The sequence below is a fragment of the Nocardia sp. NPDC051463 genome (assembly GCF_040681975.1).
Lineage (GTDB): Bacteria > Actinomycetota > Actinomycetes > Mycobacteriales > Mycobacteriaceae > Nocardia.
Genome location: NZ_JBFBAB010000022.1, coordinates 1 through 57,671, shown reverse-complemented (window position 1 = coordinate 57,671; position 57,671 = coordinate 1). Strand labels below are relative to the sequence as shown.

The 57,671-nt window shown below is 65.9% G+C and carries 52 protein-coding genes, 1 tRNA gene, 1 other RNA gene and 1 pseudogene (1 of these 55 running past the window's edge); 21 read left to right on the top strand and 34 right to left on the bottom strand.

The window, feature by feature from the left end:
- Positions 1–855, bottom strand: partial view of a circularly permuted type 2 ATP-grasp protein gene (locus AB0M74_RS25165; protein ID WP_366528794.1) — the beginning only. The gene continues 1,956 nt to the left of window position 1, outside the view; only the first 855 of its 2,811 coding nucleotides appear in the window; it begins with the start codon at positions 853–855; its stop codon lies beyond the left edge, outside the window.
- A gap of 69 nt (positions 856–924) precedes the next feature.
- Positions 925–4,461 (bottom strand): transglutaminase family protein, encoded by a 3,537-nt coding sequence (locus AB0M74_RS25160; protein WP_366528742.1) that lies wholly within the window; start codon positions 4,459–4,461, stop codon positions 925–927.
- A 161-nt stretch (positions 4,462–4,622) separates the two neighbouring features.
- On the opposite strand from AB0M74_RS25160, the gene AB0M74_RS25155 reads away from it, so the two are divergent.
- Positions 4,623–4,832, top strand: a complete 210-nt coding sequence (locus AB0M74_RS25155) for a hypothetical protein (protein WP_366528741.1) — start codon at positions 4,623–4,625, stop codon at positions 4,830–4,832.
- A 42-nt stretch (positions 4,833–4,874) separates the two neighbouring features.
- Positions 4,875–5,519 (top strand): hypothetical protein, encoded by a 645-nt coding sequence (locus AB0M74_RS25150; RefSeq protein ID WP_366528740.1) that lies wholly within the window; start codon positions 4,875–4,877, stop codon positions 5,517–5,519.
- Between the two features lie 34 nt (positions 5,520–5,553).
- On the opposite strand, the gene AB0M74_RS25145 is transcribed toward AB0M74_RS25150, so the two are convergent.
- The 3 genes from AB0M74_RS25145 to AB0M74_RS25135 all read right to left on the bottom strand — a co-directional run bounded on the left by AB0M74_RS25145 (position 5,554) and on the right by AB0M74_RS25135 (position 7,198).
- A complete protein-coding gene (locus tag AB0M74_RS25145) occupies positions 5,554–6,177 on the bottom strand; it encodes a LysE family translocator (RefSeq protein WP_366528739.1) in 624 nt (207 codons plus the stop codon).
- A gap of 63 nt (positions 6,178–6,240) precedes the next feature.
- Positions 6,241–6,849 (bottom strand): recombination mediator RecR, encoded by a 609-nt coding sequence (gene recR / locus AB0M74_RS25140; RefSeq protein ID WP_328408274.1) that lies wholly within the window; start codon positions 6,847–6,849, stop codon positions 6,241–6,243.
- A gap of 16 nt (positions 6,850–6,865) precedes the next feature.
- Positions 6,866–7,198, bottom strand: a complete 333-nt coding sequence (locus AB0M74_RS25135) for a YbaB/EbfC family nucleoid-associated protein (protein WP_366528738.1) — start codon at positions 7,196–7,198, stop codon at positions 6,866–6,868.
- 204 nt (positions 7,199–7,402) lie between these two features.
- Between AB0M74_RS25135 and AB0M74_RS25130 the strand changes: the two genes are divergently transcribed.
- Positions 7,403–7,978 (top strand): hypothetical protein, encoded by a 576-nt coding sequence (locus AB0M74_RS25130; RefSeq protein ID WP_366528737.1) that lies wholly within the window; start codon positions 7,403–7,405, stop codon positions 7,976–7,978.
- Positions 7,979–8,103: 125 nt separating this feature from the next.
- Positions 8,104–8,703, top strand: a complete 600-nt coding sequence (locus tag AB0M74_RS25125; protein WP_366528736.1) for a hypothetical protein — start codon at positions 8,104–8,106, stop codon at positions 8,701–8,703.
- A gap of 28 nt (positions 8,704–8,731) precedes the next feature.
- Here AB0M74_RS25125 and AB0M74_RS25120 read toward each other — a convergent pair whose 3' ends face one another.
- The gene (locus AB0M74_RS25120) at positions 8,732–9,247 is read right to left on the bottom strand and encodes a MarR family winged helix-turn-helix transcriptional regulator (RefSeq protein ID WP_366528735.1); all 516 of its coding nucleotides are present in this window, start codon (positions 9,245–9,247) and stop codon (positions 8,732–8,734) included.
- 67 nt (positions 9,248–9,314) lie between these two features.
- On the opposite strand from AB0M74_RS25120, the gene AB0M74_RS25115 reads away from it, so the two are divergent.
- The 5 genes from AB0M74_RS25115 to AB0M74_RS25095 are packed head-to-tail and all read left to right on the top strand — an operon-like array spanning position 9,315 to position 12,846.
- Positions 9,315–10,022 (top strand): hypothetical protein, encoded by a 708-nt coding sequence (locus tag AB0M74_RS25115; protein ID WP_366528734.1) that lies wholly within the window; start codon positions 9,315–9,317, stop codon positions 10,020–10,022.
- Positions 10,023–10,042: 20 nt separating this feature from the next.
- Positions 10,043–10,861 (top strand): SGNH/GDSL hydrolase family protein, encoded by an 819-nt coding sequence (locus tag AB0M74_RS25110; RefSeq protein WP_366528733.1) that lies wholly within the window; start codon positions 10,043–10,045, stop codon positions 10,859–10,861.
- A gap of 49 nt (positions 10,862–10,910) precedes the next feature.
- A complete protein-coding gene (locus AB0M74_RS25105) occupies positions 10,911–11,615 on the top strand; it encodes a hypothetical protein (protein WP_366528732.1) in 705 nt (234 codons plus the stop codon).
- Positions 11,616–11,663: 48 nt separating this feature from the next.
- Entirely contained in the window at positions 11,664–12,479 is an 816-nt protein-coding gene (locus AB0M74_RS25100; protein WP_366528731.1) for a MerR family transcriptional regulator, read from the top strand.
- Positions 12,480–12,495: 16 nt separating this feature from the next.
- The gene (locus tag AB0M74_RS25095; RefSeq protein WP_366528730.1) at positions 12,496–12,846 is read left to right on the top strand and encodes a VOC family protein; all 351 of its coding nucleotides are present in this window, start codon (positions 12,496–12,498) and stop codon (positions 12,844–12,846) included.
- A gap of 49 nt (positions 12,847–12,895) precedes the next feature.
- On the opposite strand, the gene AB0M74_RS25090 is transcribed toward AB0M74_RS25095, so the two are convergent.
- Positions 12,896–13,330 carry an SRPBCC family protein gene (locus AB0M74_RS25090; RefSeq protein WP_366528729.1) on the bottom strand — a complete coding sequence of 145 codons (435 nt, stop codon included), beginning with the start codon at positions 13,328–13,330 and terminating at the stop codon, positions 12,896–12,898.
- 229 nt (positions 13,331–13,559) lie between these two features.
- Between AB0M74_RS25090 and AB0M74_RS25085 the strand changes: the two genes are divergently transcribed.
- Both AB0M74_RS25085 and AB0M74_RS25080 read left to right on the top strand, forming a co-directional pair.
- Entirely contained in the window at positions 13,560–14,999 is a 1,440-nt protein-coding gene (locus AB0M74_RS25085; protein ID WP_366528793.1) for an FAD-binding oxidoreductase, read from the top strand.
- Complete coding sequence (locus AB0M74_RS25080) at positions 14,996–16,312, top strand: class I SAM-dependent methyltransferase (protein ID WP_366528728.1); 1,317 nt, start codon at positions 14,996–14,998, stop codon at positions 16,310–16,312. The genes AB0M74_RS25085 and AB0M74_RS25080 overlap by 4 nt, the downstream gene beginning before the upstream one ends.
- Positions 16,313–16,337: 25 nt before the next feature.
- On the opposite strand, the gene AB0M74_RS25075 is transcribed toward AB0M74_RS25080, so the two are convergent.
- The 3 genes from AB0M74_RS25075 to AB0M74_RS25065 all read right to left on the bottom strand — a co-directional run bounded on the left by AB0M74_RS25075 (position 16,338) and on the right by AB0M74_RS25065 (position 21,268).
- Positions 16,338–19,913 (bottom strand): protein kinase, encoded by a 3,576-nt coding sequence (locus tag AB0M74_RS25075; protein ID WP_366528727.1) that lies wholly within the window; start codon positions 19,911–19,913, stop codon positions 16,338–16,340.
- Positions 19,914–20,093: 180 nt separating this feature from the next.
- Entirely contained in the window at positions 20,094–20,744 is a 651-nt protein-coding gene (locus tag AB0M74_RS25070; protein WP_366528726.1) for an SgcJ/EcaC family oxidoreductase, read from the bottom strand.
- A 41-nt stretch (positions 20,745–20,785) separates the two neighbouring features.
- Positions 20,786–21,268, bottom strand: a complete 483-nt coding sequence (locus AB0M74_RS25065; protein WP_366528725.1) for an SgcJ/EcaC family oxidoreductase — start codon at positions 21,266–21,268, stop codon at positions 20,786–20,788.
- Between the two features lie 92 nt (positions 21,269–21,360).
- Between AB0M74_RS25065 and AB0M74_RS25060 the strand changes: the two genes are divergently transcribed.
- Positions 21,361–21,813, top strand: coding sequence for a MarR family transcriptional regulator (locus tag AB0M74_RS25060; RefSeq protein ID WP_366528724.1), 453 nt, complete (start codon positions 21,361–21,363; stop codon positions 21,811–21,813).
- 43 nt (positions 21,814–21,856) lie between these two features.
- Here AB0M74_RS25060 and AB0M74_RS25055 read toward each other — a convergent pair whose 3' ends face one another.
- The 4 genes from AB0M74_RS25055 to AB0M74_RS25040 all read right to left on the bottom strand — a co-directional run bounded on the left by AB0M74_RS25055 (position 21,857) and on the right by AB0M74_RS25040 (position 29,758).
- Complete coding sequence (locus AB0M74_RS25055; protein ID WP_366528723.1) at positions 21,857–23,005, bottom strand: esterase-like activity of phytase family protein; 1,149 nt, start codon at positions 23,003–23,005, stop codon at positions 21,857–21,859.
- Between the two features lie 365 nt (positions 23,006–23,370).
- Positions 23,371–25,521: a 3-hydroxyacyl-CoA dehydrogenase NAD-binding domain-containing protein gene (locus AB0M74_RS25050; RefSeq protein WP_366528722.1), complete on the bottom strand. Its 2,151-nt coding sequence runs from the start codon at positions 25,519–25,521 to the stop codon at positions 23,371–23,373.
- An 82-nt stretch (positions 25,522–25,603) separates the two neighbouring features.
- Complete coding sequence (locus tag AB0M74_RS25045) at positions 25,604–26,818, bottom strand: acetyl-CoA C-acetyltransferase (protein WP_366528721.1); 1,215 nt, start codon at positions 26,816–26,818, stop codon at positions 25,604–25,606.
- A 291-nt stretch (positions 26,819–27,109) separates the two neighbouring features.
- Positions 27,110–29,758, bottom strand: a complete 2,649-nt coding sequence (locus tag AB0M74_RS25040) for a DNA polymerase III subunit gamma and tau (RefSeq protein WP_366528720.1) — start codon at positions 29,756–29,758, stop codon at positions 27,110–27,112.
- A gap of 461 nt (positions 29,759–30,219) precedes the next feature.
- Between AB0M74_RS25040 and AB0M74_RS25035 the strand changes: the two genes are divergently transcribed.
- On the top strand, positions 30,220–31,044 hold the full coding sequence (locus tag AB0M74_RS25035; RefSeq protein ID WP_366528719.1) for a hypothetical protein: 825 nt from the start codon (positions 30,220–30,222) through the stop codon (positions 31,042–31,044).
- Between the two features lie 101 nt (positions 31,045–31,145).
- Positions 31,146–32,450 carry an ammonium transporter gene (locus AB0M74_RS25030; protein ID WP_366528718.1) on the top strand — a complete coding sequence of 435 codons (1,305 nt, stop codon included), beginning with the start codon at positions 31,146–31,148 and terminating at the stop codon, positions 32,448–32,450.
- Between the two features lie 92 nt (positions 32,451–32,542).
- On the opposite strand, the gene AB0M74_RS25025 is transcribed toward AB0M74_RS25030, so the two are convergent.
- A complete protein-coding gene (locus AB0M74_RS25025) occupies positions 32,543–33,469 on the bottom strand; it encodes a neutral zinc metallopeptidase (RefSeq protein WP_366528717.1) in 927 nt (308 codons plus the stop codon).
- Positions 33,470–33,730: 261 nt separating this feature from the next.
- On the opposite strand from AB0M74_RS25025, the gene AB0M74_RS25020 reads away from it, so the two are divergent.
- Complete coding sequence (locus AB0M74_RS25020; protein WP_366528716.1) at positions 33,731–35,368, top strand: DUF2207 domain-containing protein; 1,638 nt, start codon at positions 33,731–33,733, stop codon at positions 35,366–35,368.
- An 81-nt stretch (positions 35,369–35,449) separates the two neighbouring features.
- Here the strand turns inward: AB0M74_RS25020 and AB0M74_RS25015 are convergent, their stop codons facing one another.
- The 7 genes from AB0M74_RS25015 to AB0M74_RS24985 all read right to left on the bottom strand — a co-directional run bounded on the left by AB0M74_RS25015 (position 35,450) and on the right by AB0M74_RS24985 (position 43,600).
- Positions 35,450–36,727, bottom strand: a complete 1,278-nt coding sequence (locus AB0M74_RS25015; protein WP_366528715.1) for an ROK family protein — start codon at positions 36,725–36,727, stop codon at positions 35,450–35,452.
- Between the two features lie 388 nt (positions 36,728–37,115).
- On the bottom strand, positions 37,116–38,549 hold the full coding sequence (locus AB0M74_RS25010) for an MFS transporter (RefSeq protein ID WP_366528792.1): 1,434 nt from the start codon (positions 38,547–38,549) through the stop codon (positions 37,116–37,118).
- 268 nt (positions 38,550–38,817) lie between these two features.
- Entirely contained in the window at positions 38,818–39,651 is an 834-nt protein-coding gene (locus AB0M74_RS25005) for a carbohydrate ABC transporter permease (protein WP_366528714.1), read from the bottom strand.
- The gene (locus AB0M74_RS25000; protein WP_366528713.1) at positions 39,648–40,487 is read right to left on the bottom strand and encodes a sugar ABC transporter permease; all 840 of its coding nucleotides are present in this window, start codon (positions 40,485–40,487) and stop codon (positions 39,648–39,650) included. The genes AB0M74_RS25005 and AB0M74_RS25000 overlap by 4 nt, the downstream gene beginning before the upstream one ends.
- A gap of 71 nt (positions 40,488–40,558) precedes the next feature.
- Entirely contained in the window at positions 40,559–41,803 is a 1,245-nt protein-coding gene (locus AB0M74_RS24995) for an ABC transporter substrate-binding protein (RefSeq protein ID WP_366528712.1), read from the bottom strand.
- Positions 41,804–42,114: 311 nt separating this feature from the next.
- Entirely contained in the window at positions 42,115–42,900 is a 786-nt protein-coding gene (locus AB0M74_RS24990) for a hypothetical protein (protein ID WP_366528711.1), read from the bottom strand.
- 124 nt (positions 42,901–43,024) lie between these two features.
- Positions 43,025–43,600 carry an HhH-GPD-type base excision DNA repair protein gene (locus AB0M74_RS24985; RefSeq protein ID WP_366528710.1) on the bottom strand — a complete coding sequence of 192 codons (576 nt, stop codon included), beginning with the start codon at positions 43,598–43,600 and terminating at the stop codon, positions 43,025–43,027.
- A 206-nt stretch (positions 43,601–43,806) separates the two neighbouring features.
- Here AB0M74_RS24985 and AB0M74_RS24980 point away from each other — a divergent pair, with 206 nt between their 5' ends.
- On the top strand, positions 43,807–44,613 hold the full coding sequence (locus AB0M74_RS24980) for a methyltransferase domain-containing protein (RefSeq protein ID WP_366528791.1): 807 nt from the start codon (positions 43,807–43,809) through the stop codon (positions 44,611–44,613).
- 65 nt (positions 44,614–44,678) lie between these two features.
- On the opposite strand, the gene AB0M74_RS24975 is transcribed toward AB0M74_RS24980, so the two are convergent.
- Entirely contained in the window at positions 44,679–45,968 is a 1,290-nt protein-coding gene (locus tag AB0M74_RS24975; RefSeq protein WP_366528709.1) for an aminotransferase class I/II-fold pyridoxal phosphate-dependent enzyme, read from the bottom strand.
- A gap of 156 nt (positions 45,969–46,124) precedes the next feature.
- Positions 46,125–46,219: signal recognition particle sRNA small type (ffs, locus tag AB0M74_RS24970), an RNA gene on the bottom strand.
- Between the two features lie 120 nt (positions 46,220–46,339).
- Here ffs and AB0M74_RS24965 point away from each other — a divergent pair.
- Together AB0M74_RS24965 and AB0M74_RS24960 are read left to right on the top strand one after the other, a co-directional pair.
- On the top strand, positions 46,340–47,335 hold the full coding sequence (locus AB0M74_RS24965) for a hypothetical protein (protein ID WP_366528708.1): 996 nt from the start codon (positions 46,340–46,342) through the stop codon (positions 47,333–47,335).
- 55 nt (positions 47,336–47,390) lie between these two features.
- Positions 47,391–47,475: transfer RNA gene (locus AB0M74_RS24960), tRNA-Ser, on the top strand.
- A gap of 169 nt (positions 47,476–47,644) precedes the next feature.
- On the opposite strand, the gene AB0M74_RS24955 is transcribed toward AB0M74_RS24960, so the two are convergent.
- The gene (locus AB0M74_RS24955) at positions 47,645–47,803 is read right to left on the bottom strand and encodes a hypothetical protein (RefSeq protein WP_366528707.1); all 159 of its coding nucleotides are present in this window, start codon (positions 47,801–47,803) and stop codon (positions 47,645–47,647) included.
- Positions 47,804–48,058: 255 nt separating this feature from the next.
- Between AB0M74_RS24955 and AB0M74_RS24950 the strand changes: the two genes are divergently transcribed.
- Positions 48,059–48,391, top strand: coding sequence for a hypothetical protein (locus tag AB0M74_RS24950; RefSeq protein ID WP_366528706.1), 333 nt, complete (start codon positions 48,059–48,061; stop codon positions 48,389–48,391).
- Between the two features lie 73 nt (positions 48,392–48,464).
- Here the strand turns inward: AB0M74_RS24950 and AB0M74_RS24945 are convergent, their stop codons facing one another.
- The 7 genes from AB0M74_RS24945 to AB0M74_RS24915 form a co-directional block, all read right to left on the bottom strand.
- Positions 48,465–49,079 carry a hypothetical protein gene (locus tag AB0M74_RS24945; protein WP_366528705.1) on the bottom strand — a complete coding sequence of 205 codons (615 nt, stop codon included), beginning with the start codon at positions 49,077–49,079 and terminating at the stop codon, positions 48,465–48,467.
- Positions 49,080–49,802: 723 nt separating this feature from the next.
- The gene (locus AB0M74_RS24940) at positions 49,803–50,960 is read right to left on the bottom strand and encodes an FAD-dependent oxidoreductase (protein ID WP_366528704.1); all 1,158 of its coding nucleotides are present in this window, start codon (positions 50,958–50,960) and stop codon (positions 49,803–49,805) included.
- Positions 50,961–51,064: 104 nt separating this feature from the next.
- Positions 51,065–51,394: a ScnB gene (locus AB0M74_RS24935; RefSeq protein WP_366528703.1), complete on the bottom strand. Its 330-nt coding sequence runs from the start codon at positions 51,392–51,394 to the stop codon at positions 51,065–51,067.
- Positions 51,391–52,101: a thiocyanate hydrolase subunit gamma gene (gene scnC, locus AB0M74_RS24930; protein WP_366528702.1), complete on the bottom strand. Its 711-nt coding sequence runs from the start codon at positions 52,099–52,101 to the stop codon at positions 51,391–51,393. Before scnC ends, AB0M74_RS24935 begins: the two co-directional genes overlap by 4 nt.
- A complete protein-coding gene (locus AB0M74_RS24925; protein WP_366528701.1) occupies positions 52,098–52,397 on the bottom strand; it encodes an SH3-like domain-containing protein in 300 nt (99 codons plus the stop codon). Before AB0M74_RS24925 ends, scnC begins: the two co-directional genes overlap by 4 nt.
- Positions 52,394–52,819 (bottom strand): hypothetical protein, encoded by a 426-nt coding sequence (locus AB0M74_RS24920; RefSeq protein ID WP_366528700.1) that lies wholly within the window; start codon positions 52,817–52,819, stop codon positions 52,394–52,396. Before AB0M74_RS24920 ends, AB0M74_RS24925 begins: the two co-directional genes overlap by 4 nt.
- A 199-nt stretch (positions 52,820–53,018) precedes the next feature.
- Positions 53,019–54,122, bottom strand: a complete 1,104-nt coding sequence (locus AB0M74_RS24915; RefSeq protein WP_366528699.1) for a CapA family protein — start codon at positions 54,120–54,122, stop codon at positions 53,019–53,021.
- 209 nt (positions 54,123–54,331) lie between these two features.
- On the opposite strand from AB0M74_RS24915, the gene AB0M74_RS24910 reads away from it, so the two are divergent.
- Positions 54,332–54,673 (top strand): hypothetical protein, encoded by a 342-nt coding sequence (locus tag AB0M74_RS24910; RefSeq protein WP_366528698.1) that lies wholly within the window; start codon positions 54,332–54,334, stop codon positions 54,671–54,673.
- A gap of 219 nt (positions 54,674–54,892) precedes the next feature.
- On the opposite strand, the gene AB0M74_RS24905 is transcribed toward AB0M74_RS24910, so the two are convergent.
- Both AB0M74_RS24905 and AB0M74_RS24900 read right to left on the bottom strand, forming a co-directional pair.
- Positions 54,893–55,633, bottom strand: coding sequence for a hypothetical protein (locus AB0M74_RS24905; RefSeq protein WP_366528697.1), 741 nt, complete (start codon positions 55,631–55,633; stop codon positions 54,893–54,895).
- Positions 55,634–55,886: 253 nt separating this feature from the next.
- Positions 55,887–57,317 carry a wax ester/triacylglycerol synthase domain-containing protein gene (locus tag AB0M74_RS24900; protein WP_366528696.1) on the bottom strand — a complete coding sequence of 477 codons (1,431 nt, stop codon included), beginning with the start codon at positions 57,315–57,317 and terminating at the stop codon, positions 55,887–55,889.
- Positions 57,318–57,495: 178 nt separating this feature from the next.
- Between AB0M74_RS24900 and AB0M74_RS24895 the strand changes: the two are divergent.
- Positions 57,496–57,671: pseudogene (locus AB0M74_RS24895) on the top strand (cytochrome b); the annotation flags it as partial.

Genomic DNA, 57,671 nt, shown 5'->3' with positions numbered 1-57,671 from the left:
GGTTTCGGAGCGCACACCCGGACTCAGCACCACCACGACGGGATCGTCGTCGGCGTTCGGCGCGGATTCGATCAGCATCAGCCGCATCGCCCGCGCGAAGGGGGTGAGCGGTCGCGGATTGGAGTGCTCGAACGCCTCCGGGATCGCCGTGGACACCACGTGTCGATCCGCCAGCGCATAGCCCGCGCCCGACGGGGCCTGTGCCCAGTCTGCGATGGCGCGGAACTGTCCGTCACTCCATCTGCTGATATCGCAGGCATGCAGGAACAGCTGATGCCGCCCGGGCACCGTGATGCCGTGCGCGGCCCGAACGTAGCCGTTGCTACCGAACACCACCTCCGGCGGAAGTAGGCCCGAAGTAATAGTGCGACGCGCACCGTAGATGTCGGTCAGCACCTCGTCGAGCACCCGTGACCGCTGCACGAGGCCGGCTTCCAGCCGGGTCCAGTCATCGGCGGAAACCAACAATGGAATGGGGTCGAGCCGCCACGGGGTCGGGAGCGCCGGATCTTGCGGCGAGATGACCTCGGTGTAGTAGATGCCGTCGTCGTCGATCAGCCTGCGGACCCGGCTGTCGAGCCTGCCGAGCCCGGTGGTGCCGAGCTCGACGAAGTCGGCGGAGAGCTCCGACCACATGCGCCGCACCCGGCCGTCGCCGTCGACCAGCTCGTCGTAGTAGCCGTCCACCGGGCGGCCGCATTCGTCGTAGGCCGCACTGTCCACACCCTCGGCGCGATAGCGGGCGAACTGTTCGGCGAACTGTTCGCGCACATCCGGCCCGACGTCATCGTACGGCGGCTGCTCCGGTCGAGCGGGACCCCCGTGGTCCTGCGCACGCTGAGCTTCGTCGCGCATTGTCACCGCGCCGACCTCACTTCCGCTGCCAGAGGTTGCCGTGGCGCGCCGGATGGACGCGCCGTCGACCTACCGATCGCTGACCAGTCGCCATACCGTCCTGGCCCGGCGTAGGTCGAGAATGCCCGGCGCACCGATATCAGTGGACTGCGCTGTCATCTTCGCACGTAGCTCCCCCGGATCGACCCGAGCGGTTGTGTGCCCGGCCGCCTCGAAGCGCCGATTGCGGCGCGATTGCGCGGCCACCGCATTCACCGGAGGGTCGTCGTAGGCCATGCCCCCCGGGTGTGCCACGTGGTAGGTGCAGCCGCCGCGCGAAAGTCCGGTCTCGGCATCGATCAGGTCGAAAAAAAGCGGCGCGTCGACGGTGATCGAGGGGTGCAACGCATTCGGCGGCTGCCATGCTCGGTAGCGCACACCGGCCACCTGCACATCGGCCTTGTCGGTGGCGAGCAAAGGCACCGGCATGCCGTTGCAGGTCAACACGAAACGGCCGCGATCGGCACCGACCACCCGCACCTGCAGCCGCTCCACCGAGGAGTCGACGTAACGGGCGGTGCCGGTCTCGGCGGTCTGCTCGCCGAGGGTGTTCCACGGTTCGATCGCGCCGCGCAGTTCGATCTCGACCGCACCGAGCACCACGGTGCCGATGCGCGGGAAACGGAACTCGGTGAACGGGTCCAGCCAGCTGGTGTCGAAATCGATGCCGTGCGCACGCAGGTCCGCGGCGACCTCGGCGATATCGGCCATCAAGAAATGCGGAAGCAGATAGCGGCCGTGCAGATTCGCGCCGTGCCGAATCAGCGCGGCATGCAAGGGCCGCGACCAGAATCGGGCGACCAGGCCGCGCACCAACAGCGATTGCACCATCGCCATCTGAAAGTGCGGCGGCATCTCGAAGCCGCGCAGCTCCACCAATCCGAGTCTGCCCCTTGCGGTTTCAGGACTGTAGAGCTTGTCGATGCAGAATTCGGCGCGGTGGGTGTTGCCGGTCAGGTCGGTGAGCAGATGACGCAGCGCGCGATCGATGTACCACGGGGAGATATCTTTCGGCGCGGAATCCCCACTCAGCCTGGCTATTTCGGCAAAGGCGATCTCCAGCTCGTACAGCGCGTCCTCGCGACCCTCGTCCACCCGCGGAGCCTGTGAGGTCGGCCCGACGAACCGGCCCGCGAACAGATATGACAACGCCGGATGCCGCTGCCAGTAGGTGAGCATGGAAACCAACAGGTCGGGGCGGCGCAGCAGTGGAGACTGCGCGGGCGTCACGCCGCCGAGAGTGATGTGGTTCCCGCCGCCGGTACCACCGTGGCTGCCGTCGACATCGAACGATTCTGTGCTCAGCCGCGCCAGTCGCGCCTGCTCATACAGCGTCGACAACAGCGCGCACTGCTCGGCGAACGACGCCGTGGGCTGGACGTTCACTTCGATCACCCCGGGGTCGGGAGTCACCGACAGGGTGCGCAGCCGCGCATCAACCGGCGGTGGGTAACCCTCCAGCACCACCGGCTGACCGGACGGGCCCAGCGCCGCCGCGGCCGTCTCCACCCGGCGCACCAGATCGAGAAAGTCGTCGAGTTCCTCCAGCGGCGGCAGGAATACGTGCAGCTTGCCGTCGCGCACCTCGCCGACCAGTGCGGTGGTCGGCTCCCAGTCCGGATCTTCGACCACTGCGGGCGGTTCGGTTCGCGAGGGACGCAGCGGTCCGACGAACAGGGGGTCGCGGTCCGGTGGCGTCCGTGGTGTGCGCCAGGAAATGGAATCCAGCGGTAGCCGCAGTCCGGCCGGAGAATCGCCGTCGATCAATACAATTCGCCCCTCGGGGCGCCTCGACGTCGCGCCGCGCCGCAACCGCCAGTCGGCGCTGGCCCATCCGGAGCCGTCCTCGCGCCGATACAGCGACAGCACGTACGCGGCGGGTTCGGTCACCGACGCATCGAGTTTCGCGAGCAGTGCGCGCCGCGCCGGTGCCGAATCCGCATCCGGTTCGATGTCCTCGGCCTGCGCCACCGGGTCGCCGGCCGGCGCGCTGAGCGTGCCGGCCAGCCGCGCCAGCGGATCCTCGAAGGCGGGCCGGACCTGCGTGTCGGGCAGCCCGATGCTCGCGGCGACATGTGCGATCAGCGCACGTGCCGCATCTCGAGCGGCGGGTACCGGCCGCTGCGTGCGCCGAACTGCCGCGCGGTCGGCGGACCGACCCGGCCGCCCCGCATCGAACACCGATGGAGTGTCGACTATTCGGACCGAATGATCGTGCAGTGCAGCGTGTTCGGCCATCGGCTCGACGCCCGACGCGGCGCCCTCGGGCGACCAGTCGAGCACGCGCGGCGGCGACCACGGGTCGATGAGCAGGTCCGGGCGGGTCCACACCGGCTCGCCGTCGGCGCGCCAGGCGATGGCAATCTCCCAGCGGGGCAACGGTTCTCCGGGGTACCACTTGCCGAGCCGGTGCTGGAGGAGACCGGTCGGGGCATAGATCCGGCGCAGCCGATCGGCCAGATCGATCGCACGTTCGCGCTTGTGCGTGCCGTCGGCATCGGTGGTCCATTCGGGGCTGGTCTGGTCATCGATCGAGACGAAGGTCGGCTCGCCGCCGATGGTCAGCCCGACCTTGCCCGCGGTCATCCGCGCGTCGACCGCGGCACCGGAGGCGGTGATGCGCTCCCACTGGGATCCGTTGTAGGGCAACGTGACTCGGGGATCCTCATGGACACGCCGGACGGTATTGGCGAAATCCATGGTCGCCTCGGTCCGGCCGGTCGCACCGGTGATCGCGGCCGAGGAAGTCGGATGCGGTGTCGCGGCCAGCGGAATGTGCCCTTCGCCTGCGAAAAGACCCGAGGTCGGGTCGAGCCCGACCCAGCCGGCGCCGGGCAGATACGCCTCGGTCCACGCATGCAGGTCGGTGAAGTCGGCGGGCGGGCCCGACGGCCCGTCGAGTGCGGGGACATCCTGGGCCAGCTGCACCAGATATCCGGAGACGAATCGAGCGGCCAGGCCGAGCTCGCGCAGGATGGACACCAGTAGCCAGGCCGAATCGCGGCACGACCCGATCGCGGCGCGCAGCGTGTGGTCGGGTGACTGCACCCCCGGTGCCATCCGGATCGTGTAGCCGACGTCCTGACGCAGCGCCTGATTGATCGCGACAAGGAAGTCGATGGTGCGAGGCTGATCGCTCGGCGCATGGGTGCGCACCCAGTCGCGGACCAACTCGCCGGGCCCCGAGTCCGGTCCCGCCTCGTCCACCGGTCGCAGGTACGGCTCCAGATCCGCAACCAGTTCCCTGCTGTAGCCGAACGGAAAGTGCTCGGCGTAGTCCTCGATGAAGAAATCGAACGGGTTGATCACCTCGAGATCGGCGATCAGCCCGACGGTGATCGACAGCTCGAGGGCCGGATTCGGAAAAACCAGCCTGGCAAGGAAATTACCGAAGGCATCCTGCTGCCAGTTGCAGAAGTGGTCGGCGGGCGTCACCCGCATCGAGTAGGCGTCGATTCTGGTCCTGGAGTGCGGTGCGGGCCGCAGCCGAACCACGTGGGGATGAATCTCCACAAGCCGGTCGAAGGTGTAGACGGTCCGGTGTTCGAGTGACACCTTGATGCCCATGCAGCAAGTTCACCACACCGTGGCGCGCATCTGGCGGGACATCACCAGTGTCCGCAGCGTCGCGTCCTCGATGCCGTGGCGCGACACACGGCCGACCTCCCACCGGCGCACCTGCCCGGGTGATATGACCGAATGACGAATCGATCTCGTCTGGAGGTCACATGCGTACGCCCACCTGTCGGTCCTGCGAATCCGCCGTCGACCACTGCCACGGCACCCTCGTCGTCCACCTTGCCCGGATCGCCGAATGCACCGACGAAGACTGCTTCGATCTCGACCACGCCCGGCACGCGTTCGTCGTCGACTGCGCCGATATCGCGGGGGGCTGTGCCTGCACCGACCCGGCCACCCCCGGCAGCCGCACCGCCTGAACGCGCGGTTGGGCCGTGATCGCCGCCCCGTACCCTGTCCGGGTGAACTACGACCACGTCTTGTTGCCGTCCGGTGCTGCTTCGACGCTCGCAGAAGTGGACACCTACCTGTCCACCCAGCAGGGTCTCGCCGAGACGGATGTGGTCGCGCGGCTGGCGGCGGAGCTGAACAGGCGCGACGCCGAGCTACCCGAGGACGACCACTTCCTCGGCGCGGACTCGGTCGGTGGCGCGGACACCGGTGCGGTGCTGCACGTGCCCTGCCCCTATGACGCCATCGGCTATGTCCGCCAGTTGCTGTTCGCGCTCGCGACACCGCTGAACTACGCGGTCTACGACCCCCAACTCGCCTGGCTGATCGATCCGGCGGGCAGCGTTCCCGCCGCTGTCACCCACGGCGGTGCGGGCGAATTCCCGTATCTCACGAAAGCAACCGCGCAGCTGTGGGTCTCCGAGCTCGCCCCGCCGAACCCCTACCTGATCGTGGAACGCGCCGACCAGGTCTACATGCAGACCTATCGCGACGAATCGGGCACGTTCACCGTCGAGTACCGAGACGGCGCGCCCAACAAGCATTTCGGCACCACGCTCACCGATGCCTCGACCGTCGCCGACTTGATCTGGGAGTGGGCCACCGACGACCGCACTCGCCTGCGCACCCTGCCCTGGACCCGAGTCGACCTCTGATCCCGATCAGCGCCGTTGTGGCGGGGCGTGCGGTTCACTGATTTTGGACGGCAAGGCGGCCCGCGAGAGCGATGAAGGAAGCGCCGAAGACACGCCGCATCCAGGTGACCACGATCGGACGGGAGATGACGTGGTTGCGCACGGCTGCGGCGCACGCGCCGTACACGGCGAATACGACGAACGTCGCGAGCATGAAGATGCCGCTCAGTTCGAGCATGCGCACCAGCGCATTCGGTGCTCCGGTCGGCACGAACTGGGGCAGAAAAGCGAAGAAGAAGATCGTCAGCTTCGGATTGAGGATGTTCATCAGTACCGCCGAGGTGATCACCCGACGTGCCGACGGCGCGGTGCGCGCACTCGCCGTGTCCTCCGGCACGGCGAGTGCGCCCTTGTCACGGAAGGTGTTCCACGCCATGTACAGCAGGTAGGCGACGCCGAGATATTTCAACGTCTGGAACGCGACCGCGCTGGCGTTGAGCAGCGCGGCAAGACCGGTGACCGCGGCGATCATGTGCGGGATGATGCCGAGCGTGCATCCGAAGGCCGCGATCGCACTGGCCCGCGCGCCACGAGAGAGCCCGGCGGCCAGCGTGAAGAGCGCGCCGGTGCCGGGAGTGGCGACGATGACGAGCGTGGTCAGCAGAAATTCGATGCTCATCCCCGACACAGTAACCCGCCTCCGGCGCAGCGCAACCCCCGAAAACCCGCGCGAATCGATCGGCTACAGCGCGCGACGACCCGACAGCGCGCGACCGAGCGTCAACTCGTCCGCGAATTCCAGATCGCCGCCCATCGGCAGCCCGGAGGCGAGGCGGGTCACGCTGAGGCCGGGGAAATCGCGCAGCATCCGCACCAGATAGGTGGCCGTCGCTTCGCCCTCGGTGTTCGGATCGGTCGCGATGATCACCTCGGTGACATCGATGCCGTCCTCCTGGTTTCCGATGCGCGCCAACAGCTCCCGAATCCGCAGCTGGTCGGGGCCGATGCCGCTGAGCGGATCGAGTGCGCCACCGAGCACGTGATAGCGGCCGCGGAACTCGCGGGTGCGCTCGATAGCCTGCACGTCCTTCGGCTCCTCCACCACGCAGATCATGGTGCGGTCGCGGCGCGGATCGGCGCAGATGCGGCACATCTCGTTGTCGGAAACCGTGCCGCAGACCACGCAGAACTGCACGCCGTCGCGCACCTTCTGCAGGGCGGCCTGCAACCGGTCGATCTCCGGCGGCTCCACCTGCAGAAAGTGAAAGGCTATGCGCTGCGCGCTTTTAGGACCGATGCCCGGCAGCTTGCCGAGCTCATCGATCAGATCCTGAACCGGACCCTCGTACAACTGCTCCGTCCCCGAATCAGAAGTCCGGCAGACCGGGCAGCGATCCGCCACTCGCCAGCGGACCCAGACGCTGCGAGGCCATCTGCTGGGCGTTGGCCATCGCGTCGTTGACCGCACCGATCACCAGGTCCTGCAATCCCTCGACATCGTCGGGGTCGACAACCTTCGGGTCGATGGTCAGCGAAAGCACCTCGCCGGTGGCCTTGATCGTCACCGTGACCAGACCACCACCCGCCTGACCCTCGACTTCGGTCGCCGCGATCTCGGCCTGAGCCTCCATCACCGCCTGCTGCATCTGCTGCGCCTGGGCGAGTAATTGCTGCATGTCGAACTGACCACCGGGCTGCACGGCTGTTCCTCTCTGCGGAAAGTATCGCCGTCCAGCCTAGCCTCGATTCGATCATTCCCCCGATCGGCATCGGCGAATGATCGGCAGCCCCGAACCCGACCGACCAAAGATTGGTCACGGATTGATTGCCGACCATCGGCAGCAGATCGTCACCGGCCTACCATCGAAGTGAGCCGAAACCGGTGTCACAGGTCCGGAGTCAGCATGGACACAAACCGAGCGCTCACCCGCCGCGTTCTCACGCTTTTCCTGGGTTTTGCCAGCTTGTTGGGCATTTCCTCGGCAGCGGCGGACTCCGGAGCAGATGGCGTTTCCGACTATGGCGCAGGATGCTTGCTCGATCCGGGGAACCGTGCGGCGACGATAGATTCGCTGCGATTTCGCTGCTCCCCCGAACAGCAGGATGCGATCTTCGGCGACGCGCCACGCGGCGCGGTCCCCATGGGTGTGACGAACGGCTGGGTGATCCGCCCGATGAGTATCAGGTCGTGGGCGCCCGCCATCTGGGTCGGTAAGACCTTCTACACCGGCCCCGACGGCGGCTACTTGATGAACAGACTCACCAACGCGGGCATCGAAGTCTGGCGCGCCGAGGTCTACACCGCGCCCGCGATTCTGGATGGCAAGCCGACCTGGGCGCTGAACTACGCCCCGTCGCCGACACCGCAGGTCTACGACGAAATCCGCGAGATCACACCCGGCGTCTGGTTCGGCTACTCCTGGTGGCGCGAAGACGCACCGCCGGAAATGATGCTGTCCTTCGCTCTCACGACTCCGTGAACAGCTACCGACCGGCAGATCTCGACTTGGACACTACTGCCGGTGTTCCCAGTTACCGACTGGCAGCGCCGCCATACCCTCGAACACGGGGTGGAGACCTGATGCGGTGAGTTCTGGAGATAACGATGAATACGAGCCGAGCGCTGCTGAGCGCACTGACGCTGTCGCTCGGACTTCCGAGCCCCTTCCTGGGAGCCCACGCCCCCATCGCCTCGGCAGACTTCGGCAGCACCGACGATTCCACGGTCGTGGCGGCACGAGACTACGGCGGTGGCTGCGTCCTCCATCCGGACAACCGCGCCGCAACCATCGCTTCACTGCGTTCGCGCTGCGGGCTCGCCCAGCAGAACGCCATTTTCCGTGACGCAGCCCCGGGGGAAGCCCCGGCGGGCATGAAGAACGGCTGGGTACTGCAGCCTGTCTACGCCCAGTCGATCGTCCCCGCGATCTGGATCGGCAAGACCTTTTACACCGCCCCCGGAGGCGACTACCTGATGAACAGGATCGCCGGCGCGGGCACCGAAGGCTGGCGCGCGGACGTGTACACCGCGCCCGCCATTGCCGATGGAATGCCGACCTGGGCGTTGAACTACACCCCGTCCCCGACCCCGCCCGTCTACGACGAGATCCGCGAGGTCACCCCCGGCGTCTGGTTCGGCTACTCCTGGTGGCGCGGCGGCCCGCAGCCCACACTGCTGCTGACCTTCGCCCTCGCTACCCCCTGAGCAGATCCGGCTCGGCCCGCCTCGGCGCTCATCCGCCCGACGCGCCGCCGGACATGGTTTTGTAACCGGGATGCACGCCGGGTGCCAATCCCTGCCGACCGGCGATGCGCCTGAGCAGAGTGGCGAGTTGCTCGTATTCGTCGTCGTCGAGCACGCCGCACAGATCGTCCTCGTGCGCGATGGCCAGTTGCGCCATGCGACCGAGCAACCGCTCGGCATCCCCGGTGAGGTACAGCTCGTGATTGCGGCGATCCTTCGCGCTGCGCCGCCGCTCGACCAGGCCCTTCTCGTCCAATTGGTCGATCAGCGTGACCACCCGGCTCGGCACGACCCCGAGTTCCGCGGCCAGCGATCGCTGGCTGCGACCCGGTTCACTGGCGATCATTCGCAGTAGTCCGACATCCGGCGGTGTGAGCCCGAGGTCGGCGATCCGTTCGGCGAATCGCTGCGTGGCATGCGCTCCGAGCTGAGCGAGCTGAAACGACACCGCGCGCATCGGCCGTCGCACGCCGTCCTCGCTCCGCACTTGCTCACCTTCGGTCACGGGGCTATCGTACCCATGCCGATATCGTTCACTCGACTGAATGATTCACCAAGGAGAATTGATAGCTGTGTCCGCACCACACACCACCAACTCACCGTTGCGACCACCGCGGGAGATCGAGCCGCCCCTCGGCCTGCTCGGCTCCATGACCGCCGCGTTGTTCATCGCCGGGCTACTCATCAGCACGTTGCGCGCGGCGGGAAACCCGTTCCCGTCGCCGTTCAGCTCGCCCGACGACGCACTGACGTACTTCCGCACCTATCCGGACGCGGTGCGCACCGGAGCGGTATTGCAATTCGCCTGCACGATCCCGTTGACGATCTATGTCGCGACGGTCACGGCCCGACTGCGCGCGCTGGGCAGGCAAGCCCCCGGCGTCACCCTCGCGCTGGCGGGCGGAGTGCTCGCGGTGGCTTTCCTCGCATCTTCCGGCCTGGTCACCTGGGTCCTGACCGTACGAGGGGTCACCGCGGAACCCGCATTGGTCCGCGCGCTGCACAACCTCGCTTTCCTGGTCGGCGGGCCCGGCACCGTGGTTTCGACCGGCCTGCTCATCGCGGGCATCGCGCTAACAGCCCTGCCCGCAAGACTTTTCGCCCCATGGATGATCCGGATCGGGCTGGCCATCGCGGTGGCTTCACTGCTGAGCACGCTCGTCCTGACCTTCTCCGTCGCCGCTTTCCTGCTGCCCATCTCTCGTTTCACCGGACTGGCCTGGCTGATCGCAGTCGGCTTCCTGATCGGCCGTCGCCCTAATCCCTTGTCCAGCAACTGAATTCGATAGGAGAATCACCCATGAACCTCAACATGCTCGAAAAACTGCTGCGTTTCCAACAGCCCGCGAAGTCGCTGCCCTATTTGAACGGCCTCAGCGATGAGCAGATCGCCGGATTGTTCACCCTCGATGTCGGCGCGTACCAGGCTCGCGCTGCCGATTTCACCGCGCGCACCCACCGAACCGCTGCGACGCTGCTGGAAAACCCCGCGATCGCGACCCAGGTCGACCAACTGCCCTTCACCGCTGGACAGCACGTAGTCGCCATCGGCGAAAGCAGCACGGCGGATCGGCTGTCGTGGTTCGAGATCCTGCGGCAGCTGCTTGCGATCCGGCGGCCGAACGACGCGATCAGGTTGACGAACCTGGCGGTATCCGGATCCACGACGACACAGGCGCTGAGTTCTCTACCGGGACTGGGATTTCACAAGCCGGACTGGGTGCTGTGCCAGCTCGGCGCCAACGACGCCCAGCGCATCGGCGGCCCGGAAGGACCACGACTGGTCAGCATCGCCGAAACCGAACGCAACTTCGGCTGGCTGTACGAACGCGTCTCCCAGCTGACTTCCGCCGAATGGATCTGGCTCACCCCGACGGCGGTGGACGAGGCGCGCGTTTCCGCTTTTCCCCACTTCGAACGAGCGCAGATCAGCTGGTCCGCCATGGATCTCGAGACAACCGCACAGCTACTCATCGAGCGGCCCGAGCCGACGATCGATGTGCTCTCCTGCACAACCCCGACGCCCGACACCCACCTCGAGGACGGTGTCCATCTGACCGAGCTGGGCCAGCAGCAGGTCACCGCTGCTGTCGTCGCCGCGCTCGCGGACCTCACCTGAGCTGTCGAGCACCCTTTCCCAGTTCCTCAGCATCCGAACGGACCGACCCATGACACTCAAGAATGCCGTTCTCGCCCTCACGGTGGCCTCCAGCGTGCTGCTGGGCATCCCGGCGGCAGCTACCGCCGACGATCACACCACCGGCAGCCCACTAGGTTTCACCGCTCGAGTCGCCGACGGCGCGGCCATCGTGGAAACCGACGCCGAGATGTCGGCGCAGGAGGGTTTGTTCACCATTCGAGCGCCCGATCGAACTGTGCTCACAGGTGCCGAATTATCTTTCCGTATAGATGATTTCGTCTTCCCGATCGACGCGCGGATCGACGGCCACACCGCCACCCTCACCCCGCGCCTCGACATGGACAAGGCCGTCTACCGGCCTGTCGCACTCCCATTCGACGACACCGCCGACTTCCGGACCCCCTACCAGCGCGAACAAGCGGCGTGGAACCGCATGATCACCACGATCGCTACCGGAACCATGGTCGGCACGATGGCGGGCAGCATCGGCGGCGCGGCAGTCGGCTGTGTCCTCGGTGCTGTCGCGGCCGGCACCGTCGCGGCGGCGACAGTTATCGGGCTGTTCGGCGCGTTCCTCCCGGCCGCCGCCGCCGGCTGCCTCGGCGGTGTCGTAGCGATCGGCGCGCTGGGCGCGGTCGCCGGGCAATTGCTCGTCTCCGCTCCGATCGCGATTCTGGCCGCCGTCCAATACCTCACCACCATCACTGCGCCGATGCCCGACCCGGTGCGGTGATCCGGGCCGCTTGACTCTCCCTTCACTGGAGGGTGTTCGCTGAAGGGCATGACAGCGACCGTCTCCATCGGGGAGTTCGCCCGGCTGACGTACCTCAGCGTGAAAACGCTGAGGTACTACCACGACATCGAGCTGATCGAGCCCGTCGCGGTCGATCCCGGTTCCGGGTACCGGCGATACTCGACCGATCAGGTCGCGCAGGCGCATTTGATCAGGCGGCTGCGCGAATTGGATATGCCGCTGCCCGAGATCAAGGCCGTGCTCATCGCCTCCGACCAGGACACGAGGAACGCCGCGCTGCGCGCGCACCTGGCGCGGATGGAGGCCGAACTGCAGCGCACCAAGGACGTGGTCGCCTCATTGCGGTCGCTGCTGACACCCGCCGCGCCGCTCGTCGTCGAATACCGTTCTATGGCAGCGGTGCCGGTGCTGGCGTTCGTCGACACGGTCACCAGGTCCGCGGTCGGCCCATGGTGCGAATCGGCCTTTCCACTGCTCTACGAGACGCTGGCGGTGGCGAAGGTGGCACCCGCCGGTGTCGCCGGCGCCACCTACTCGATGGAGTTCTTCGCCGAAGAGGTGGGCGAGGTCGTCGCGTTCGTTCCTGTCCCGGCAGGCACGCGGATGACGCTGCCCGAGGAACTCGCACTCATCGAACTGCCCGCCCGCCGGTTCGCGATCGCCGTGCACAACGGATCGTTCGATGATTTCGACCGCACCTACGGCGCGCTGGGCAGCTATGTCGCCGAGCACGACAACGCACTGGCCGAACCCGTCCGTGAGTTGTACGTGCTCGGCCCCGACCAGATCGACGATCCCAAGGCCTATCGAACCGAAGTCTGCTGGCCTATCGGCCTGCTCTAGCTACAGGAGAATGTCGATGACACTCGCACTCGGACACATCACCTTCGACTGTCATGATGCCGCCGCACTTGCGGCCTTCTGGTCCGAATTACTCGGCAAGCCGGTGGATCCGGAGGCGAGCACGCAGTTCGCGACGATCGGCAGAGGCTCCGGCCTGTCGCCGGTACTGATGTTCATCCAGGTGCCGGACAAGACGCCGGGCAAGAATGTGATCCATCTCGACTTACACGCCGCCGACTGGCGCGAGCAGATCGATCGGGCCATCGACCTCGGCGCCGAGCGCATCGGCGACTTCGACGAGTTCGGCGCGAAGTGGGCGACGCTGGCAGATCCGGAGGGCAACCTCTTCGATATCGGCGCGGCCTGATCCACCGACACCGAAGCCCCGGCTTTCGCAGGGGCCTCGGAGCGTTGTGTCAGGCCAGTTCGCGCTTCAGGTTGTCGAGCACCTCGGCCTGAATCTTCTTCAGTCCCAGGGGTGCGAAGATCCCCTCGAAGATGCCCGCGACGCCGCCCGCACCCTTCCACGAGGTGCGCACTGTGATCTGCGAACCAGAGCCGTCGGGCGTCACCGTCCAGGTGTTCACCATCGTCGAGTTCGAATCACGCTCGGTCACCATCGAATCCGACACCGTGACGACGGCGTGCACATGGCGGGTGCGCTTCTCGGTGGCCTTCAACGTCCACTCGGCCACGGTGCCGGCGCCCTTGCCGCCCTCGATGACCTTGTAGTCGCTGTAGTGCGAGGAGAGGATGCGCGGACGCACCGTCTCATAATCCGCCATGGCCTCGAGCGCGCGCTGTGGATCCGCCGAGACGGCGATCGAACTGCTGGCGCTGACCTGTCCCACAATGAGCTCCCTTGTCCGGATGCGGTATAACGACCGTCCTCCATCCTGCCCTGCCCTGTGACCCGGCCATCGTCCAGGTTGGGCTGCGCGGCCGCGGCCACGCTGTTAGGCTCCCGCCAGGCTCTTTCCGGGAGGTATTCCCGATGCAACAGATGCGTGACATTTATCCCTCGTCAGCGATCATTCGGTGGCTGAGCATCGGGGTGCGTACTAGCGTCGAGGGGTGGCAGTGAGTCTGTTGGGGAAGGCCGGACACGCGCCGGCCACACACGAATCAGGGTTCGCCGCGCATCGAGCGGGAGTCGACCGCCTACTGGCGAGTTACCGCGCGATACCCGACGACGCCAACGTCAGGTTGGCGAAGAAGACATCGAATCTGTTCCGGGCCCGGGCCAAGAATCCCGCGCCCGGCCTCGATGTTTCCGGTCTGGCCAAGGTCATCGTGGTGGACGCCGCCGCCAAAACCGCCGATGTGGCGGGCATGACCACCTACGAGGATCTGGTTGCCGCGACACTGCCCTATGGGCTGGCGCCGCTGGTGGTTCCACAACTCAAAACGATCACCCTCGGTGGCGCGGTCACCGGCCTCGGCATCGAGTCGACCTCCTTCCGCAACGGCCTTCCGCACGAGTCGGTGTTGGAGATGGACGTGCTGACCGGGGCGGGTGAGATCATCACCGCGACACCGAACGGCGACAACGCCGATCTGTTCCGCGGCTTCCCGAATTCCTACGGCACGCTCGGTTACACCGTTCGGCTGAAGATCGAGCTCGAGACCGTCCAGCCCTTCGTCGCGCTGCGGCACATCCGCTTCCACGACCTGCGGGTGCTGGAAGCCACGCTGGCCGAGATCGTCACCGCGAAGACCTACGACGGCGAACGCGTCGACTATCTCGACGGTGTCGTGTTCACCGCCGAGGAGAGCTACCTGACTCTCGGCCGACAGACCGACGAGCCAGGCCCAGTCAGCGACTACACCGATATGGACATCTACTACCGGTCCATTCAGCACGATTCCGCCCGCCCCGAACACGACCGGTTGACCATCCACGACTACCTGTGGCGCTGGGATACCGACTGGTTCTGGTGCTCGCGGGCATTCGGCGCCCAGAACCCGAAGTACCGCAGGTTCTGGCCGAAGCGCTACCGGCGCAGCAGCTTCTACTGGAAGCTCATCGCGCTCGACCATCGCTACCACATCGGCGACCGGCTGGAGGCCCGCCAGGGCAACCTGCCGCGCGAGCGCGTCGTGCAGGATATCGAGGTCCCGGTCGAGCGGACCGCCGATTTCGTCGAGTGGTTCCTGCGCGAGATCCCGATCGAGCCGCTCTGGCTGTGCCCGCTGCGGCTGCGCGACACCGGTGCGCAGGCGCGGGCCGGACGACCGTGGCCGCTGTACCCGCTCGAGCCCAACCGCACCTACGTGAACGTCGGATTCTGGTCGGCTGTTGCGACGGTCGCAGGTCAGCCCGAGGGCGCGGCCAACCGTGCCATCGAGCAGACGGTCAGCGAGTTCGACGGTCATAAGTCCCTGTACTCGGATTCCTACTACGGCAAGGATGAATTCGCGGCCCTCTACGGCGGCGAGACGTACACCGAACTCAAGAAGCGCTACGACCCGGACCAGCGACTGCTGGACTTGTACTCGAAGGCGGTGCAACGCAAATGACGACATTCAAGGACCGTTCTGATGTCTTCGCCGATCTGGGAACCAAACTCAGCATTGCCGAGGTCTTCGAAACGCTGCTCGATGGCGAAATTCCCATTCGGTTCACCGCCTACGACGGTAGTGCGACCGGCCCGCAGGACTCGGAGTTCACGCTCGAGGTGAAGACCCCGCGCGGTATCAATTACCTGGCGACCGCGCCTGGCGATCTCGGTATGGCCCGCGCCTACATCTCCGGCGATATGACCACCACCGGCGTGCACCCCGGCGATCCCTACGAGATCCTCAAAGCGATGGAGGGGCTGAAGTTCCGCCGTCCCTCTGCATTGGCCTTGGTGACGATTGCCCGATCGCTCGGTTGGGAGCGGCTGCGGCCGATCGCACCACCGCCGCAGGAGACCCTGCCGCGCTGGCGCCGGATCGCGCTAGAGGGGCTGCGCCACTCCAAGACTCGTGACGCCGAGGCCATCCACCACCACTACGACGTCTCCAACACCTTCTACGAGAAGGTCCTCGGCCCGTCGATGACCTACACCTGCGCGGTCTACGACGACGAGCAATGGACGTTGGAGCAGGCGCAGGAGAACAAGTACCGCCTGGTGTTCGACAAGCTGCGCCTGAAGGCAGGCGACCGGCTGCTCGACATCGGCTGCGGCTGGGGCGGCATGGTCCGTTACGCGGCCAGGCGCGGCGTCAAGGTCATCGGTGCGACGCTCTCGGCCGAGCAGGCCGAATGGGCGCAGCGGAAAATCGCCGAGGAGGGGCTTTCCGAGCTGGCCGAGGTGCGCCACTCCGACTACCGCGACATTCCCGAGACCGGCTTCGACGCGGTGTCCTCGATCGGGTTGACCGAACACATCGGGGTGCACAACTACCCGTTCTACTTCGAGTACATCCAGGGCAAGCTGCGCGACGGCGGTCTGTTCCTGAACCACTGCATCACCCGTCCCGACAACCTGCGCAGCACCAAGGCGGGCGACTTCATCGACCGCTACGTGTTCCCCGACGGTGAGCTGATCGGTTCGGGTCGCATCATTTCCGAAATCCAGAACGTCGGGCTCGAGGTGATGCACGAGGAGAACCTCCGCGAGCATTACGCCCTCACCCTGCACGAATGGTGTAAGAATCTGGTCGCCAACTGGGATGCGTGCGTCGAGGAAGTCGGCGAGGGTACCGCGAAGGTATGGGGCCTGTACATGGCGGGTTGCCGACTCGGCTTCCAGCGCAACGTGGTTCAGCTACACCAGGTCCTCGGCGTCAAGCTGGGCCCGAACGGCGAGTCCGGCTTGCCGCTGCGTCCCTGGTGGCAGGGATAGCACCGCGCCGCGCGCACCTGCCCGCTCAGTCCAGGAGTTCATCCAGGAACTGAGCGGGCAGTGCCGTGTCTACCGATTGCACAGAGCCCGAACGCATTTCGGTGCGTAACACCCTGATAATGGCAACCACGCCCGGACCGGCGTCCAGTAGCGGTCGAGTCCAGCCGAGGTCCGCACATGTGCCGGCCGCGGGCAGCAGCAGTCCGGTCGCCTCACCGACCCAACCGGAGGCGGCAAGGCACTCGGCGAGCAGAAGCGCGGTATCCAATTCCGCACGGGGACGGCACTGTTCGACCATCCTGGCGTGCAGCGCGCGGGCTCTGCGTACCGCACGGTCGTCCGAACGCAAGTGGCGTTGGGCGAGCAGTGCCCGGATGTCGGCGATCTCCTGCGCCTCCGCGGCGAGCGCGGCTGACCCCGTCATGCGGTGGGCATGGTGGATGGTGCCAGAGGTATCGGACTCGTAGCCCGGCGAATCGAGCGTGCGCCTGGCCGCGGTGTCGGTGAGCAGTCCGAGCCGCAGCCGCTCGGCACGAATATGCGCGGCCAGCCGACTCAGCCTGTTGTCGGCGGCAATCCGATCGCCCTCGTCGAGCCGGACCGTGGCGGTGTGCATATCACCGAGCACGGCCTTGACCCTGGCACCGATGACGAAGGTCGAGATCAGGAAGTCGACCGTCCCGACCCGGGCGACCAGCTGGTGACTTTCGTCGAGCAGCCGATCGGCCATCGCCAGATCGCCACGACGGTAACTCAATTCCCCGAGCAGTGCGGCGGCCACCCGCACCGCGTGTGAGCGCGGACCAGAGCGAACGCTTGCGGTCTCGAAAGCCCGCTGGAAACATTCTGTGGCAGTGGCGATATCGAGTTGCTCGTATGCCGCGGCGCCCTGTCCGCAGAGCCCGAAGACCGCGCCGAGCGGGTCCTTCGATCGTGCGTGATACTCCGCGGCCCACTCCTGGATCTCGCGGGCACCATCGAAATCGAAGTCGCACAACCGCGCGAACGACGTCAGGTTCGCCGCGGTCGACACCGTCCACGCCGACAGCTCATCCGGCCGCTGCAAGCAGTCGGCCACCCGATCGAGCACACCCTCGGTGTGGTCTCTCGCGATCGAATCCGCAGCGGCGAGCACCGAGGCCTCACACCGTTGCCGGATGACATCGACGTCGGTGGACGATCCCCGGGCCAGCACATTCGACAGCCGACCGAGCGCGCTGCGCGCCGCACTGGACTGCTGCAGATTGACGTTGGCGCGCGCGACCGCCATCAACAGCTTGGATCGCGAGGAAACCTGCTGCATGGGAAGTTTCGCGACGGTGCCGAGCAGAGTCGCGAGCCTGGACCCATCGATCAGATCCATGCCGCCGCCCTCGAGCAGGTCGAGCGCCATCTTCAGATCGGTGGCCGCCAGCGCGTGATCGACCGACTTGCGCAGCAGCTGATGCTCGGCGTACCAGCGCGATGCCTTTCGGTGCAACGCCTTGAGCCGGCCGGGGTCGGCACGCTCCAGCCGGGCGCGCAGATGCTCGGCGAACAGCGGCTGCATCCGGAACCACTCCGGATCGTGGGCGATACGCTGGAGGAACAGCTCGCGCTGCTCCGCCTGCTCCAGCAGGTGTTCGGCCTCAGGATCCTCCGACAGCGCCGCGGCGAGCGAACCGCACACCCGCTCGGTCACCGAGATCGACATCAAGAAGTCGAGCATCTCGGGCTCGAGGGTATCGAGGACATTTTCCGCCAGATATTCACGGATGCCGTGATTGCCCTCGGAAAGATTGGCGATCAATCGGGCCGGATCGGCGTTGCCACGCAAAGAGAGACTCACCAGTTGAATGGCGGCGGGCCAGCCGTCGGTAGCGGCGTGAATCTCTTCCACCTGTGTGTCGGTGAGCGCGAAACCGTTGCGCTCCACCAGAATCTGTCCGGTCTCGGCCGCGGTCAGGCGCAACGCCGACGACCCGATTTCGACCAGCTCGTCGTATACCCGCAGCCTGCTTGTCGGTAGACCTGACTGTTCCCGGCTGGTCACCACGAAGCGCAGGTGGTGGCATCCGTTGTCCAGCAGCGCCTCCATTGCCCGGTGCGCGCCCGCGTCGGAAACCCGGTGCCAGTCGTCGACGACCACCACAATGGTGGAGCCCGCCGCGTGGATCTCGTCGATCAGCGTGGCGATGACGAACGCGACGGCGTCGGCGGGCCGCTCCTCCAGCACTTGGTCGAGCCCCTCCCCGATATCGGGGCGGACCCGGCGGATGGCCTCGATGAGGTGGGCGAGAAACCAGATCTCGTTGTCGTCGCCACGATCGATGCCGATCCAGGCGACCGCCACCCCGCGCTCGGTCAGTTCGGCCCGCCACTGTGCGGCCACCGTGCTTTTGCCGAACCCGGCCGGTGCATGGATCACTGCGAGCCTGCGCCGTCCGCCCGCCCGCAGCGTGTCCAGCAGCCGAGGACGCGGGACCGGGTCTCTGGCCGGAGTCGGCGGGCGAAACTTCGTCGCCGCCGTCGGCGGCAGCGTGGTCGAGTTCGGACCGTTCGTGGTCGGGTATTGCGACACCGCAGGCCGCAGCGTCAACGGCCAGCTCCGGCGCGCGGTTACCGCGGGTCGAGAGGCCCTCGATCGGGCGCCGTTGCCGTCGGCCGATTCGGGCGCGGCGGTGGTATCCAGCAGCGCCATCTCGTCGGGCACCTGATCGTGCTCGCGTTGCGCGGTACGCAGCATTTCGCCGAGGTCGTAGGCCGTGTCCGGCCGCTCGCGCGGGTCGGTGGACATGGCCTGCTCGATCGCGGCGGCCACGTCGGCGGGGATGTCCTGCTCGCGCAGGTCGGGCACCGGCTGGGTGGTGATCCGCAGGAACTGCGCGACGACCTTCTCCCCCGCCTGCCTTTCATAGGCGGCGTGCCCGGTAAGCAAGGCGAACAGTGTCGCGCCGAGCCCGTACACATCCGAGCGGACGGTCGGGTCCTGGCCCTTCAGCACCTCCGGGGCAGTGAATGCGGGCGAACCGGTGATCAAACTGCTCGAGGTCTGGAATCCGCCTGGAATCCTGGCGATACCGAAATCGGTCAGCTGCGGTTCGCCATAGCCGCTGAGCAGCACGTTCGCCGGCTTCACGTCCCGGTGCAGGATGTCGGCGCGGTGCGCACTCTCGATCGCACCGGCCAGCTTCACTCCGGCCCGCAGTGAATCCGCCCAGGTGAGCGGCCCACGATTGCGGATCAGCTGCTCGAGCGAACCGCGCGTGCAATAGGGCATCACGATGAATGGCAGTCCGGTCGGGGTGACATCGACCTGCAGGATGTCGACAATGTTCGGATGGCCGGACAACCGCCCCATGGCCTGTTCCTCCCGCAGGAACCGTTCCCGACTCTCCTCATCGATTTCCGACGACAGCACCTTCACCGCGACCACCCGGTCGAGTGCCTGCTGAATGCATCGATAGACCACCCCGAAGCCGCCCCGGCCGATCTCGACAGCGCCGGACAGGCCCATCGCCTCCAACTCGTCGGCAATCCCGATGGACGGCTGTCGCTGCGTGTCCGATTCGGCCGGATTCGAATCGGGGCTCACCTTGCCCGAACGCGTCTGTGGATTCACGTGACCACCTCGAGTTCACATCGAATCGGCGTCACCGGCGATCATTCCGCACGCGGACATCGGACACCGCGAAGATTTCTCGCGATGCCCGATATGTCTGCGCATACTCCAACGTAGCGCGGAATGACACCGAGTGGACGGCTTTCCTGACAGCGTGGTTTCGACCGCGAACCGGTTGTCTCACCGCTCGGCGGCGGGCTTGGTATCCGGGTCGTACAGAAACGAGATTCGTTCCATAACGTTCTTGCGCTGAGTGTTATGGAAAGCGGCGATCAGCCAGCGACCATCCTGGCGAACCATGGTGTAGGTCTGGGTCTTGGACAAGTCTTCGGGGCTTTTCGGGTCGCCCTTGTAGGTGTCGCCACGACTGGTCACCACGGCGGTATCGGGTCCGTAGAAACGGATGCCGAGGATCGAGTCGGCCAGCTTCGTGCCTTTGACGAATCCGTCGAACAGGGCACGGTGTCCCCCGGCGATATCGGAGCGGCCCTGGTAGTAGGTGCCCACGTAGCTGGTGTAGGTGGCATCTTCGGTGAACACCGCACCGTAGGCGTCGGCGTCGCCGCGGCCCCAGGCGCCGGTGAGTTCGTCGAGCAGGTCGCAGATCTCCTGTAGCGACTGCGGGGAAGCGGCAGCCCCGGACGGCGTGGCGGTGGTGCATACGGTGGTGCCGAGGTTGTGCACATCGGAGGTCTGGTCCAGCCAGAGGTAGCCGCCGCCCGCGGCGACGCCGAGGGTGATGACGGAGGCGGCGAGCACGCGGGAGAGCATGCGGCGGCGCGGGCGCGGCTCGGTTGCCAGGATGTCGGTAGTAGCGGTTTCGGTGTTCATAACGGCTCCTGCGGGTGAGAAGTGTTGGGCGGAAACGAGGCTCAGCGTTCGTCGGCAGGGCGGGCCGCCGGAGTCGACAGGTAGGTGATGCGCTCGAGCAGCTTCTTGCGCTTGGTGTTCTGGAAGGCGGCGATCGACCAGCGGCCGTCCTGGCGGATCAGCGTGTAGGTCTGTGTCTTGGACAACCGGCCGGCCCGCTTCGGCTTGCCCTTGTAGGTGTCGCCCCGACTGGTGACGACCGCCGTATCGGGTCCGTAGAAGCGGATGTCCAGCACGTCGTCGGCGAGCCGGGTGCCCTTCAGCACCCCGGCGAACAAGGCGCGGTGCGAGGCGACGATGTCGCCGCGACCACGGTAGTAGGTGCCGAGGAAGCTCGTGTAGGTCGCGTCTTCGGTGAAGACCTCGCCGTAGGCATCGGCGTCGCCGCGACCCCAGGCGTCGATCAATTCCGCGATCACGCCCTGGATTTCGAGGCGCTGCGCGCTACGATCCGCCGTGCCGAAGGTGGTGTCGTCGCTGCTCATGATGGCCCTCCATGGTAGATTTCTTCTTAGAAGATCTTTCTTCGTTTAAGAAGTTTCTTCGTTGAAGAAGATATTAGAAGAGGGGAGTATCCGTGTCAACACCATCGATGCGCCAGGACGCGAGCGAGGTCTACCGCCGCTACCTGAGCGCGGTCATGCTGCATGGACAGGCAGGCGCCCGAGCCGTGGACCTGGGTGCGACCGACCTGTACGCGCTCAATATCCTCGAGCTCACCGGTCCGATGAGCCCCGGCGAACTCGGCGCCCGCAGCGGCCTGACCACCGGACCGACCACCCGACTGATCGACCGGCTGGAGGAAGCCGGCTACGTGCGCCGCATCCCGGTGCCGGGCGACCGTCGCAAAGTCATCGTCGAATTGGTCGACAAGCCTGCGGATCTCGACGAGATCCTCGCCCCGGCCCGCCGCCGGATCGGCGAGATCATCGGAGAGTATTCACCCGAGCAGCGCGAAGTCCTGTTCGACTACTTCACCCGCGCCGCCGACGCCTACCGTGAGGCCGCGGAGGAACTGCGCACTCCATGACAAGCCCGCTATAGCGGGCTCGGCGTTCGACGGGCAAGCACGTTCAACGAACGGCCAAGGCGATGAGCTGGGTGCGCTGCTGATCGGCAAAGTTGTTGTCGCTGACCAGGACCAAGGTCCGTTCACCTGAAGGCAGGCGCGGACCCCATGTCATGCCTTCCAGGTTGTCGATGTCCGACAGACCGACGTCGGCGAGGTCGACGAGCAGGCGCTTGGCGACCGGACGCGCGTTGCCCAGTGGTGCCTCGAGAATATTGGTCGCGACGCTGACGTCGGCCTCGTAGATCCTGATCTTATTGCCGACTCCGAACACGAAAGACCGTTCCAACACCAGAAATTTGGTCGGATCGAGCGGGTCGGCGGCCAGTATCGAAGCGACGCCGTTGATACCGAGCCCGGGGTCCGGTCGCGACTCGGCGAACACCGGCTCCTGCGGGTAGGCGTACTGAGCGAGCAGCGGGCCGAAGCGCGCCTGCACCGTGATCCGCGACAACGCGCCGGACGCGGTGGTCGCGACCGGACCGTCCTGCAGCAGTGGCCCTTCCACCGACGTCACGAAAAGCGCGCCGCCTGCCGCGAAGGTCGCACCTTCCAGAGCAAAATTCTGGCGCGATCCCGCCGCGGGCTGCATTCGCTCGTTGTTCGGAATCGGCAGCAGGCCCGCGAAGCTGCCGTCGGATCGCGCAATCTGCACCGAAGGGTCGGCGCGGACCGTCTCGGTCCGCTCACCTTCCTGGCTCCAGAAGTAGTCGCCGGTCCACGGATCGACCCGAATTTCCTCGGGGTCCAACGATTTCGGCGCGTATACAGTGCCCTCCGGGGTGCGCAGCGGACGCGTCCCGGTGAAGGTCACGGCGCCGACGCCACTCTCGTCCACACCGAAACGCGCGGTATAGAACCGCGCCGGATTCCGCTCCGAACGATCGTCACTGATCAGGACGTATTCGCCGGTCCGAGGCTGGAAGTCGATACCGGACAGACCACCGACGGTGGTGCCATCGAAGTCCAGGTTGTGCGGCACGACCTGCGCACCGAGCAGCCGCACGGCGGCACCATCGAGCAGCCGCACGGCGGCACCATCGAGCACAACCGGCTCGGATACACCTTGCGGGGGTGCGGCATTCACGACAGGTGCAGTGACACACACGACCGCAAGTGTCGCCACGAACAGGGTTTGTCTACCTCCGGTCACAACGGCCACGGTATCGGTGCGATCGGCGGGGCAGGTCAACAGCACCCGAAATCACTACCTGCGCCTACCCAGACCCGTGTTCGATCTGTTTGGCTGATCCGACATCGCCGGCACGACCCAACCGACGCGCTCGATCGTATCCAGGCAGTACCCCCGGATCAGCAACAGCGGCGCGAGCGTCGCCCTGATCGGCCGACCCGCGACCGCTTTCGGGTCGCGTTGTAGCTCGCTGCACTGCACTCGGTCACGACTGCTCTATCGCAGGCGTGAAGGTAGGCAAGCCAGTCCAGAGCGGCGAAAGCCCGCCACCGCGAAAAGCGGTGGCGGGCTTCGTCGTCCGTCGAACGGAAAGCGGCGGCCGCAGCCTACTTACGCAGCGAGGCCGGGACCTCGAAGCGCTCGCCGTAGGTCTTGGCGAGGTAGTCGGCGCGGGCAACGAAGGCTTCCTGGCCACCCGGGTAGCCGACGATGAACTGGTGCACGCCACCGGTCCAGGCCGGGAAACCGATGCCGAAGATCGAGCCGATGTTGGCGTCGGCGGTGGTGATCAGCACACCTTCGTCGAAGCACTTCTGGGTCTCGATCGCCTCGATGAAGAGCATGCGGTCGATCAGATCCTGCAACGGCACCGTGAAATCGGCGGTCGTCTTGAAGTGATCGCGCAGGCCCTGGAAGATGCCGATTCGCTTGCCGTCTTCGTCGTAGTCGTAGAAGCCCGCCTTCTCCAGGCGGCCCGGACGACCCTGCTCGACCAGGTAGTCGATGACGTCCTGGGCCGGGTGACGCTTCTTGCCCAGGGTGGCGTCGCCCTGCGAGGCGGCCTCGAGGGTCTCCTTGGCGATCTTCTGCATGAGCTTGAGATTCAGCTCATCCGACAGCTGCAACGGCGCGGCCGGGTAGCCCGCCTGCAGACCCGCCTGCTCGATGGTCGCGGGCTCGATGCCCTCGGTCAGCATGGCGATCGCCTCGTTGACGAAGGTGCCGATGACGCGCGAGGTGAAGAAGCCACGGCTGTCGTTGACGACGATCGGGGTCTTCTTGATGGCGAGGGTGTAGTCGAACACCCGAGCCAGCGCCTCGTCGGAGGTCTTCTCTCCCTTGATGATCTCCACCAGCGGCATCTTGTCGACCGGCGAGAAGAAGTGGATGCCGATGAAGTCCTCTTGGCGCTTCACGCCGGTCGCGAGACCGGTGATCGGCAGGGTGGAGGTGTTCGAGCCCAGCAACGCGTCCGCGTCGACGATGTCCTCGATCTCCTGGAACACCTTGTGCTTGAGCTCGGTGTTCTCGAAGACGGCCTCGATGACGAAGTCGACACCGGCGAAGTCGGCGGCATCCGCGGACGGCGTGATCCGGTCCAGCAGCGCCTTGGACTTCTCCTCGGTGGTCTTGCCACGCGAGAGGGCCTTGGCCTCGATCTTCTCGGAGTAGTTCTTGCCGCGCTCGGCCGCCTCGATGGTGACGTCCTTCAGCACGACCTCGTAGCCCGCCTTGGCGGAGACGTAGGCGATGCCCGCGCCCATCATGCCCGCGCCGAGCACGCCGATCTTGCGGATCTCCTTCTTCGGGACATCCTTCGGTCGCGAGCCACCGTTGTTGATCGACTGCAGGTCGAAGAAGAACGCCTGAATCATGTTCTTCGCGACCGGGCCGGTCAGCAGGTGCACGAAGTAGCGCGACTCGATGAGCGAGGCGTTGTCGATGTCGACCTGCGCGCCCTCGACCGCGGCGGACAGGATCGCCCGCGGCGCAGGCATATTGGTGCCCTTGAGCTGCTTGCGCAGGTTGGCGGGGAACGCGGGGAGGTTCGCCGCGAATGCCGGGGTGGACGGAGTGCCACCGGGGATCTTGAAGCCCTTCTTGTCCCAGGGCTGCACGCCACCCTCGGGGTTGGCCTTGATCCACGCCTTCGCGGCGGGCACCAGCTCTTCGATCGAGCCGACAACCTCGTTGATCAGGCCGATTTCCTTGGCCTTGGCCGGGCGGTACTTGTTGCCCTGCAGCAGCACCTGCATCAGCGCGCCCTGGAGGCCGAGCATGCGCACGGTACGGATGACACCGCCACCGGCGGGCAGCAGGCCGAGGCTGACCTCGGGGAGGCCGAGCTGCACGCCGGGCACGTCGGCCGCGATGCGGTAGTGGGTCGCGAGGGTGATCTCCAGGCCACCGCCGAGCGCGGCGCCGTTGATGGCGGAGACGACCGGCTTGCCGAGAGTCTCCAGGCGACGCAGCGCGCCCTTGATGTTGGCGAGCTCGTCCATGAGGGCCTGGCCGTCTTCCGGGCCGACCTTCATCATGTTCTTCAGGTCGCCGCCCGCGAAGAAGGTCTTCTTCGCCGAGGTCAGCACCACACCGGTGATGGTGTCCTTCTCGGCTTCGAGGCGCTCGACGGTCGCGGTCATCGAGTTCTTGTACAGCTCGTTCATCGTGTTGGCGCCCTGGTTCGGGTCGTCCATCGTCAATACGACGATGCCGTCCGAATCCTGCTCCCAACCGATCATGTTGGTCTCGCTCACAGCTCTGTGTCTCCTTGTGGATTAGCGGCGTCCGCGGGCCTGACGCGAACGCCGCTGTGGAATCTGAAGTCTCGGTTGGGGTTTAGACGCGCTCGATGATGGTGGCGACGCCCATGCCGCCACCGATGCACAGGGTGATCAGCGCGTAGCGGCCGTTGCGGCGCTCGAGCTCGTCGACCATGGTGCCGGTGATCATCGCGCCGGTGGCGCCGAGCGGGTGGCCCATCGCGATGGCGCCGCCGTTGACGTTCAGCTTCTCATCCGGAACGTTCAGGTCCTTCTGGAACTTCAGCACCACGGAGGCGAACGCCTCGTTGATCTCGACCAGGTCCATGTCGTCGATGGTCAGGCCGGCCTTGGCCAGCGCCTTCTTGGCGGCCGGGGTGGGACCGGTCAGCATGATGGTGGAGTCGGCGCCGCTGGTGGCGGTGGCGACGACGCGCGCACGCGGGGTCAGGCCCGACGCCTTGCCCGCCTCTTCGGTACCGACGAGCACCAACGCGGCGCCGTCGACGATGCCCGAGCTGTTGCCGCCGTGGTGCACGTGGTTGATCTTCTCCACGAAGTGGAACTTCTGCAGCGCGACGGCGTCGAAGCCACCCATCTCGCCGACGACGGCGAAGGACGGGTTCAGCTTGGCCAGGTCCTCAGCGGTGGTGCCGGGACGCATGTGCTCGTCCTTGTCCAGCACGATGATGCCGTTCTGGTCCTTGACCGGGACAATCGACTTGGCGAAGTACCCGCCGGTGGTGGCCGCGGCGGCCAGCTCCTGCGAGCGCACCGCGTAGGCGTCGACATCATCGCGGCTGAAGCCCTCGATGGTGGCGATCAGGTCGGCGGAAACACCCTGTGGGACGAAGTAGGTGTCGTAGTTGGTGGCCGGGTCCAGGGCCCAGGCGCCACCGTCGGAGCCCATGGCCACGCGGGACATGGACTCGACGCCACCGGCGATGACCAGGTCGTCGAAGCCGGAGCGGACCTTCTGTGCGGCCAGGTTCACGGCCTCGAGGCCGGAGGCGCAGAAGCGGTTGAGTTGGAAGCCGCCGACGGTGTCGGGCAGACCTGCCACGGTCACGGCGGTGCGCGCGATGTCCATGCCCTGGTCACCGACCGGGCTGACAACACCGAGGATGAGGTCCGAGATCCGGTCCTCTTCGAGGTTGGGGAAGCGGTTGCGCAGCTCCTGGATCAGACCAACAGTCAGGTCGATCGGCTTCACCGAGTGCAGCGAACCCGTCTTCTTGCCGCGGCCACGTGGAGTGCGGATGGCCTCGTAGATGTAGGCCTCTGTGGTCATATCGGAGTGTTTCCTTCCTTGGGGTGCGAAGGCCGAACTTCCGTCCGTCCAAGCGCTCTCTGCGGTGGCGCCGCCTAGCCGGCGCGGCCGCGGGTAACCTCGTCGACCGATCCTTCGACCGACCGTCCTGACGCTGTATAAAACTCGGCAAGCAGCGGCGGACGAATATTCCGGTCGCCCAGACGCCTGGGCATACCATAGAACTTCGCCATACCGGAGCTCACGGCCACCCGTTCATACTACCGTGGCGTGCGAACTCCGGTTAACTTAACGTCGTCGAGGCTGGGCTTGTCAACCATCCAGCCGTGTGGCACCGAGCTCACTCTTGAGCAATTCGAGAGCGATCTCGTCGGGGTCGCGCCGCTCGCCGGGGGCCACCGGCTTCGCCGACTCGGCCAACATCTCCCGCTCTTCCTCCGGAGTCGCGGCCGGCGGCACCCCATCCACCGGCGCGTAGTCCACCGGCCCCGGGTCGTCGGGCAGGTCAGGGAAGTCCGGCGGCGGAATGTCGTCCTCGGCCGCACGCGACCGCGCACCGGGACCATCGCTCGGCCGCGGCCCACCCCCGCTGCCCGCGGCATCCGCGGCCACGCCACGGGCCTGGCTCGGCCGCGAGAATCGCGGTGGCGCGGCGGCATCCGAACCTCGACCCATCGCGGCGCCCGGTTCACGTGCCGACGTACTCCCGGCGTCGCGGGTGCCCGCACCCCGCGCGCGGCCTGCCGCGGCCGCGTTGGCCGCCGGTCGCGGCGCGGGCGCGCCGGCCTCCCACCGCACCTCGTGATCACGACCGAGCACGGCCCGCACCGCGGATCGGACCGCCTCGAGATTCCGCGGATCGGACAGGCGCTGCGCCAACGGCGCGTGCTGATGGGCGAACACGATCACGTTCCCCTCCAGCCGCGACACCGATGCCCCGGACAGCAATGCCTGCACAGTGGGCCCGAACTCTCGCACCTTCGCGCGAATATCCGCCCAGGCCGCCTCCACCGCGCGCAACAGATCTGCCTCCGGCGCGACCGCAGCGTCGGCCGGAGCCTGCGTCTGCGTCTGCGCCGCGGATTCCGAATCGACTTCCGCCCCGCCCGCTGCGGCTGCAACCGAGATCTGTTGCACTGCAATGGATTTCGCAGAATCCGCGCCCGAGGCGCCACGCGGCTGCCCCGCACCCGAAATCGGTTCACCATCGGAGCCAGATGGTGCCGACGAGGTCGGGCTGCCTGCCGGCGCGGTCTCAGCTGCCGAAGTTTGCCCGGCGACCGAGGTCTGCACATCGGGCGGCGGCTCAACTGCCGGGGCCTGCTCGGCGACCGGAGCAGCCGTGGCAACAGGAGCCGCCTCGGCGATCGAAGCCGAATCGCCATCCGCGACGCGCTCAGCGCCCGCAACCTGCTCAGCGCCCGCAACCTGCTCAGCGCCCGCAACCTGCTCAGCGCCCAGCGCCTGTCCAGGGTCCGAGGTCTGCCCAGCACCGCGGATGCGCCCAGCGCCGGAAGGGGGGTCGGTATCAGAAGGTGAGCCGGGGACCGACGCGTCCCGAGCCGCCGGAGCCGACTGCATGGCAGCGGGGGTTTGCGGGAGCACGTTCGGGCCCGAGGCAGCATTCGGTTCGGCGATGCCGGAGCCTTCGCTCGCGGCCCGAGTCTCCCGTCGTGCCGCCGCGAGCAATTCCGCCCCACGTCGACGCGGTGGCTCAGCGGCCGAACCATGTGGCGCGACCGGCGCCGAGGCGGGCGCGGGACTCGGCGCGGCGATGCCTACACCTGTCGTCCGCGGGACCACACCACCGGCGATACCGCGCTCGAGCTGCTCGATGCGCTGCAGGGTCGCCGATTCGGCATCCGATACCGAGGGCAACAGCATTCGGGCACAGACGATTTCGAGCAACAGCCGGGGCGCGGTTGCACCACGCATCTCGCCGAGACCTTCGTGCAACAGTTCAGCATGGCGAGCCAAGGTGGCGGGGCCGAGACGCTGCGCCTGGTCACGCATGCGCTCGAGCACATCGCCGGGTCCGGAGACGAGGCCGCGATCGGCGGCGTCGGGGACCGCGCGCAGCAGGATCAGATCGCGCAGGCGCTCCAGCAGGTCGACGGCGAAACGGCGGGGATCGTGGCCGGCCTCCATGACCCGGTCGACAGTGCCGAACAGCGCCGCACCGTCCCCGATCGCCAGGGCATCGATGGCGTCATCGATCAGCGCGACATCGGTGACACCGAGCAGCGAGACCGCCCTGGGATAGGTGACACCTTCGGGGCCCGCGCCCGCGAGCAGCTGGTCGAGCACGCTCAGGCTGTCTCGCGGCGAGCCGCCGCCCGCGCGGATCACCAGCGGATACACCGCCTCGTCGACCGCGACGTTCTCTTGCTCACAGATCTTTCCGAGCAGTCCACGCATAGTCGCGGGCGGCAGCAGCCGGAACGGGTAGTGATGAGTCCGGGAACGGATGGTCGGCAGCACCTTGTCCGGCTCGGTAGTGGCGAAGATGAAGATCAGGTGCGCGGGCGGCTCCTCGACGATCTTCAACAGCGCGTTGAAGCCCGCGGTGGTGACCATGTGCGCCTCGTCGACGATGAATACCCGGTACCGGGACTCGGCAGGTGCGTAGAAGGCGCGGTCACGCAGTTCACGAGTGTCGTCGACACCGCCGTGGCTCGCGGCGTCCAGCTCGATCACGTCGAGGTTTCCCGGCCCGCCGGGGCCGAGCGCTACACACGAGGGGCACACACCACACGGCGTCGAGGTCGGGCCCTGCACACAGTTCAGCGAGCGCGCGAGAATGCGGGCCGAGGAGGTCTTGCCACAGCCACGCGGGCCGGAGAATAGGTAGGCATGACTGATCCGGCCGGTGTCGAGGGCGGTACTCAGCGGGTCGGTGACGTGCTCCTGGCCCACCACCTCAGCGAATGTTGCCGGTCGGTACTTCCGGTACAGAGCCACGGCCAGAGGTTACCGGCGCGCACCGACAAAGAACATTCCCGCAGGCGCGGGCACCCGGCGCGGCGCGACAGCTGCCGACCCACACCCCAAAACGTGACATAGATCACAAGAGGCGCGAAGATTATTTCCGGCGGGATGATCAGCGACCAGGGCGGCAACGAGAGAGCAATCGCCCGCCGAGCGGGGGTGGAATCAGTCATCTTGTCGATTGACCACCCCTCTTGTCGGGCATTAGTTGAACTCACGCCCTGGTTTTCCGCCTATTTGTGGAGATAACGAAACCATCAACTGGAGTGACATCGACGCTATCGGCTGGCTACCGTGGTTATCGGCAACTTCGGTAGCCAAACCTTCATCAGGTTGGTGGCCCCGGCCGGTCCCTCATCCCGACCGGGGCACAACCTGAAGTCCGACTGGCAGTTCGCCGAACACCGACGCTTCCACCGGAGGGCCGTTTCCCCGTGCCGTCTTGTGACGACATCGCCGCCGCCTGGCTTTCGAGCACCGACTTCGCCGACGACCACACGGCCGTCGACCTGCTGAGCCGGGCGATCAGCCCACAGGATTTCGCGATCAAGCGCGACTCACTGCCGGTAGCCGCGGCCGCCGACCCGGCGACCGCCGCAGCGATTCTGGAACTACTCGAGCGGGGCCAGGTGCCGACCATGGCCGCCATCCGGACCCTCACCGCGCAGAACGAGATGCGACGCGAAGCCGAGCGCATCGAACGTCTCGGCCGCCGCGCCCAGCGCAGCATCGACGATTTCGGCCGCGTCCTCGCCCAGCTGGCCCACGACCACTGGACCGAACACGGCACCGGCCCCATCCGGCGCGACGTACTGCAGTCCGAGCCGGTGATGGCCCTGATCAGGGAACGAATCGGCGATATCGCACCCAGCGCGGTGAAACACCTCTGGCTGATCGAGCGCGCGCAGCGCGCCGGCTGGATCGCCTCCAATGCCGAGCCCGGATCACTGTGCGCCGCACGACGTTTCCACTCCGCCAAGTACGGCAACCGAGTGTCGCTGCGCCCGGTCAACACCATCGGCACCCTGGTTGCCGGCTTCCTCGACGAGCACCTGGCCGAGCACGGCCGCCCGCCGCGCTGGTCGGTCCTCGCCCACGATCTGCGTGACGACCGCGGCCGCCGGATCTTCCACGACACCGCCGACGCGCGCACCCAGCAGCTGTGGCTCACCACCGCCGAATGGATGGCGGTGCGCGAGGACCTCCCGGTGCCGGGTCGCCGTGGTACCCGGGCACTCGCCCGCAAGCAGAAACGCTGATCCATTAGCCGTGCGCGGCTAAAACACCTGGTCGTGCGCGGCCGGCCCGTGACCATTCGGTAATTTCCTTGCAACGCATTCCTGCGTGAAAGGAGTTACCCGTGTCTTCAACCATCGATCCCGCAGCTACCGCCTGGCTGCTCATCAGCACTGCACTCGTCCTGCTGATGACACCGGCGCTGGCCATTTTCTACGGCGGGATGGTGCGCTCGACCGGCGTACTCAACATGCTGATGATGAACTTCATCGTTATCCCACTGGTGACCGTGGTCTGGTTGCTCGCCGGCTACAGCCTGGCCTTCAGCGAGGACGCGGGCGGCGGCCTGATCGGCGACCTCGGCCACTTCGGCATGGCAGGCATCGACCCGAACACCGTGCACGGTTCGGTTCCCGAGCTACTGTTCGCCACCTTTCAGCTGACCTTCGCCATCCTGACCGCGGCACTGGTCAGCGGTGCGATCGCGGACCGCGCGAAGTTCTCCGGCTGGATGGCGTTCGTGCCGCTGTGGGCGCTGGCGGTGTACGTGCCGATCGCGCACTGGGTGTGGGGCCCGGACGGCTGGCTGGCCTCCTTCGGTGCGCTCGACTACGCAGGCGGGCTTGTGGTGGAGATCGCCTCCGGCGCGTCCGCGCTCGCGCTGGCGATCGTGCTCGGCCCGCGCATCGGTTTCAGGATTGATCAGATGCGTCCGCACAACCTGCCCTTCGTGCTGCTCGGCGCGGGTCTGCTGTGGTTCGGCTGGTTCGGCTTCAATGCCGGATCGGCGCTGTCCGCCAATGGTGTCGCGGCAGCGGTCTTCCTGAACACACTGGTCGCGGGCTGCCTGGGCATGCTCGGCTGGCTCGCGGTGGAGCAGATCAGGGACGGGCGGCCGACCACCTTCGGTGCGGCCTCCGGTGTGGTGGCGGGTTTGGTCGCCATCACCCCGTCGTGCGGTTCGGTGAACACCCTCGGCGCACTGATCGTCGGGCTCACGGCCGGTGTGGTGTGTTCGTTCGCGGTCGGCTGGAAGTTCAAGGCGGGCTATGACGATTCGCTCGACGTGGTCGGCGTGCACTTCGTCGGTGGTGTGGTCGGCACGCTGCTGATCGGCCTGCTCGCCAACCAGGTGATGACCGGCGGCGTCGAGGGGCTGCTCTACGGCGGCGGTGCGGCCCAGCTCGGCAAGCAGGTCGTCGGTGTGCTCGTGGTCGCGGCATACGCGTTCGGGGTGACCTTCGCGCTCGGCAAGGGCATCGACCGTGTCATCGGCTTCCGGGTGACCAAGGAAGACGAGACCGCGGGCATCGACTTCGCACTGCACGCCGAGACCGCGTATGCCGAAGGCGTGCACGGACATGCGCCGCGCCGATTCGGTGAGGGACACTTCAGCCACCCGCACGCCGCCGAAGATCGGGAACGCTGACCCCCGAAGGTAGGCATCTGGCTGCCGCACCGGACCGGTGTTGTGACAACACCGGTCCACGGGCGACCTGCACGTGTCGCCGTATGCCGTTGTCAGCTCACCGTACTCGCCGCAGCGGTGAACGTATTGCACTGTGCCGCACGGTTCTTATCCACACCGATCTCGAACCAAGCGCCGCCGTTGTCCGCGGTGCCGTGGTCACGCATGTCCCCGCGCTGATCGCCGCGACCGTGCGCATCCCGCTTGGCGAGGCTGATCTGGCTACCGGTCAGCGAGCCGCCGCCGGACGAGGACGCCATGTACATGCCGTCGAAACAGTTGGCCTGCAACTCGACTCGACGCGAGAGCTCCAAACCCTTCTCGCTGCGCGCACCCGCGTCGACCCGCTCGCTGTTGGCTTTGCGCAGGATTCCCGACATGGCCTGGATATGGTGGCCGTACTCGTGCGCGAATACCGAGAGGTAGACCACCCAGTTGTCTTTGAACAGCTCGGTCTGCAGCTGGCTGATCGGCATGTAGATGGTCTTGTTCGCCGGGCAGTAGAAGGCCGCGAAATTACTCGTGGTTCCGGTGCACGGTGTGGTGATGCCCGAAGTCGTCGCGCTCACGTTGAGCGCGGGCGGCTGGAACGGCAGATTCGACTTCGCCAGTACAGGTTTCCACGCCGCCTCGAGGCAGCCCGCGGCCGACTCGAAGAACTTTCGCGCCGCGTCCACCTGGGTGCCCCACGGTGAGTAGTTGCAGCGCGCGGGCACCAGGGTCGAGCTCGGATCGGTCAGCAGCGGGTTGGTCCCGGTCTCCGCGCGGCCTGCCGCGCCACCGGGATCCGGGGTAAAGGTGAAGCTGGGCGCGGGTCCCGACGAGTCGGCACTGTGCCTACCTGTCGAAATCGCATAGCGCACCAGGGAACCCGCCACCAGGAACACGATGACCAGCAGTAGCGCGGTCAGACCACCACCACGTTTGCGGGGCGGGCCGGGCGGATGGCCGGGTGGGCCGTAGGGCATCGGCGGCGGCATGCGCGGGCGGAATCCGGGTGGCGGATAGCCAGGGGGCGGCCCGTATGCGGGCGGCGGGCCATATCCCGGAGGCGGTCGATGGCCGGGCGGCGGGCCATATCCCGGAGGCGGGCCATAGCCGGGCGGCGGCGGAACCGGACGCCCACCGGGCGGAACCGGTCCATAACCGTACGGTGGTTGTGTCACTCCCCCGTACCCCCTCGTCTCATGATCGCCGACAGCCGCTGACGCAGAATAGCAACTTGTCTAGAGTAGGCAGCCATGCTGACTTTTCGGGGGGGCGCCGCTGGTAGCTCCGCGGCGCTGATTCTCGCGACCGCGGGAATGATCGCGGCCGCTCCGTTTGCCCACGCTCAGCCCGCGCCCGACGGCGTGCACATCACCGCCGATCTGAAGCTCAGCGCGCAGGGCGTGCTCGAGGTCGTCGAGAAGGTGGTGGTGCCCGCCGACGGCGAGTTCAAAATGTCGTTGCCGCTGCGGCTCAAGGTCGGCGCCGATGTCGAACGCGTCTTCAAGGTCACCGATGTCGGCACCGAGGGCGAGGGCACCGCGACGGTCGCGAACGATCAATTCACCATCGACGCGAAACCAGGCGAGTCCACCTTCACCTACGCGATCCACAACACCGTCAGTGATGCGCCGGGCACGCAGGTCTTCCGATGGCTCGGCATGGTCAATGCCGATGTCGCCTCGATCAGCGCATCATTGATCAGCCCGTCCTACGAAATGGGCATCGTAGACTGCAAACTCGGTCCACCCGGGAACCTCAGGCAGTGCTCCGACCTCCACATCGAGGCGGACGGGGTGCTCTTCTGGGAGCAAACAGACCTGCACAAGGGCGACACCATCGACCTGACATTGCAGCTGCCGCCCGGCACGGTCCCGTCCAACGCCGACGTCCGCGGCGGCGGCGAACCCGGTCCGTTCGCCGTCACCACACCGGTTCTCGTCGCCTTCGGTGTGCTGCTGCTCGCGCTGGCCGGACTTGCCGCCTTCGTACTGCGGGCGCGGCGCGAAAACGCTGCTGCCGGAACCGGATCGAACACCATCGATCCGCTGCTGCGGGAGGGCGGTCGAGTGCAGTTCACCTCCCCCGACGGCATCCTGCCGGGCGAAGCGGGACTGGTGCTCGATGAGCACGCCGATCCCGCCGATATCGCTGCCACCGTGGTAGATCTCGCGGTACGACGCTATCTGTGGATCACTCCGGTCGGCGACTCCGACTGGCGGATCAACCGCGTCAACGCTCCCGACGACCAACTGCGCGACTACGAGAAGGCGGTCTTCCAGACCCTGCTGCCCGAGGGCACGGAATCGGTCACCCTCACCGAACTTCGGGCGCCCGGCCGCGTGCAGGCCGAACCGGTCCGCACTGCTCTGCGCGCTGACGCGGTCGCCCGCGGCACGTTCATCGCACGGTCCGGTCTCGGTCCGACGACCTGGCTCGGCAGTGGCCTGATCGTCGCGGGCATCGCAACGACCGTCGCGCTCGCCGCCACCTCCGGCCACGCCCTCGTCGGCGTCGCCATCCTGCTCGCAGGCATCGCTACCTTGCTGCTGCCCAGCAATCTGCCTATCCGGACCGCATCCGGCCGCACACTCGCCGGACAGGTCCGCGCACTGCAGCGCGGCCTCGATGCGACTGTGCGCGAACAGATTCCGCCCGCCGATCAGGAACTCGTGTTCTCCAGAGCACTTCCCTTCACCGTGATCAGCGGCCGCGCCGACAACTGGATCCGTGCTTTCCGCGACCTGAACCCCGCCGCCGATTCCCAACCCGGCCTCTATTGGTTCGGCAGCTTCGAACGCGACCACAACCTCCAGCGCTTCGCGGGCCACTTCCCCTACTTCATCACCGCACTCGAAGGACTCTTCGCCACATCGGGCGGCAACAGGTAGGGCTGGGCAAGCCGGTGGAACACACTGACGGCCGGGCTTGTTGCCCGGCCGTCAGCTCTCAGCGATCGGTCGTCTCAGCGATCAGTCCACAGCCGCGGCTCGGCGCATCGCAGACAGCGGGTCCGCGTAGAGCGCACTGAGGGAGGTGACCACAGCCGCGAATTCCTGGACCTTGCCACCGAATCCACTGATTCGGATGTCGGTGGGCGGCAGGGTCGAGGACTGCTGGAAGGCGCGCGCCACGTGGGTGACCGCCGGACGGTAGCCGGTGAAGGCCTGACCGCCCAGGATCACCCGGTCCGGATTGAGCATGTCCCGGACCAGCGCCACGGTCTGGCCGAGCGTGGTCGCCCGCTCCGCGAGCAGATCCTTGGCCGGCTCGCAGCCCGCTTCGGCTGCCCGGTACAGATCGGCGATGGTCGAGCCCGCAGTGCCGTTGTAGGCCGGAATGATCCCGCGCCCGACTGCCCTCGCGTGCAGCGAGCGATCACCGACCGTCACCTCGAGGCAGCCGCGCCTGCCGCAGGGGCACACGACATCGGAGCCGGTCGGCAGATGCGCGATCGAACCGGGCCCGTTGCTCGGCGTGTGCACGCGGCCGTCCAATGTGACTGCGACACCGGCGGTTTCGCGGACGTAGAAGTATAGGCTGCTGCCGCGTTCGGATCCGACGCCGCGTGCGTCACGCTGATCGGGAGTCGGAAGCAGCAGCTCGGAAGCCGCCATGGCCTCCACGTGCGGCGCGACCGACACCGGCAGCTCGAGCACCTCGCCGAGTACCGAGCCGATCTGTGCGCCCTTCCATTCCAGCTTGGGATGGTCGACCACGCCGGAGAGCGGGTTGACCCGACCGCCGATCGCGACACCGGCCCACAGCGCCTTACGCCGATGCCAGCGCTGCAGGAAAGCCTTGGCGCTGCGGGCGACGGTCGTGGTCGCGAAGTCCTGACCGGTCTGCGGGGTGGCGATGGCGAGTCCACCGAGGATGCGCCCGCGCAGATCGGCCGCGACGATCTTGGTAGCCGCGGCGCCGATGTGAATGCCGAGGGTCAGGTACGCCTCGTGGTCGATCTCGAAAGGCACCCGCGGACGCCCCACCGCACCCGAGGCGGTCAGATCGGGGCGTTCGCGCAGCAGGCCCGCGGTGAGCAGCGCGGACACCTGACGGTTGACCGTCGCGATGCTCAAACCCGTTGTGCGCGCGGCATTGTCACGGGAAACCGGGCCACCGGTCGCGGCGCGCAGCACGGCTGCCGCCGGATTGTCGGCGATGCGGAGTTCCGGCGCGACAACGGGGCGCTGAATACGAACACGACCGTTCGCCACCCGGGAGAGGGGTCGCTCGAGAGTGAGGGACATATGAAGATTCCTTGCCGAAGTCCCGTAACTACGGGACGTGCCTACATGTGTGGCGACGAGGCAGCGCGCGAGTGCGAAGAATCGCTCAGCTGCAGCGACAGGAACGACACAGTTCCCGCGTCAGCGGCAGCCGCAAACCCAGTGCGGCGGTCACGTAAGTGACCCGCAGTGCGGTCGAGCGGCCAGTAGACATGGGATCAAAGTTAACACCGAAATCGCCGGCCACCAAGCCCCCTCGACGGCCTCGGGCGATCCCGATAGAGTATCGCGCCCCGAAATCCTTGCCCCACACCGGGTTCCGATCGCCTGTGGCCCAGCGCACGCGGTGTCCAGAAATGCCGAATGGGGCCACCGATACGGCGACCCCATCGGGTGACTTTCTTTCCCCTTACGCGGCTTCGGCGACCACCTGACGGCGGGCCAGCAGCGCGGTGGCCGAGGCGACGAGTCCGACCAGCGCGACCACGGTGACCAGGTACAGGCCGGGCCGGTACTGGGCAATGCCGGTTGCGGCGCCACCGCTGATCAGACCGGTGACGATGGCGAGTACGACGGCTCCGCCGATCTGACCCGAGGTCTGCACCAGGCCCGAGGCCAGACCCTGCTCATGGTCGGCGATGCCCTCGGTGGCCTGCACCATGACCGAGGAGAAGCCGAGTGCGAAGCCGAGGCCGAGCAGCAGGAACGCGGGCAGGTAGTCGACGACGTAGGTCGGGTCCGCGCTGCCGCCGAAGGCGATGAACCAGAGGTAGCCGAGCACGAACGAGGCCATCGAGGCGATGATCATCGGAGTCGTGCCGTAGCGGTCGATGAGCTTGCCCGCGACCGGTGACAGGATCGCCACGATGATGCCGGCCGGAGCCAGCGCGAGCGCCATCTTCAGCGGCTCCCAGCCGAGGGTGTTCTGCAGGTACAGCGACACGATCGTCTGGAAGCTGATGTAGGAACCGAAGATTGCCAGCGCGGCCAGATTGGCCCGCACGATCGACTTGACCTTGAAGATGCTCAGCCGGACCAGCGGATGCGCGACCTTGTTCTCCACCACGAAGAACGCACTGAGCAACGCGAGCGCGACAACGGCGGTGGCGATCACACTTGCGGTGAGGCCCTTTTCCGGCGCCGTGACGATCGTGTAGACAGCGGCGAGCATGCCACCGGTCAGCAGTGCGGCGCCCGCAAAGTCGATGCGGCCGTTCTCCTTTTCGATGTTGCGCGGCACCACGATGTATGCGGTGACGACGACCGCGGCGACGACGACGACCGGCACGTAGAACGTCAACCGCCAGTCGATGCCGGTGAGCAGACCCGAAACAATCAGCCCGGAGGCGTATCCGGTGGCGCCGAAGACCGTGAAGATCGACAACGCACGGTTGCGATCATGGCCTTCTTTGAATGTGGTGGTGATGATCGACAGGGCAGCCGGTGCGGTGAACGCGGCGGCGACACCCTTGACGATGCGACTGGCGATGAGCAGCGCGCCGTCATCGACGAGTCCGCCTGCCAGCGAGGCGGCGCCGAAGACCACCAGCGCGGCCAGGAAGACCTGGCGGCGGCCGAGCAGATCGGCGGCCCTGCCGCCCAGCAGCAGCAGACCGCCGTAGCCGAGGATGTAGCCGTTGACGATCCACTGCAGACTCTCGGTGTTCAGCCCGAGTTCCGATCCGATGGACGGGAGCGCGACGCCGACCATCGAAACGTCGAGCGCGTCGAGGAACATCGCCAGGCCCGCTACGAACAGCACGGCCCACAGCTTGGGCCCCCAACGACCTGAGATGTGATCGGTTGATGCGGTGTCGAGCGCCTCTGGGGCGGTAGCTGTCATAGTCACGTCGGTAAATTTAGATGCACACGCATTAGATGTCAATGCATCTAATGCAGAAGCACAAACCTTCTGGTCGGAACCAGACGCAGCGAAAGGCCCACCTGATCGCGTGAACCCAAGTCGAGGACCAGGCGGGTCTGTTTGCGCGGCGGCGACGACCGTGGAGGCCGGTCGCGCGGAGCGAACTACTCGGCCGGAGCCCGAGCAGGTGCGGCCCCGGTGCGTCGAACGGGTGACCGATCATGGTGAACGGGCCGGAAGGCGGGGGTCAGCCCGTCGCCGTCAGACCCGCGACAATGCGTCGTTGGCAGATCAGGACGAGTATCACCAGCGGCGTGGTGGTCATGACTGCCGCGGCGGCGATATCACCCCAGGGAATCGAGTAGATGCCGGTGAAGTTCGCGATCCCCACTGGCGCGGTTTGACGGGTAGGGCTCGAGACAAAGGACAGGGCGAGTAGCAGCTCATTCCACGACGCAATGAATCCGAGCAAGGCAGCAGGCACGATTCCGGGAGCGGCAAGCGGGACGGTGATCGACCACAGCGTACGTATCGGGCCCGCGCCATCGAGTCGCGCTGCGTCGTAGATTTCATGGGGAATGGTGCGGAAGTGATTCGCGACGACAACGAATATCAGCGGCAGCGACAGTCCGGCGTGCACAGCTGCCAGTCCGACGTAGGAGTTGAGCAGTTGCAGCCGCAGCAACGCCTGGTAGATCGGGGTCACGATCGCGACCTGGGGGAACACCGACACGCAGAGGACCCCGGCGACGATCGCGCCGCGGCCGGACATTCGCCGCTGTGTCACCACGTAGGCGGCGGCCGTGGCGAAGACCAGCGCCACGGCGGTGGCGCAGGCGGCGACGATCAGACTGTTGCGCATGTACCGGGTGAAGTGCTTCGCGCCGAACACGTTTCGGTAGTGCTGGAGAGTCCCGTCCGGTATCGGCAGCCAGCGGGGGGTGAACTGGGCAAGGTTGCGGTCGGGCTCGAACGAGGCGACGACTTGCCAGGCGAACGGGAACAGCGACCATCCGACGATGGCGCATACCAGCAGAGTAAATCCCCAGCGGCGCAACGGCGCGATCGACTCGCGACTCACGACCGGCCGTCCCGACGGATCTGTCGCAGGACGAAAATCCCGAAGACACCGGCGATTCCGACCTCGGTGATGAACGTGGCGGTGGCGATCGCCGAGCCTTGACCGATATCGAGACCGGAGAACAGCGTGTTGTAGGCGTAGGTCGAGAGCGTCTCGGTAGTGCTGGCGGGTCCGCCACCGGTCACCGCGTACGGCAGGTCGAAGACGCGCACGGCGTCCAGCGCCCGCAACAGAGCCGCCACCAGCAGGCTCGGCAGCAGCAACGGCAGCCGGATCCACCAGAAATAGCCCCATGTCGAAGCACCGTCCAGGCGAGCGGCCTCTTCGAGCTGGGGAGGGCAGGTCTGCAACCCGGCCAGCAGCAACAGTGCCATGAACGGGGTGGTTTTCCAGATATCGGCCACCATCAGGGTTGGCATGGCCAGGGTGGTGGAGCCCAGGAAACTGATCGGCGCGACAACCACATGGGTTCGAACCAGAAGATAGTTGACAAGCCCGCCCTGATCGAACAACCAGTTGAACATCCGCCCCGTCACGACAGTGGGAATCGCCCACGGCACCAGGACAATCGCACACACGAGGCCACGTCCGCGGAACCTGACATCGAGCACGAGGGCGACGACGATGCCCAACAATGTCTCGATAAACGTTGTCACGGCGGCGAATTCGATGGTCTGCCACCACGCTTGCCAGAACAGGCTATCGTCCTGCAAGCGTCGATAGTTGGCCAGGCCCGTGAAGTGATCGGCGCCTTCCATCAAGTTGGTGTCGCGCAGAGACATCCAGATGGTGCGTGCCACCGGAATCAGAGAAACCACGAAAACGGTGGCGAGCATTGGTGACACCAGCGCAATCGAGCCGCGCCGATCTCGAACCAATCGTGAGCCGACGATTCGCACAACAGCTTTCAGCTCAGTATCTCCGCGATTCGGCTACCGGTCGCTTGCAGATGCGCTGCCACTTCGCCGGTGGCGAGCGCAGCGGACACCCCTGCCTGCAGTGCCAGGCTGACCTGGGCGTACTTCGGGGTTTTCGGGCGTGACACGCCCGTGGTGAAGACATCGCGCAACAACACCATGAACGGATTCGACCGGGCGAGCTCCGGATCGTTGTATACCGCGGAGCGGCTGGGCGCCAGACCGAGTTGGGACGCGCAGATCAATTGCGTTGCCGGACTCGACATCCAGGTCAAGAAGTCGATTGCCGCACTCTTCTTCGTGCTTGCCGCGTTCATGCCGAGCTGATATCCACCCAGGCACGATGTGCTCGTTCCACCGGGAAATGCGGGCAGCTTGGCGACCGCCACCTTCCCAGCCACCTGAGACGTCGACGGATTCTGGGCGTTGTTCCATACATATGACCAATTACGGAGAAAGGCTGCGCGGCCACCGAGGAACGGTAGTTCGCTGGGCACCTCGTCCCAGGACTGTACGTCGCGTGGGCTGATTTTGTACCTGGTGAAGGTGTCGGCCATGAACTGGACTGCCGCGACCGCGGGCGGGTCGGCGAGGGTTACCGTCCGGCCATCGGGGCCGAGGATCGACCCCCCGTTCGAACCGATGAACTCCACCAGATTGCATACGACGACCTCCTGCTGCCTACCCTGCCAGGCGAAGCCGTTGAGCACCGCCGACTTGTTCAGCAACAATTGGGCGGCGGCGACGAGGTCGGACCAGGCGGCCGGAATCTCGATGTTCGCCGCCTGCAACAGATCTTTGCGGTAATACAGCATTCCCGCGTCGAGATACCAGGGCAGTGCATGCAATTCATTCATGTATGTACACGCGTCGACTGCACCGGGAAAGTACTGTGCGCGCGTCGGAAGATCTACGTAACCGTCGAGCGGGGCCGACCATCCAGCGTGCGCGAACTCGGCGATCCAGACAATGTCTGCGGTATAGACGTCGATGTCGCCGCCACGTTGGGACAGCGACCGCACCAGCTGTTGGTGAACCTGTGTGCTCTGGTTGGGGGTGGGCAGCTCCCGCAACTCCACGTACACCTGGCTCTGCGAGCTGTTGTACTCGTCGACAATCTGGCCAATTTCCTTCTGGGCGAAGAACTTTGCGCAAGCGAAGGTAATGGTGGTCCGCCCGCTGGAGGTGGTGGGGTCACCACAGCCCACAAGCCCCGGCACCGCAGCGGAGGCCACGGCCGCGGCAGCCTTGGCGAAGGTTCGCCGCGAAGCTCTTTGTTGCCAACGGAATCCGACACAGACATCGCGCACTCCTTATGACAGAAGGGCCACACGGCTCCCCCAGGCTAGTGGTCGGGAGGCACTCGCCCTATCCAACAATGGGAACCCGGGGTGGCGGCCGAAGTTCGCGTCCCCGCCACGCGAAGGGCAGGCAGCAGAGCCGCCGGGTCGGACCGACCACAGCGAAAGGCTCCACCCGGTCGAGAACCGGGTGGAGCCTGTTTCCGTGGCGGTGACGACCGCGGATGCCGGTTGCGCGCAGCGACCTACTTGGCCGGAGCCGGAGCCGGAGCAGCAGGCGCGGCCGGGGCAGCAGGCGCGGCCGGGGCAGCAGGAACGGCCGGGGCTGCGTTGAAGGGCTGGTTGACGGTGGTGAAGTACTGAATCGCCGCACCGATCGCCACCGGGGCGGTGATGAAGATCTGACCCAGCACGGTGCCGACCGCGCCGACCAGGGCGATACCCGCGATGCAGCCGACAGCGGCAGCGGGCAGGAACGGACCGAACAGGCCGACGATGGTGCCGAGGGCGACCGTGCCACCCAGCACGCCGCCGAGCACGCAGCCGATGGCCGCGCCGCCGAGCCCACCGACCAGGGTGCCGACGGTGGCGCCCATCGCGATCGTGCTCGTCAACCGGGTCCAGGCGGCCACCTCACGGTCGTACTCGGTCTTCCACGGCGCCTTGTCCTCATACGGCAGGGCGACCGGCTTGTAGACCGCCTTCGCCGCATCGATCTGTGGAGTGAGAGTCGCCGTGCGGCCGGAGATTTCGGTCGCGATCGGGAACTCGAACTCGTCGACGCGGAACGTCAGCGGCGTTCCCGCGACCACAGTGCCATCGGCGGCCTTGATCTTCAATGCGTCGTCCTCGACGACGATCGATCCGGCATCGATCGTCACGATCGACTGCGTTTCGGTGGTCTGGGCGGTGAAATTGATTGCGTCGCCGGTCTGTTCTGTCGCCGCGGGCGCCGCACCGGAGGCGCCCGAAGCAACTCCGGTCGCGATGGTCACCAGCGCCGCGACAACGGCGAGCTTCCTCATCCTCATTACTGAAATCCCTCATCTCAGGTAAAGCGTCCGAGGGCAAAGCATCGACGAGAAAACGCGAGGAAACGAGGGAAAAACGCAGACAGATTCCAAATAGGCAAACACGTAGCGAACAGAATGGAAACTACTTCGCCTTCGCAGCAGCCTTGGCCTGCTTCTTGAACGCGCGCACTTCCAATAGCGACTCGGCATCGACGATGTCGGCGGCGGACCGGCGCGAACCCTGCTCGGAGTAGGCCCCCGCCGCTGCTTCCCAGCCTTTCGGACGCACCCCGAGCTGCTTGCCGAGCAGGGCGAGGAAGATCCGCGCCTTCTGATCGCCGTATCCGGGCAAGTCGTTGAGACGCTTGCGCACCTCTTTGCCGTCCGGGTCGCCTGCGCTCCAGATCGCCTCGACGTCGCCGTCGTAGTGCTCCAGCACATACTTGGCGAGCTCCTGGGTCCGGCGTGCCATCGACCGGCCGTAGCGGTGAATCGCCGGCGGTGTCGCACAGAGCTCCTCGAACTCGGCGGAATCGGCCTCGGCAATCCGGTGGATGTCGAACCCGCCCATCCGGTCGGCGATCTTTTTCGGACCGCGGAACGCATGCTCGAGCGGAAACTGTTGATCGAGCAGCATGCCGACCAGCAGCGCGAACGGACTCTCCGACAGCAGCTCGTCCGCCTCCGGGTCCTGCGCGAGGCACAGCTTCACAGTCACGGACTTCCTTTCCCGGTCTTCGGCGCACGATCGACTTGTCCTCGATCATCTCATCAGCCGACCGCGCGTGGTCTCGACCACCCGGATCGACACGACCCTCCGATCGTGATACACCTCACAGACCTACCGTGCGATGTGGTAAGCCCCCGCGTAGGCTCTCGGCCATGCCTCAGACGACGGCCGAACCGAGGGACGGAATCGGGCCCATGGATTCGCAAGGATTGCGCCCTGACCGCTTCGACAGCGCGGGTCAGGATCAGTTGGTCGATGTACGCGATCTCCAGGCGGCACTGCCCGGCATCCGGCGACTACGTACCTGGGCCCACGACGCACTCGCACTGCAGCCGGGCGAGCGCGCGCTCGATATCGGCTCCGGCTCCGGAACGGAGGTGCTCGCCTTCGCGGACGCGGTCGGACCGACCGGAACCGCCGTCGGCGTCGAACCCGATCCGCACCTGCTCGCTGCCGCCGAACGTCGCGCGGCCCAGGCCGGGTCGACCGCCAAATTCCATTCCGGCGATGCCTACGGCCTGCCCTTCGGCGCCGACAGTTTCGACGCGGCGCTGTGTGAGCGGGTCTTCCAGCATCTGACCGCACCGATCCGCGCGGCCAACGAGATCGCCAGGGTGCTGCGACCCGGCGGCCGGGCCGTGGTGGTGGACAGCGATTGGGGCACCGCGATCGTGCATCCTGGCAACCGTCAGGTGGTCAGGGAGGTCGTCGACACACTGCTCTCGGCGACGACCAACCCGCTGTCGGGCAGGCTGCTGCCCGGATTGCTGACCAAGGCGGGCCTCGTCATCGAGGAGATCGGCTCCCATGCGCTGGTGCAGGACCGCAGCGTCGGCGCCGGTTCGCTGGTCAATAGGATCTCGGCGATGGCGGTGGCGCGCGGGGTCATCACCGAGGCGCAGCGCGATCAGCTGATCGCCGACCTCGAGGCGGGCGCCGAGAGCGGCGATATCCACCTGTCGGTGACCATGTTCGCCGTGCTGGCTCACAAGCCGCTCTGACCTGAGAGAAACACGACAGCGGGCGCACACCGGATCCGGTGTACGCCCGCTGTTGTTCGTGCGGGTTACTTGCCGAGAAGCTTCTCGGTGGCGGCCAGCAGCACACAGGTGGCGAGGCCGTCCATCGCCTGCTCGAGTTCGGCTTCCTTCGGGAAGCTCGGCGCAATTCGAATGTTCTTGTCCTCCGGGTCATTCCGGTAAGGGAATGCCGAACCCGCCGCGGTCAGGGCGATTCCGGCGTCCTTGGCAAGCGCGATCACCCTGGCCGCGGTGCCTTCGAGTACGTCGAGGCTGATGAAGTAGCCGCCCTTGGGTTCGGTCCAGGACGCCACCTTCGACGCGCCGAGCCGGTCCTCGAGAATCCGCAGCACCAGCGCGAACTTCGGTTCGAGGATGGCGCGGTGCTTCTGCATATGGGCACGCACACCGTCGGCATCCTTGAAGAAGCGCAGGTGCCGCAGTTGGTTGATCTTGTCCGGGCCGATGCTCTTCTTCGACGCGTGCCCGAGATACCAATCCAAGTTCGCCGTGGAGGCGCCGAAGAAACTGACCCCCGCGCCCGCGAAGGTGATCTTGGAGGTGGAGGCGAAGACGATGGGGCGGTTGGGGTTTCCGGCCGCGGCGGCCAGTGCGAGCACGTCGACGACCGGGGCGGCGGTGTCGGTCAGTGGATGCACCGCATAGGCGTTGTCCCAGAACAATCGGAAGTCCGGCGCGGCGGCGGGCATCGAAACCAGTTCCCGAACAACATCTTCGGAGAAGACCACACCGGTGGGGTTGGAATAGTTCGGCACCGCCCACAGACCCTTGATCTGCGGGTCGCTCGCCAAAAGCTCTGCGATGGCGTGGGTGTCGGGTCCGTTGTGGTTCATCGGGACCGGGATCATCTCGAACCCGAGCGCCTCGGTGATCGCGAAGTGCCGGTCGTAACCCGGGCTCGGACACAGGAACTTCACCGTGGGCTCGGCCGCCCAGCGTTGCTTCGACTCTGGTGTGCCGTACAGCATCGCGTAGGTGATGACGTCGTGCATCAGCTCCAGGCTGGCGTTGTTGCCCGCGATCAGGTTGTCCACCGGAATGCCGAGCAGTTCACCGAAGATGGCGCGCAGCTCCGGGAGTCCGTGCAGCCCACCATAGTTGCGGCAGTCGGTGCCGGTGCCGTCACGGAAGTCGCCCGCACCGGGCAGGGAGAGCAGCTCCGCGGACAAGTCGAGTTGTTCCGGCGAGGGTTTTCCCCTCGTCAGGTCCAGCGTGAGCTTCTCGGTCTGGAGCGTCGCGTAATTCGCGTGCTGGGTCTCGTGTTCCGACACGAGCTCCGCGTGGCTCATCAAACCGATCTGCGTTTGCCGGGGCATCCTGGGCAGCCTTTCGAAGCAGCAAAAGGGGGCGAGTGGTGACGTCCGGCCGATGTCCCTATGACCGCCGGCGGACCGCTGTTCACGTTACCCGGCGGTTGCTCCGAATTGGAGTGGATAAATGGCTCGGGATCCTCGACCCGCCGAGCACTGAAATTAAGGGGACCCCGCGCACCCGGCAGAGCCCGTTGACCCTTGCTGCCTTCCGGCCCTGGGGGAGTTCACAGGATGCGCGCCGCGCGGGATCCGTTGGCCAGTGTAGCGGCTTGTCGATCACACCCCACCATCCGGGGCCCACGCGCACTGACGAGCACTGGTTACGATCTTTCCATTACCGGAGGGGCTTCCCCACCGCACGAGGGGATCGACAGGTGACAGACAATATTCCGCCGCACGGCGGCCACGAGGTGCCGACCGCAACGCCCGGCGACGCGGAGCCGACACCCCAGTGGTGGGAAGCGCCGACCACCAGCGACAGCTCCGGCTCTTCGTCGAGCGCCGACCCGACGATGGTCCGGGTACCAGGACAGTTCGACGCCTACACGCCGCCGCCACAGCCCTACGCGCCGCCACCGCAGCCGTACACGGCGCCGCAGCCGTACGCGCCACCGCAACAGCAGTTCGCCTCGCCACAGCAGTCATATGCACAGCCGCAATACCCGCAGCCCACTCCCCCGCCCCCCGGGCCGCCCAGTTATCCACAAGCGCCGGTCTATGGCGCCGGCTACCCCGGCACGCCGCCTCGGCGCAGCAACACGGGGTGGATCGTCGGCGGTATCGCCGCGTTCGTCGTGGTCATCGCCCTGATCGGTGGATTGGTCGTTGCGGCGAAGAAAATCGGTGGCGACGACAGCAAGTCCTGGACCGGCGACTACGCCATGGACAAGGTGACGGACTCGTGCAGCCTCGTCACGCCGTCGGTCCTCACGCGATGGGCGCCCACCCAAAAGGAACTCAAGCACACCGAGGAACAGCCCGACAGCAACTTCGGTGGCGGTTCGCTGAACTGCGATGCCAAGTACGAGGGCACCAGCATCAACAGCGCGTCACTGACCATGGACGCGGACTTCGCGAGCAAGTACGGATCGCCGCACTACAACATCTGGAAGGACATCGACACCGGCACCTCGGGCAGTGGACGGAGCTCCGGCGCGATGAGCGGACTCGGCGAACAGGCGTACTTCGCCTACCGCGAGGACACCTCAGCCTCCTTCAACTCGCTGGATTACACGATCGGCGTGCTGGACGACAACCTGTCCCTCCAGGTCGAGATCAACATCTACTCGAAGACCTCGATCGACCGGTCCGCAGTCGCCGCCGCCGCCGAGGCGCAGGCCCGCCAGGTAATGGCAGGCCTGCGGAAATAGCTCCCCAGCAGGCCCATTTGGCGCCCGATGGGGGGCACCCGCTATGCTGCTCCACGGAGGATTCGCCTAGTGGCCTATGGCGCTCGCCTGGAACGCGGGTTGGGTTAACGCCCTCAGGGGTTCAAATCCCCTATCCTCCGCAGGGAAGGACGCAGGTCTCGGCCAGATCATCATCTGGCCGAGACCTGGGTCCACAGCCCGAAATCTGAGGGGATTCGGCGTCGCGCGCTAGAAGGCGCGAACATGTCCACCCACATCTGCGCTCGCAAATACGGCACGAGTGTGCAACGGCGCCCTTGATCATTTCTGTCATTCTCCTGTGGTTCGGCGTTCCGGTTCATGATCGCCATGGCGTCGGGGGCCGGGCGCCGCGGTGGCGAGTTCGGTTGCCGCCTGTTGCAGCGACACCGCCGCCGGCTGCTCGGCACCGAGCAGGGCCGTTACTTCCTCGTAGGTCGGCTGGAGCAAGTCCGCAAATCCCGGGACTTGCTCACATCAAGCGGTTCGGCACCAGGGATTTCCTCTCATCGGCTCGAGCATTGACTACTCGATACATCGTGCGTTCCCGCGTGGTCGCCGAACACGATTTCGGATGGATTCAGGCTGCCGGGATGCTGGTGGTGGCCAGCGCTCCGCGCCTAGGATCAGATGCGTCGGGGGGGTGCATAACTCGACGAATCGGCGAGTTGGATCCGTGCGACGAACTCGCCGGAAGAAGGCACGATGACTACCAAGAAGTCCGCCGCCGACAGGGGTTGGCGGCTCGCGAAGATCGCGCTCGTCGGGGCCGCGATGACGATTCCGATGATGCCGGTTCCTGCTATGGCGGCACCGGCCCCCGCACCAGGTGTGGTGCGCACTGATAACCCGCACTGTGACCGCTACGACCTTTGGGGCATCGATCGCTGGCAGAGTGATCGATGGGGCAAGGACAAATGCGACGGCTGGAACCAAGGTTGGGGCTCGAGCAATTTCTTCCCCCCTGGCTGGGGTTTCTTCCCCCCAGGCTGGGGCTCGAACAATTTCTTTCCCAAAGGCTGGTTCGGGAGTAGCTGACCGAACGGATCCGCGCGTCCCTTGCCGAGTTCCGTGTGCCAGGTTTTCGCGGCGCCGCTGAGCACCACGACTGTCAGGCGGACGGTCCTGTGCTGCGCCCTCGAATCCACTGGGCGATGGCAGTCAGGGCCGAGACGAGCGAGATGGCTCCGGCGAGCCATGCCCAGGACGTGAGACTCGCGGTGGCGTAGGCGACTTGACGCAGGCCGGGTACCGGATATTGGCCGTTGCCGGACGCCCAGCGAACCAGCAGCCCGACCTGGGTACCCACATCCCTAGCGGATCCATATCCGATCATGCGTTTCACTTCGGCTGCTTTGCTGTTCAGATGGGCCACCACGACGACTACGAGAAGCGCCAGTGCCACCGAGGAACCCACCGCGACATAGGAAAGCACCTGGGTGCGTGCCCGAAGATTCACCAGTACGGCGATGACGGTCACGGCGCTGGCAGTGCTGGCAAGGACGCCCCAGGTGCCGTTGACATCCGCGGCGGGCGGTGGCGATCCCGACCAGAGGCTCGCCAGCGACGTGGATATCTGAAGACCGCCGAAGGGGTCGGCGCTGATCTTGCCGTCGGTGCCGGAAGCGGTGAGCCACGGTTTGAACAGCAGGGCGAAGGTGATGATGCTCCCGACCGCGGCGCACAGGTAGCCCCCGTTACCTCGAACCACCGCCAGAACCGTCACGACTTCCCTGCGCAGCAGGACGATACTTTCTGTGCGACTGGGCGTATCGACCTTTCGATAGCGAATCTTGTTTGCTTGCCAGGGAGTTGGCTGCACCATCATTTCAGGCTAGAAGGCGGAAGGTCCTTTCCATCGTTAAGAAGTGCCAATATCCGATGCACTCGAGTCCAATTACTGAAAGTTAGCCCGCTCACGTCAGAGATCCACGCACCACAGGCGGACGGGAGATTCCATCGGCCAGACCAGCAGTTTCGCTTGACAGCCTGCCCACATTCAGCCCATTGGCAAATCTTTGGCAACCACTAATTATCCACGCTACGACCCTGCCGAACGTCGAATCGAGGGTCCACCGTTAATGAAACGCAAATATCACCTTCAGACGTCGCGTCCCGCTGGCACCTCCCGTGAGCGGCTCGCCGGGACCCCGGCCGCGAACCGATCGGTCGACACCGCGAGGCGCCAAAAAATGGCCATACTCAGGGCGTACAGGGTATTGACTGGAGCCAAATCTGGAGGAGACTAATCATTACACCGGAACACCGGAGAGAGCCGCACTGTCGGCAGAGACGTCTGTCGAAGTCGTTGACCCTTTTTCCAGGATCTGGCCAGGCCCCCGGCAAGCCAATCGAATACCGGAGCTTCGAGCGACGGCTGAAGTTCATGGATTCGATGGAGACTACCGGGGACTGTTCTGTGTGGGGGTGTTTCCGAGCGCGGCTCTGCTCACGAAGTGAACCAGCGCCGTATCCGCGTGGTGGCGAATTCGGCTTTCTCGATCGCGAGTTCGGCCGAGGGCGGGTCGAACGGTGCGATCGGCGCGGGCCCCGAGAGGAAGTCGGCGTCGACCTTGCCGACCAGGCCGTCCCCGAATTCGATGTAGCAGGAGCCTCGACCTTGATACTTCTCGGGATCAGGAGTGCCGTGCAACCGCGCACCGATGTGCGCTGCCACCGTGCGGGCGGCATTCTCGGCGAACACGCCGGCTCGTGGGACCGGCGCGTCCGCACAGTCACCGATCGCGTAGATGCCCGGATACCGGGTGGCGAGCGTGCGCGGGTCGACGTGGATCCAGCCGTCGGTGCCACCGACGGTCAGCCCGGATGCCTCGACCACGGGCGGAACGCAGTGCGTCGGAATGCCGATGAACAGGTCGTAGGCGAGATCACCGGCGTCGGTGGCCGCGACATGGTTCTTCGGGTCGAGCGCGCGGACCCGCGTTCCAGGGGAGTAGTCGATCCCACGTCGGTCGAGCGCCTCGACGAGCGCGGCAGAGGTATCCGGGGAGACGGGAATCGGTAAGTCCATCGGAGTAAGTACGCACAGGCGGGTGCGGTCGCGAACGCCACGCCGCGTCAACAGTTCGTGCACGAGCATCGCGCCCTCGTAGGGTGCGGGTGGGCACTTGAACGGCACACTCAACACCGCGATCAGAACGGTTCCACCATCGAAAAGGGCCAGCCGATCCCGGAGTCTGCAGGCCCCTTGGATCGAGTAGTACTCGCAGCCGTCCTCGACGAACCCGGGGGTGGCGGCCGGGTCGTAATCGGCGCCCAACGCGACAACGAGGAAGTCCGGCTCGTAGCCGGCGGCATCGGTGACGACGCGGCGGGTCTGCGGGTCGATCGACGTCACCGTTTCCTGCCGGAACTCGACACCGGGACAGGCGAGATCGGCATAGGGGATACGGACGGATTCCGGTGTCCGGCCGCGAAAAAGGATGTCCAGCTTGGCGAAACCGAACGTGAACCCATCATTGTGGTCGATGAGTTCTACGTCGGCCTCGGGCAGTGACTCCGACAGGCAAGCGGCGAGCTCGAGCCCGCCGAAACCGGCGCCCAGGATCAGCACCGTTGGCTTTCGAATGTTGTCGGCGATCGACATTGCGCACCCCGCGACGCGGACACGGTTGAACGAATCAGGATCGGGCTATTTCTCGAGCGTGTTGTCGTTCTCGAGCGTGTTGTCGGCGCGGGCGGGCATCATCACTACTCCCGGTTGAACCGCGCCCGAATCACCTCCATGCGGGCCCGCAGCTCGTCCGGGGTGATCAGTCCGCGATCCATCAGCGTGTGGGCCGTCACGACTACCGATCGGGTTCGCACGGGGAAGTCGTGGTAGATCGTCTCGCCGAGCGCATCCTCGACATGGCGACGTTCCAGGTTGTCCAATGTGCCGCGCCAGGACAGGCATTCGCACGTCGCCTGCATACTCGACTCCCATGGGTCCGGCCTGCGGTCGAGTTCGGGAAGGGTGGTCTCCCGGCGTGACGCGGGGTCCAATGTATACAGGAGAACCTCGTACGGTCCGCTCGTCACTGCCGACCACCTCGTCCCGTGGCAGCTTCGGCCTGGTCCGGCGGCGCCTGCGCGGTCCAGTCGACCTGCGGCAGTGCCACACCGATCATCGTGTCCCGAGTGACGATGGCCGTCAGTTGCTCCTCCGTCCAGCCCTCCGTGCCTTCGGGCCGCATCGGCATCACCATGAACCGGGACTTCTGGTTCGAGTCGTGCACCCGAACCTCGACGTCGGGCGGAAAGTGCAAGCCGAATTCGGCGAGCACCTCACGGGGCCAACGGACGAGGCGCCGACGGTAATTGGGCGTGCGGTACCAGTCCGGAGACATACCGAGAACCGGGCGTGGGTAGCACGAACACAGCGTGCACACGATCACGTTGTGCACCGTGGGCGTGTTCTCCAGCACGTAGAAGTAGGTGTAGTCGCTCGGCGTTCCAGAGCCGGTCGGGTCACGCCAGTCGATGCCGATCTCTTTGCACGTCTCGGTCCCGTCGGCCAGCAGGCGCGCCTTGAAATCCGGATCCGTCCAGGCCTTCGCGACCAATTTCGATCCACCGTGCGGACCGACCGATTCGGCCCACTCGGAGAAGCGCCGGTGATCTTCCTGCGAGAAGAGGCCCTTTTCGATCGCGAGTTCGCGGATCGCGGTCTCCAGTACTTCGAACTCGCTGATCTCTCCGGTCGTCTGGATCGCTGCGTGCGCCCCGTGATCGTGGGTCTGACTCACTTGGCATCCTCCTCTGCGGGCTCGAGCCAACCCTCGGAGACCTCCGTCTCCAGGGTGTCGACGTCGAAACCGGTGTATTTGGGCCACAGATCTGTCTGGCGGAACCGCACCACGTAGAACGGTTCGAACCGGCCGTCATCGCGGCCCCATGCCTCGTCCTCCGGAATCACCCACTCGGGTCGGTGTTCGACGACAACCCCCGTGCGCCCACGGGTATAGGCCTGGGTGCGGGTGTGGAACATCGACGTCTTGTCCCGAACCCGAACGCGATCGCCGATCTCGTACTTCCTGGTCATGCCCGCGCCTCCATCCGTGCGCGTACCTCGTCCAACTTCGCCGACAGCTCGTCGGGAGTGATCAAACCCTTGTTGATCAGATACTTCGCGGCGACGGTCGCCCACCGTGCGTAATAGGGCAGACCGAAGTAGAGCGTCGCGCCGAGGTCGTTCTCGGCGCGGCGGCGTTCCTCTGAATTCCACACGCCACGCCAGCCCAGGCATTCACACGTGACGTAAGTGCTCATCTCCCAGGGTTCTTCGACTTTTTCCTTGTATTCGACCGGCATATCCGGCTGTCCGCCGACGTCGTGCAGGACGTGACGGAGAGCGGCGAACAATGCGTTCGAGATCTCGTACGGGGAATCCAGCGGGGTACGGAACACTGGAGCGATGTCTGCGACGCGATGTTGAAGTTCGTCGAATCGGTTCGGTGAACTCATGAGGTCTCCGTTGCGACAGATCCGATATCTCCCGACAGGGTGATTACCTACGGCGCACACAACTTCAGCCGGCCACCGAGGCGACTGGCCGACAAGCCCGCGGTGGCGAACACCAGCGGAAATGTGACACCTATCACAAGCACGTCATCCGCTTGCCAAGGGTACACGTCAAGATCGCTTTGCTGAAGGGTGCTCGGGCTCAGCGTTTCGCGCCCTTGAATACCACGGGCAGGTCGTCGTGCCGCAATGTCACGCATGTGCCGAAGTCGCGGCTTATGCGCTCGATGGTCTCGCACAGCCAGCGAGATTCCCTGCGCGCGGCCGATTCGAGGCGCATATGCCGCACCCGCAGCGGAATCATTCGCACTTCCACCGCATCGATATCGATGGTCACCAGATACAGCAGACGAAGATCAGTGCGGTAGCGCTCATGGCCACCGATGCCTTCGTAGTCGTCGATGACATCGCCGCACCCGTACAGAATCGGTTTGCCCCGATAGATTTCGATCGGCCGCGGGTGGTGTGCGGAATGCCCGTGCACCAGGTCGACGCCGGCATCGATCAACCGATGCGCGAACTGCGCTTCGCTCGGCGCCACCCCATAGCCCCAGTTGGGCGCCCAATGTATGGAGACGATGGCGATATCGCGAACCCGCTTATGCGTTAACACTTCTGCTGCCACCTCGTCGGCGGCACGAACGCTCGGCGAATGACCGACCCACCACAGCCCCGGCTGATCACGACCTGCGGCCCAGCATGCCGGGACCCCACTCGATCCCGCCGCGACCGAGACGATCACCACCCGACCTCCGTCCTCGACTTCTGATATCGCCGGGGCCAGGGCATTGTCGAGATCCACGCCCGCGCCGGCGTGGTGGATGCCCGCGGAATCGAGCGCTTCGAGGGTGTCGACCAGACCTTCGCTACCGAAGTCGAGGATGTGGTTGTTGGCCAGTGCGCAGACGACCGGCGCGACGACGGTCAACACCGGCAGGTTGCCCGGGTTCATCCGATAGTGAATGCCTTTTGCGGGCTCGAACGCGCCGTCGGCGGTAATCGCGGTTTCCAGGTTGATCAACCGCACGTCGGGGTCGTGCTGCGCGAGGATCGCCACGACATCACCCCACGGATGTCGGAAATCCACGGGACGGGCGAATGCGCCGTGCGCGCGCTCGGCCAACTCCACATAGGTCCGCGCATCATCCACGTACCGTTCGCGCAGCGACGGATTGCCGGGATGCGGCAGGATCTGGTCCACCCCGCGGCCCAGCATGACGTCGCCGCCCAGCAGCACCGTCGTCATACCACCATTGTCGACTATTTCCGAGTTTCTGGAAATCAGAAATTCCAGACACGATCTGCGCGATCCGGCGCAGTGCATAAATAAACATGACCGTGCAGTGCTGGCGATGACCAGCGGTTCAGTCTTAAGATCAGAAAGTCGGGGAATATCAGTGAGCTCGACAATCGGCGAGTCACGTCCGCGCGACGAACTCGCCGGAAGAAGGCGTCATGATCATCAACAGAACCCGCAGCACCGGCACATTCCGACTACTGTCGAATATCGCGCTTATGGGAGCCGCGTTGGCAATTCCCGCGACGGCCATAACAATTCCAGCAATGGCGACACCAGCACTCAAACCCGGTGTGGTGCGCACGAATTTCCCCCAATGTGACGGCACCGACCCATGGTGCAATCGCGACAACCAATGGAACTCGAGCGGCAAAGAGAGCGACAGCAAGGACGAAGAATGCGACCCCCCAGCCTGGAACCTCGGCGGGAAGCAGAGTGACAAGCAGAGCGGAAACCATGGCTGGAACTACATGTCGCCCAACGGCTGGTTCCGCAAATAGCTGATCGAACGGATGCAAGCGCTGCGCGATAGATCCCGACCAATCATTTGGCGATCCAGGATTTGCACCGGGGCGAACCACCGTCGAATCCGCGGGGCGAGAATGCCGCCCGCACAGGCTTGCCGAAACAACAGGTCGGCGCAGGGACAGGAGCAGGGCTTCCGCCGACTGGTCGGCAGGACCTGCCAGAGCGCCGCGGCGGAAGACAGAATCGACGAATCAGCGGCCGAAAACGCTGGTCACGATCTCGGTGGCCCACCTGTTCATCGGAGTCACAATGTTCACCTCGACCCAGCGGACGGGTCGGACGACCAGCGTCTGCCAGGCAATGCTCATCGCGCCGAATATCGGGCGCAGCATGGTGCGATAGACGGCGCGGCACGGGGTCACCACCACGACGCCGACGATGATCGTCGCCGACCGCCAGGCGTACCGAAGTGTCGTGCGTAGTACTCGCCACAGCGGGTGCAGGATCCATCGCCGCAGCTGGTGGAGCGGCCGGACGATCAGGTACTCCGATACCCTGCACAGGACCACGAACAGGGCGGATGCGATGGGGAGCAGCACCTTCCGCGTCAGCCACCCCGCCGTGGGCCGCAGTACGCGCCGCCACAGAAACTCCTCCGCCGCACGACGCAATGGGCGTAGGAGGAAGTCGAGCAGCAACGCGCCGAGCGGGGTGAGGACCATGCCCCAGAGGACATGTTGGAGTAGCCAACCCCAGAGGAAGTCCTTGACGAACGCCCATGCGGGACGCAGCACCCAGTGAAAAGCTGTGCGGCAGAGCGGATTCAGCAGTTCGGTCCAGGTGAACAGCAGCACGGCGAGCGCGATTCGACCAAGTAATCCGACGCACTCCCACAGCACACGCACCGGAATCAGCACCAGGATGGCGATCGCTCGCGCAATCCGTTGACCTACTGAAACATGCTCGGAAGAAAGGGCATTCGGTGTCGACATGCTCGTCCCCCTTCGGTGCGGCCGATCCGGAGTAGCGCGATGATCGGCGGACGACCGACTGAAAGGTTCGGGCGTCCACTACATTCGAGCACGCGGGCCCGGCCCGGTCATGAGTAGAAGTACTGCATATCGGGTCCGGCTGGGCGGCAGCCTGCCTGCGCTCGTCCGCGTGGAGCAGGCCGCCCTGATTGGTACGGCGCGTTGTCGCACCCACAGCAACCCCATCGTCGGCCACACGCTGCCGGCGCCCGCTTCAGTCGACTCCGTCGGCGGCCCGGTGCGCCTGCGCTGTCTCACCCAACGCCGCGACCAACAGGTCCGAATAGGCGTCGATGTCCGGCAGCGCTGCGGCGTCGGCGTGGATCGAAATCGTGATCGTCGCGCCACGCCCCTCGGTATCCTCGCTGAGGCCGTGCACGCCGTGGGTCAGGTGCATGACCGAGCCGAGTGCGGGGAAACCCGCGGTGAACAGGACTCGGCCGCCGTCGAACGTGAGGTCGGCGGAGCCGCGGTGGACGCTGGAGACCACGGTGTGGCCTGCGATCGAGTCGGGGACGGTGTCGAGCGGGTAGCGATCGATATCGCGACGCAGCAGTGCGGCCGGGACGACGGCGGTGACTCGGTCCTGCGCGGCGAGCAGCGAATGCCCGGCGCGGGCCATCCGGTCACCGAGCGCATCGGCGATACGACGCGAACGCAGGCGGATATCGGGTTCGTCGACGAAGAGATCGACGCCGAGGCTGCGGTAATTGTTGCGGGGTGTGGATACCCCCGGTAGCGCCATCGGCACCTGCGCGCCAAGCCGATCCACCTGTGCACCGCGCGCTTCCAGGTAGCGCGCGAGCGCGAGCGATATCGCGGTCAGCACAACCACGGTCACCGTCCGATCGGGGATGCGCAACCGATCCGGCGCGCACACGATCACGCGCACTCGATGATCCGAAACGCCGACCTCCGTTGAAGGGTTGACCAGGCTGGGCGTGAAGTCCGGCCCCGGCGCCGGCACCCGCCCGGTGGTGGTGAGTTCAGCCAGTTCCAGCTGCGACCGGTAGGCGTGATAGCCCCGCACGGCGGTCCGTATCACCTGGATCGGCATGCGCAGCAACCCGAGCACCGCAGTTGTCCGAGCCGCATCGAGGAGCGCGGAGCCGGCGGGCGCCCACCTGCAGCGTGGCGTGCGTGGCAGCGAGCCGGTGCGCCCCTGGTCGGTCGCACCGGACTCCGCGAACAGCGCGCGGGCTATCTGCGCGGCACGTCGCCCATCGGCCAGCGCATGCGACATCTGGAGCACCACCACTGTCGCGGGACCCGCGTCGGGCAGCTGACCGGGTACTCCGATGACGTCACGGAAAAGGTGCAAGCGCCAGGGGCGCACCGACGCGTCGAGGACGGTACCGAGTAGTTTGCCGAGCGCATTCAACACAGCCGGCCAATTCGATTCCGACGGTAGGTGTTCCATGAATTGCTCGGCCGCGAAATCACAGGGTATCCACGACGGATAGTCCAGATCCGCAGGCACTTCGCGTAAGCGAACACGCAAGTCGGGTATACACGCGCTGCGCCGGGCAACCAGCACCCGCAGCTCCGCGGTCGGACGGCCGGAGTCGGCGAAACAATACAGCAAGAACAGATCATTGCGAGTACGCCTCGACAGCCAGTACATCGTCGCGTCCTGAGGTGCCATCGAGCTCACCTCTCGAACGATATCGGCCGTTGTCCGCGGCGGGCGGGGCGGGCGGGCAAGCGCTGAATGATCTTGTTCCGCATCGGCGTTCGGTGAAACCTATCGATTCTGATCAGATCCTCTGCTACCGTCCGTAGTAGAGCAAAATCCCACTCACCCAAGGGGCGGGGTGTCGATCATGGCTGGTCAGATAAGTCGCAAGCTCAGCGCGCAAGCGGATGCCGCGGACGAGCGATACCGGGCTGCGGCATTTGCCAAACGGTCGATCAACAAGGTCTTCCCGACCCATTGGTCGTTCCTGCTCGGCGAGATCGCCCTCTACAGCTTCATCATTCTGCTGCTGTCGGGCGTCTA

Excerpts from the sequence above, each read along its gene's own strand:
- AB0M74_RS25095 (WP_366528730.1), top strand. The coding sequence starts at position 12,496 with ATGACACTCGCACTCGGACACATCACCTTCGACTGTCATGATGCCGCC.
- AB0M74_RS25070 (WP_366528726.1), bottom strand. The coding sequence starts at position 20,744 with ATGAACACCGAAACCGCTACTACCGACATCCTGGCAACCGAGCCGCGC.
- AB0M74_RS24980 (WP_366528791.1), top strand. The coding sequence starts at position 43,807 with ATGGATTCGCAAGGATTGCGCCCTGACCGCTTCGACAGCGCGGGTCAG.
- AB0M74_RS24925 (WP_366528701.1), bottom strand. The coding sequence starts at position 52,397 with ATGACCAGGAAGTACGAGATCGGCGATCGCGTTCGGGTTCGGGACAAG.
- AB0M74_RS25015 (WP_366528715.1), bottom strand. The coding sequence starts at position 36,727 with ATGTCCCTCACTCTCGAGCGACCCCTCTCCCGGGTGGCGAACGGTCGT.
- AB0M74_RS25010 (WP_366528792.1), bottom strand. The coding sequence starts at position 38,549 with ATGACAGCTACCGCCCCAGAGGCGCTCGACACCGCATCAACCGATCAC.
- AB0M74_RS25145 (WP_366528739.1), bottom strand. The coding sequence starts at position 6,177 with ATGAGCATCGAATTTCTGCTGACCACGCTCGTCATCGTCGCCACTCCC.
- AB0M74_RS25110 (WP_366528733.1), top strand. The coding sequence starts at position 10,043 with ATGAACCTCAACATGCTCGAAAAACTGCTGCGTTTCCAACAGCCCGCG.
- AB0M74_RS25100 (WP_366528731.1), top strand. The coding sequence starts at position 11,664 with ATGACAGCGACCGTCTCCATCGGGGAGTTCGCCCGGCTGACGTACCTC.
- AB0M74_RS25105 (WP_366528732.1), top strand. The coding sequence starts at position 10,911 with ATGACACTCAAGAATGCCGTTCTCGCCCTCACGGTGGCCTCCAGCGTG.
- AB0M74_RS25130 (WP_366528737.1), top strand. The coding sequence starts at position 7,403 with ATGGACACAAACCGAGCGCTCACCCGCCGCGTTCTCACGCTTTTCCTG.
- AB0M74_RS25025 (WP_366528717.1), bottom strand. The coding sequence starts at position 33,469 with ATGCCGCCGCCGATGCCCTACGGCCCACCCGGCCATCCGCCCGGCCCG.
- AB0M74_RS24910 (WP_366528698.1), top strand. The coding sequence starts at position 54,332 with ATGATCATCAACAGAACCCGCAGCACCGGCACATTCCGACTACTGTCG.
- AB0M74_RS25160 (WP_366528742.1), bottom strand. The coding sequence starts at position 4,461 with ATGGGCATCAAGGTGTCACTCGAACACCGGACCGTCTACACCTTCGAC.
- AB0M74_RS24950 (WP_366528706.1), top strand. The coding sequence starts at position 48,059 with ATGACTACCAAGAAGTCCGCCGCCGACAGGGGTTGGCGGCTCGCGAAG.
- AB0M74_RS24990 (WP_366528711.1), bottom strand. The coding sequence starts at position 42,900 with ATGAGGATGAGGAAGCTCGCCGTTGTCGCGGCGCTGGTGACCATCGCG.
- AB0M74_RS25065 (WP_366528725.1), bottom strand. The coding sequence starts at position 21,268 with ATGAGCAGCGACGACACCACCTTCGGCACGGCGGATCGTAGCGCGCAG.
- AB0M74_RS25155 (WP_366528741.1), top strand. The coding sequence starts at position 4,623 with ATGCGTACGCCCACCTGTCGGTCCTGCGAATCCGCCGTCGACCACTGC.
- AB0M74_RS25080 (WP_366528728.1), top strand. The coding sequence starts at position 14,996 with ATGACGACATTCAAGGACCGTTCTGATGTCTTCGCCGATCTGGGAACC.
- AB0M74_RS24940 (WP_366528704.1), bottom strand. The coding sequence starts at position 50,960 with ATGTCGATCGCCGACAACATTCGAAAGCCAACGGTGCTGATCCTGGGC.
- AB0M74_RS24975 (WP_366528709.1), bottom strand. The coding sequence starts at position 45,968 with ATGCCCCGGCAAACGCAGATCGGTTTGATGAGCCACGCGGAGCTCGTG.
- AB0M74_RS25045 (WP_366528721.1), bottom strand. The coding sequence starts at position 26,818 with ATGACCACAGAGGCCTACATCTACGAGGCCATCCGCACTCCACGTGGC.
- AB0M74_RS25125 (WP_366528736.1), top strand. The coding sequence starts at position 8,104 with ATGAATACGAGCCGAGCGCTGCTGAGCGCACTGACGCTGTCGCTCGGA.
- AB0M74_RS24915 (WP_366528699.1), bottom strand. The coding sequence starts at position 54,122 with ATGACGACGGTGCTGCTGGGCGGCGACGTCATGCTGGGCCGCGGGGTG.
- AB0M74_RS24900 (WP_366528696.1), bottom strand. The coding sequence starts at position 57,317 with ATGGCACCTCAGGACGCGACGATGTACTGGCTGTCGAGGCGTACTCGC.
- AB0M74_RS24905 (WP_366528697.1), bottom strand. The coding sequence starts at position 55,633 with ATGTCGACACCGAATGCCCTTTCTTCCGAGCATGTTTCAGTAGGTCAA.
- AB0M74_RS25000 (WP_366528713.1), bottom strand. The coding sequence starts at position 40,487 with ATGCTCGCCACCGTTTTCGTGGTTTCTCTGATTCCGGTGGCACGCACC.
- AB0M74_RS25020 (WP_366528716.1), top strand. The coding sequence starts at position 33,731 with ATGCTGACTTTTCGGGGGGGCGCCGCTGGTAGCTCCGCGGCGCTGATT.
- AB0M74_RS24920 (WP_366528700.1), bottom strand. The coding sequence starts at position 52,819 with ATGAGTTCACCGAACCGATTCGACGAACTTCAACATCGCGTCGCAGAC.